The sequence below is a fragment of the Opitutaceae bacterium TAV5 genome, assembly GCA_000242935.3.
In the GTDB taxonomy this organism is placed as follows: Bacteria; Verrucomicrobiota; Verrucomicrobiia; order Opitutales; family Opitutaceae; genus Geminisphaera.
This window is the reverse complement of record CP007053.1, coordinates 3,479,742-3,537,412: the sequence shown is the minus strand read 5'-3', so window position 1 is coordinate 3,537,412 and position 57,671 is coordinate 3,479,742. Positions and strand designations below refer to the sequence as shown.

Here is a 57,671-nt window from a genome sequence, read left to right as displayed (position 1 = left end):
CACGCAACCGGTACATCCGGGGAAAGAAGATTGCGCCATGAATCATGGATATTTAAAAAGTGCTATTACCTTATTTTAAATATCATGAATTTTATAATTTATAAAAGCCACCTGGATGAAGCGCTGTCTCTCCTGAATGAACGGCTGGGCCTCGTTCCGGGGGCCTTTTACGAGTTGGTCGTTTGCGGGGGATCAGCCCGCCAACTCTGACGCGCTCTTCTCCCCATTCCACCATGTCCACCTCATCCTCCTTGCCCGCCTCCGTCGTCGCAATCCATGACGCCATGCTCGATCTGCTCTGGAAACAATGGACTGTGCTCGGTGTGGCCGGTGCCGCCTCGCCCGAAGACACTCGCTGGTGCGTGGACATCGAGGCTCTGGTGCTGGCGTCAGCCAACCTGGCCCGCAGCGACCCAAGGCTGTTTGACGAGATGCTGGACTGGCTGCGGGCCCATGCGCAGTGGGTGAACCTGCAACGATTGCGCAACATCCGGAAGACGCCCGGCCTGGGCGACGCCCGCGTTCTCGCAGCCGTATCCGGGTGGCTCGGACAACGCTCCGCGCTCGCCAAATGGAAAAAGCTGGCTGCCGAACTGACCGCCGAAGTCAAAGCCGGAGCCGGACCTGCAACCCGAGGCGAGCGCTCCCTCGAAAGCACCGGCGCTCAACCCGTGGAAGCGGCTGTGCCGCTTTTTGTTTCCCGCCATGATGGCGCTCCGCAACCGGTGTATGGCATGGCCGACCCCGTGTTTCTGAAATACGGATGGAGCCGGGGCGTCATTCGTCCACGAAGCCTGAGCCGGGCTCCCAACCCCAACGTGGCAGCGGCATTGTCATGGAAGCTGCGCGCCTTCTTTGGTGTGCAGGCCCGTTGCGAGATCGTACACTGGCTGCTGACTCACCCGAACGGCGGCCGGGCGGCGGAAGTGGCGCGGGCGACCTGTTATTTCCCGCGGACGGTGGAGGATGCCTTGCGCGAACTGGCTGCATCGGGACTCGTGCAGGTGACGAGCCAGGGCCGCGAACGGCATTACCAGGTGCGCGAAGCGGACTGGAGTTTTCTTCGCTCCTGGTCTCGCCCGGACGGTTTTCCTCCGTGGCAGGACTGGCCGCGGTTTTTTGCGCTCTTCGAAAAGCTGAACGCCGTTCTGATCCGCTTCGATCTGAGCCCGGCACTGCGCACCTCGGAATTGCGACGGGTTTTTGATGAAAGCAGCGGCATCCTGATTGACGGAGGCCTGACCGGCTGTTTCCCGAACGTATCCAGACAGCGAGGCAATAGCGGCAATGCCGACAACTTTACGGCTGCCGTCACCACCGATCTCTCCGCATTCCTCGCACAAAAATAACGCGTTCCCGTATTCCGTTCACGCTTCGCCCATGAGCACCTCCAAGCCTCCCACGCTTCAAACCATCGCTAACCGGGCGAAAGTCTCCAGGATGACTGTCAGCCGCGCCCTTCGCAACCATCCGAGCCTGCCGCGCAAGACCTGCGAGCGTATCCAGAAAATAGCGACCAGGATCGGCTACCGGACCAATCCGCTCGTCTCTGCGCTCATGGCGCAGCTCCGCAACGGACGCCCGCCGAAGTCGCACCCCACCCTCGCCTACCTCACCACCAACACCGATCTCACCGAACTCGAACCCGGCCGCACCCATGCCGCCGACATCTATCACGGCGCCATCGAGCGCGCCGCCATGCTCGGCTACAAAATCGAGCACTTCTCCCTCGTCGCACCCGACGCCACCGGCGCGCGCATCTCCGGCGAGCGCATGCGCTCCATCCTCCGCGCCCGCGGCATCCCGGGGGCGATCCTCGCTCCGCTCGCCGACCCGTTTCCGCACACCGACATCGACTTCGACTGGGAGCATTTCGCGTGCGCGGCGATCGGATACACGCTGCGCAACCACAACCTCCACCGCGCCGACAACGACCACTTCTCCGCCGCCGCCCTCGCCGCCGACCGCCTCCGCGAACTCGGGTATCGCCGCATCGGCCTCGCCATCCGTCACGAGGACAACCAGCGCACCCAGCGCAAACGTGTCGGCGGCTACCTCGCCGCCCAGGCCGGCTGGCCCGCCGCGCACCGCATCCCTCCCTTTCTCTGGCACTACCGCCTGCCCGACACCGGCATGCCCGAAGGCTTCGACACCTGGTTCACCCGCCACCGGCCCGATGCGATTCTCGTTCTCCAGCACATCGTCGGCTGGTGGCTCGCCGATCTCGGCCACCGCGTTCCCGAGGAGGTCGCCCTCGCCAGCCTCAACCTCCAGCGCGACCAGGCCACCTTCAGCGGCATCAATCTCAACAACGCCCTCCTCGGAGCCGCCGCCGTCGAACTCGTCGTCGAGCAAATCCACCACAACGAACACGGCATCCCCGCCCGCGCCAAAACCGTCATGATCACCGGCGACTGGGTCGACGGGGCGACCACCCGCCACCACCCTGTGCCCGCCCACACCTCGGGCCATTGAAATCCTCCATCTGAAGCGTGCCCCTGGACATTGAACAAAAGGCAACGAAGAGAACACAGCATCACCAAGGTTTCAGCTTCCGATTTCCGATGCACAACGTTCCCTCCACCGGTTAATCAATTTAGAGCATTTTTTTAAAATTGTAGCAGTACAGGATCCTGAAAACAGAACCACGGATTGCACGGATTTTCACGGATAAGAAGGAAGCGGCAAGGCATGGTTTGAATCCGTGATAATCCGCGAAATCCGTGGTTAAAAAACGGCTACAGCTTTATCTGAACCGCTCTAAATGTGATTTTGTTGTGTTTTTATGGCAGGCTGTCGCTTCGCTCGGTACGCGACCATTCGCGTTCATTCGCGGTTGGTTTGCCGGATTGGGAAACGGGATTTTAGATCCCCCCGGAGCACGACAATTTTACCCTGACCGATTTCTTCTTTGTTCATATCTTCGTTCCCTTCGTTTTCTTCTGTTCAAAAAACATTGGCAGAACCTCCCTGAAATATCCCCGTCCTGACAATTCCCTGACATCTCCCTGACCAACGCCTGACACAACCGCTCCCCTCCCTGTGGTGTAATGGCCGGCGTGAAAACCAACACCCGCCACCACACCCGCACCGCCCGGCGCAACCTCGCCGTTCTCGCCGTCTCGCTCCTCGCCACCGGCCTCGCCGCCGTTTCCTTCGCCAAAACCGCCGCCACTCCGCCCGCCGCCGCCACTCCGGCTCCGGTCAAGCTCACCGTCGAGCTCGACCGTCCCGTCCTCCCCGCCGACCGCGCCGAAACCGTCGTGGTCAAGGTTGGCCTCACCGGTGACCGCTCTCCCGCCCGCGCCGACCGCCCGCCCGTCAACCTCGCCCTCGTCATCGACAAGTCCGGCTCCATGTCCGGCGAAAAAATCCGCCAGGCCCGCGCCGCCGCCCTCGAAGCCATCAACCACCTCTCGCCCGACGACATCGTCTCCCTCGTCGTCTTCGACAGTGAAGTCCGCACCCTCCGCCCCGCTGCGCGCCTCGGCGACGGACGCCAGTTGCGCGATGCCATCAACGAAATCGCCGCCGGTGGCATGACCGCCCTTTACGGTGGCGTGACCCAGGCCGCCGCCGAGCTCCGCAAATCCGCCGAACCCGTCAGCTCCGGCTCCGGCGCCCGCGAACACTCTGCCGGTCGCATCCTCTCGCACCGCATGCTCCTCCTCTCCGACGGCGCTGCCAATGTCGGCCCGAGTTCGCCCGACGATCTCGGCCGCGCCGGCGCCGCCCTCCGCCGCGAAGGCATTTCCGTCACCACCATCGGCCTCGGACTCGGCTTCAACGAGGACCTCATGACCCGCCTCGCCCGCCGCTCCGACGGCAACACCTACTTCGTCGAACACAGTGCCGATCTCCCCCGCATCTTCTCGGAAGAACTCGGCGATGTTCTCAGCGTGGTCGCCCGTTCGGTGGTCGTCGAAGTCACCTTCCCCGAAGGCGTCCGCCCCCGCCATATCGTCGGACGCGACGGCTCCATCGACGGTCAGCGCGCCCGCATCGACCTCGGCCAGGTTTACGGAGGTCAGGAAAAATTCGTCCTCGTCGAAGCCGAAGTCTCGCCCGCCGCCTCCTCCGGTCGCAACCGTCCCGTCGCCAATGCCGCCATCCGTTATGAAGACGCCACGACCGGTCGCCCGCAAAACGCCGCCGCCACGGCCAGCGTCACCTTCACGACCGATGAGAAAACCGTCATCGCCTCGGCCAACCATCGCGTGCAGGCCGACTACGCCGAAAACAAGCTCGCCGAGACCAGAGACCGCGCCATCGCGCTCGTCGACGCCGGACGCCGCGACGATGCCGCCCGCCTCCTCAACGCGCAAAGCGATGAATTCCGCGTCCTCGGCGGCACTTACAACAACACCGCCGTCTCCACTCTCGCTCCGGCCCCCGCCGCCGCCGCGGAACAGATCGCCACCGGCAACTTCGACAACGCCACCCGCAAGACCTGGCGCGCCTCTTCCCTGCAAACCGTCAACCAGCAACGCGTGAAAAACGACGCCACGCCCGACGCACCATAACCCACCCGAAGAGGGAAGCGGCACGTCTGTTGTGGCGCGGGCGTCCCGCCCGCAAGCCAGAGGCCAGAGACCAGAGGCCAGAGACCAGAGGGCAGAGGCCAGAATCCGGAGGGCCAGCAGTTGTCGTAGCCGAAGTCTGTTCTCTGGCCTCTGGTCTCTGGCCTCTGCCCTCCCCCCTTTCCCGCTCTCGCCATCCCCCGCGCCATCACCATCATCACCTCCCGCATGACCACCGCCCGCCGCCGCACCCTCTGCTACTGGCTTCTCCTGCTCGTCCCCGCGCTCTGCGTGGCGGCAGGCGCCCTCTGGCTGGTGACGCGCGAGCAGGCCCGCATCAACGAACGCGCCCGCGCCACCCTCGACGCCCGCCGCGCCGCCATCGCCAGCCGCACCGCCCTCATCGCGGAAAACCTCGCGCTCCTTTTCACCGATGCCCGGACCGGCCTCGCCTCGCTCCTCGCCGAGGCCCCCGCCGATCCCGACGCCGGATATCTGGACCGCTGGCAACAGGGCGCTCCCCTGCTCCGCCTGGTTTTCCGGGCTTCGCCCGACGGCCGTATTCTCCACCCCGCCCCGGCCTCATCCGCCCGGCAAACCGCCACCACCGCGCTGCAAGCCTGGCTCGCGTCGTCTTCGCCTTCGGCCCCCCGGGCCACCGCCTCCAGAGGTTTCGTTGCTCCTCCGGAACCGGCCGCCGCCACTCCCGTCCCGGGCGCAGACATGTTCTCCCTGGACCTCCCGAAAGAGAAAACCACCCTTCCGGTCCGGGAGGCCGACCAGCGCCTCAGCAAACAGGTTTACGCCAATGTCGCCCAGGTACAGCGCGCCCGCAGCGCCCTGCTCACCGAAGCGAACAGCAATCTCGCTTCCGACGCCATGGTCGCCGCCGCCGCGCCGACTCCACCCGCAGCGTCCGCCGGGATGGATGCCGGATCTGCCTCCCTCCGCTTCGACGAAACCCCTTCTCTCGCCGCCTCGGCCTCCCTCTCTCCGGCCGATGCCGACACCACCGCCGATGCCAGCGCCCGGGCCGAACCGGCACCGTCTGCGCCCGCCGCCGTTGCATACGCCCCCGAAAAACCGGCCGGCCGCCACAACCGCCAGGCCGCCGAACTCCGCAGCGCACCCCCTCCCGCGCCCGCGTCCGCCGCTGCTGCCGCTCCCGCCGCCCTTCCCGCGTATCCTGTCACGTGGACTTCCCACAACGCCTCCGACGGCCTTCACCTCTACGCCTGGCGCCAGCTCCCCGCGGGCGACTGGCTCGGCCTCGAAGTCGATCTCGTCCAGCTTGCCGCCCGCCTCGGCGACGCCCTTCCCGCCGAGCTTTCCGCCGACGAGGCTTACCAGCTCCGCGCGACCGACGCCGCCCCGGCCCGCCACTACGCCGGCGCCACTTCGGCCACACAACCCGTCGCCACCGCCTCGATCGCCCCCGATCTTCTTCCCGGCTGGAGCGTGGCCGGCCTCGTCGCCCTGCCCGCCAACGGCAGCCTTTCTCCCGGCTCCGGCTTTCTCACCCTCGGCGGCCTCCTCGTCGCCATTCTCCTCGCGGCCATCCTCTCCGGCGGCGCTCTCCTTGCCCGCGAGGCCCGCCTCCGCGATGCCGAAGCCACGCAAAAAACCTCCTTCGTCGCCAACGTTTCCCACGAACTCAAAACCCCGCTCACCACCATCCGCCTCTACGCCGAACTTCTCGAACAGGGCCGTGTCCGCGACGACGCCCGCCGCACCGATTACCTCCGCACCATCGGACGCGAGACGCAGCGCCTCGCCCGCCTCGTCAACAACGTCCTCGATTTCAGCCGCCTCGAACAGGGGCGCAAAAACTACCAGCTCGCCCCGCTCGATCTCACCGAAGCCGTCGCCGCGCTCCTCGACGCGCACGCACCCCGGCTCGCCGACGCCGGTCTCGCCCTGCATCGCGTCCTCCCGTCCGCGCCGCTCACCGTCACCACCGACCGCGACGCCCTCGAACAGATCCTGCTCAACCTCCTCGACAACGCCTGCAAGTACGCCGCCGGCGGCCACGAGCTCACGGTCGATCTCACCGCCGTCACGGATGGCGTCGAACTCCGCGTCCATGACCGCGGCCCCGGCATCCCGCCCGCGCACCGCGCCCGCGTTTTCGAAAAATTCCACCGCGTGGACGACACCCTCACCGCCGCGCAGGCCGGCGCCGGACTCGGCCTCAGCATCGCGCAACAGCTCGCCCGCGGCCTCGGCGGCGACCTCCGCCACGAAGACCGCCCCGGCGGCGGCTCCACCTTCATCCTCCGCCTGCCTGCAATCCCCCCTCCGCAAACCGGAAACTGACGCGTCCACCCCCCACCCATTTCCAACTACAAACTACCAACTACAAACTCCGCCGGCGCAGCCGGCTCTCCCATGATCGCCCGCATCCTCATCGCCGAAGACGACCCCAACATCCGCCAGGGTCTCGCCGCCACGCTCGAAAGCGAAGGCTACGACGTCACCGCCGCCAGCGACGGCGCGCAGGCGCTCGCCCTGTATCCTCAACAAAAATACGATCTCGTCATCCTCGATGTGATGATGCCCCGCGCCAGCGGTTACGATGTCTGCCGGGAGCTTCGCGCGCACGACGCCCGCATCCCGGTGCTCTTTCTCACCGCCAAGGGCGAAGAGATCGACAAGGTCTCCGCACTCAAGCTCGGCGCCGACGACTATGTGACCAAACCCTTCGGCGTCCACGAACTCCTCGCCCGTGTCGAAGCCCTCCTCCGCCGCGCCCGGCTCGCCGCCGATGCTCCCGGCAACGGCCGCACCCCCGCCGCCGGACTCCCGCCCGTCTTCACGCTCGGTGAAGCCCGCATCGACCGCAACCGGCTCACCGCCACGCTTCCCGACCGCGAACCGGTCGCTCTCACCGCCCGCGAACTCAAGCTCGCCGAGGTCTTCGCCGCGCATCCCGGCGCCGTCCTCGCGCGCGACACCCTGCTCAACGCCGTGTGGGGCGTCTCGTATTTCGGCACCACCCGCACCCTCGACCAGCACGTCGCGCAGCTCCGCAAAAAAATCGAACAAAAACCCGACACCCCGCGCACTCTCGTCACCGTCCACGGCATCGGCTACCGCCACGATCCATAATCCCCCCGCGAGCGCCCGGCCTGCTATACCAACGTCTCCAAACTTCCGGATTTTACACAAAGATCCCAAAGGATTGGTTCCCTGAACTTGGCGCTCTTCGCGATCTTTGTGTAAGATCAAAAATATCAGAGACGCTGGTATTGGTCCTCAGTGATCCCCGCCCACGATCCTGCCGCCGGCGCTCCTTTTCATGAGCAGCACCACCGGCACGCAGAGCACGAAAAAGACCGCGAGCACCCGGAACGTATCCGCATAACTGATCACCGCCGACTCGCGCACAATGATTTGCTCGATGATCAGATATGCCTGCCGCGATGCCGCCTCGATCGAAGCGCCTTTTGCCTGGAAAAACGCGGTCAACGCCGCCAGCCGCTCCTGCACCAGGCGGTCTCCCGCGCCCACATGCGCGAGCAGGCCCGTGCGATTGGAGAAATTCCGGTGCGCCACATAGGTGTTGATCAGCGCAATGCCGAACGAGCCGCCGAGCTGGCGCATCATGTTGTTGAGCGCCACGCCCTGCGCGAGATCGCGTCCTTGCAGCCCGGATACGGCCATAGTCGTCAGCGGCACGCTCAGGCTCGCGATGCCCACGCCGCGCAACACCAGCGGCCAGAAAAAATCCTGCGGACCCATCTGGCTCGTCAGCACCGCGAGGTTCCAGCAAAACAGCCCCAGCATCGCGAAGCCCGCCATCGCCAGCACGTGCGGCGGGAAGCCGTGCTGCATCAGCCGGCCGGAGATGGGCGACATCACCATCGCCGCCAGCGCGCCCGGCATCATCAGCAGGCCGGTCTCGTAAGCTGTCATGCCGATGATCTGTTGCGAAAAAACCGGCACCGCATACGTGGAGCCGAAGAGCCCGAAGCCGACCACGAAGGTCAGCAGCGCCGCCACCGTCAGCGACCGGTTTTTCAGCACGCGCAGGTTGACCGCCGGGTTTTTGGCATGGAGCTCCCACATCACAAATGCCGCCAGCGCCGCCACCGCCACGCAGGTGAAGGCCGTGATGTAGCCCGTCCCGAACCAGTCCTTCGTTTCCCCGCGCTCGAGCACGAACTGCAACGAGCCGATGCCCGCCGCGAGCAATCCGATGCCCGCCCAGTCGATGGTCACGCGCCGCTTCATCGCATCGGGCGGGTCCTTGATGAACGCCCATGTGAGCAATGCCGCAACGACGCCGACAGGCATGTTCACATAAAAAATCCACGGCCACGAGTAGTTGTCCACGATCCATCCGCCGAGCGTCGGCCCGATGGTCGGCCCGAAAATCACGCCCACCGTGAAGATCGCCGCCGCCATGCCGCGCTCCTTTTCCTCAAAGGTCTCGAACAGGATCGATTGCGAGGTCGAAAGCAGCGCCCCGCCGCCGATCCCCTGCAGGAAACGGAAGGCGACCAGTTCCCAGATATTGGTGGCGTTGCCGCACAGGATCGACGTGACCGTGAACAGGATGATGGAGCCGAGGTAATAGTTTCGCCGGCCGAAAATCGCGGCGAGAAATCCGGTGATCGGGATGATGATGACGTTGGCGATGGCGTAGGCCGTGACGACCCACGACACATCCTCGAGCGTGGCGCCGAGGTTGCCGCTCATCTGCGTCAGAGCCACGTTCACGATCGAGGTGTCGATCAGCTCGATCACGGTCGCCGTGACAACCGTGATGACAATGATCCAGCGGCGGAATCCGTGTTCAGCCATGGGAGTGCGCGGCCGCGGATGCAGCGGGTGTTTCCCGGGCTTCGCCGGCGAAGCCCGCCTGGGAGGTTGTCGTGGCCATCGTGATTCGGGTCAGCGCCGGGGGTCCTGTTTGACGAGCACGCTCACGTCGGCGCTGAGGCCCGGACGGAGCGGATGCGCGGTATTGTCCGCATCGTCGATGACGACCTTGACGGGCACGCGCTGGGTCACTTTCACGAAATTGCCCGTGGCGTTGTCCGGCGGCAGCAGCGCGAATTTCGCGCCGGTCGCGCCTGAAAGCGAATCGACGTGCCCGTGGAACTCCACGCCCGGATACGCATCGACTTCGAACGTCACCGTTTGCCCGGGCCGCATCTTGCCGGTCTGTGTTTCCTTGAAGTTGGCCGTCACCCACACGTCTTCGTCACCCGTGATCGTGAGCAGCGGCGTGCCTGCCTGGACGAACTGGCCCGGCTCCACCGAGCGCCGCGAGACACGCCCGGCGATGGGCGCCACGATGTCGGTGTACGACCGTTGCAGCCGGGCGGCGGCGAGGTCGGCCTCGCGCACCGGGATCGCCGCCTCCGCCAGGGTCACCCGCGCCCGCGCCGCGTCGAGTTGGCGGAGCAGCGCGGTGTGTTTGGCCGAGGCGTTCTCCGCATCGGCCTTCGACTTGCGGAAATCGCGGTCGGAAATCACACCCGTCTTGAACATCTCGGAATCGCGTACGAAGTCGTCCTTCAGGTTGGCGAGGGTCACGGCATCGGCGTCGATGTTGGCCTCCACCACCGCCACCAGCGTGCGTTCCGAGGCGAGCTGGGCCCGGGCCTGGGCGAGCGCGGCTTCGGCGGCGGCCATCCTGACGTCGTGATCGCGCGTATCGAGCCGCAGCAGCGCCTGACCGGCCGTCACCCGTTCGTTGTCCGCCACCAGCAACGCCACCACCTCGCCGCTCACGCGCGCCAGCACCGGGCTCAGGTGCCCGTCGAGTTGCGCGTCGTCGGTCGATTCATGCCGGAGAGCGAAGAGCAGATGCGGCCCCCCGATCGCCGCCGCAACGAGGGCGAGCGCCAGAATCACCAGCGGCATCGTCCAGCGGCGACGACCGCGCGACGATGCCACGCGGGCCACCGGATGAGCCGGCGGGCGGTGTTCCGGATGTCCCTTGTGCGCCGGTGCCCCGTTTTCGTGTGCAGGCTCCGCGGGCGGGTGGCCGGATTTCGCCCGGACGGAAGATGCGGTCGTGGTTGTCGTCGAGTGTGATCCCGATGCCGTATCGGCAGCAGTTGTGCTCATGGAATCGGCCAATTTACACCAGACAATCCCCCTCGTGCCAGGGGGAATTTAGTTAGCCTCACGTTGCAAATCGTTGAGCAAACGGGCAACTCGCGCCAGCGCCGCAACTCCTGCAACGTCACCTGTTCCGAAAATTTCCTGTTCCCCCGGCGCGCGCTTCGCGTTCCACTCACTCAGCCATGCCCGCCGTTCCGCGCCTTCACAGTCTGTCCTGGAAAAAGCCCCTCGCACCCGCCGCGGCGGCCTGGCTCGTCGGCGACCGGGAGGATCGCGGACCCCTCGATCTCTCCGACACCCTCGTCATCGTGCCGACCGCGCAGTCCGGCCGCCGCCTTCGCGAAGCCCTCGCCGTCCTGGCCGCCGCCCGCGGCCAGGCCGTCTTCCCGCCCCACGTCGTCTCGCCCGAACGCTTCATCACCGAACTCCTCCCGCCCTCGCCTCCGGCGGAGAGTTCAGGGTTCAGGGTTCAGGGTTCAGGGTTCCCGATCACAGAACCTGTCACGAAACCCGAAACCCCAAACTCCAAACCCGAAACCCCAAACCCGAAACCGGGCGGCGAAGCCGCCCCCGCCACCCCCGTCGAGTCGCTTCTCGCCTGGATCGAAGTGCTCGACGCCATCGACCTCGACGATTTCCGCGCCGTTTTCCCCGTCGACCCGCCCGCGCGCAATTTCGCCTGGTCCTCGCGCCTCGCCCGCGAATTCCAGCGTCTCCAGGCCACGCTGGCCGAGAACGCCCTCCGCATGGGCGACGTCACCGCCCGCGCCGGCGACGACTTTCCCGAAACCGTCCGCTGGCAACAGCTCGGCCGGCTCGAAGCCGTGTACGACGCCGCCCTCGCCCGCCGCGGCCTCCGCGACGGACAGCTCGCCAAGATCACCGCGGCCACCTCCGGCATGCCGCCTTCCACGATCACCCGTATCGCCGTCATCGCCACGCCCGATCCGCTCCCGCTCGCCCTTCGCTCGCTCGACCGGCTCGCGGCCTCCGCTGCGTCCGCAGTCACCTTGCACATCCTCGTGCACGGCCCGGAGTCCGCCGCCGGGCTCTCCGCGCTCTTTGACCATTACGGACGCCCCCGGCCCGACGCCTGGACCCGCCGCCCGCTCGACCTTCCCGATTTCAAACAGCACGTACGCCTCTGCGAGGACCCCGCCGCCCAGGCCGCGGCCATCGTGTCATATGCCGGCCAATACGAATCGGCCGACGGTGTCCTCGCCATCGGCATCGCCGATGGCGAGATCACTCCGCTCGTCGAATCCGGGCTCGCCCGCGCCGGCATCCCTTCCCACAACCCCGAAGGCCGCCCCCACCGCGCCGGCGCGCTTCACGCCCTGCTCACCGCGCTCGCCGACCTCGCCCGCGAACGCGACCCCGCGTTCCCGTCCGTCGCCGCGCTCGCCCGCTGCCCCGATATCCTTCACTGGCTTCGCTCGCGCCATCGCGCCGACTGGTCCGCCGCCCGCTTTCTCGCCGCGCTCGACAATCTCCACGCCGCCCACCTGCCCCCCACGCTCTCCGTCGCCCGCGAACACGCTGCCGCTGCCGGCAATATTTCCCTCGCCGCCGACCTCGACGCCATCGCCGCCCTCGCCCGCCAGCTCCTCGCGCCTCCCTTTCCTTCCGGACTCGACGCCACCCTCGCCGACCTGTTTTCGGCACGCGAATTCGACCTCGCCCGCCCCGACGATGCCCGCACCGTCGAAGCCGCCGGCGCCTGGCGCGATGCCCTCGCCGCCACCACCGCCGCCCTCCGCCGCTTCCCCCGCATCGCTCCTGCCGACGCCTTCGACCTCGCCCTCCGCGCCTTCGGCGATGCTACCCTTCCCGAAGAAAAATCCCCCCGCGCCATCGACCTCCAGGGCTGGCTCGAACTCCCGTGGGACGACACCCCGCATCTCGTCATCGCCGGTCTCAACGACGGCCGCGTCCCGGAAGCCGTCAACGGCGACGCGTTCCTCCCCGAATCCCTCCGCGAACGCCTCGGCCTCAAGACCAACGCCGCCCGCTTCGCCCGCGACGCGTACCTCCTGCAAACCCTCGTCTACTCCAGAGGACAGAGGCCAGAGGACAGAGGCCAGAGGACAGAAGTCAGAGAACAGACTTCGGCTACGACAACTGCTGGCTCTCCGGATTCTGGCCTCCGGCCTCTGGCCTCTGGCCTCTCCTCCACTGGCCGCCTCGACCTGCTCGTCGGCAAGACCTCCGCCGCCGGCGACCCGCTCCGCCCCTCGCGTCTTCTTCTCCAGTGCGCCGACGCCGACCTCCCCGGTCGCGTCCTCTATCTCTTCGGCACGCCTCCCTCCGGCCGCGCCAGCCTCGCCTGGCGCCGAGCCTGGAAACTCGCTCCGCGCACCGACGCTCCCATCGAAAAACTCTCCGTCACCGCGTTCCGCGACTACTTGCGCTGCCCCTTCCGCTTCTACCTCAAACACGCCCTCCGCATGCGTGCCGTCGACCCGGACAAAGCCGAACTCGACGCCCTCGATTTCGGCAATCTCTGCCACGCCGCGCTCGAAGCCATGGGCCGCCCCGAATCCGGCCTGCGCGACTGCGCCGACCCGGCCCTCCTCCGCGATTTCCTGCTCGACCGGCTCGAAGCCTGCGCCCGCGCCACGTGGGGCGAACAGCTCCCGCTCCCCCTCGTTGTCCAACTCGAATCCGCCCGCCAGCGCCTTTCGCGCGCCGCCGGGGAGCAGGCCCGCCTTCGCGCCGAAGGCTGGCTCATCGAACGCACCGAATACCCCGTCGATCTCGTCATCGGCGGCCTCCCCGTCCGCGGAAAAATCGACCGCATCGATCGCAACGAAACCACCGGCGCCATCCGCGTGCTCGACTACAAAACCTCCGACTCGGCCGTGAATCCGGTCGACGCCCATCTCCGCAAACCCCGCCGTAACGATTCACCGGATACGCTCCCGCCCTGGACGCTCTTCTCCGGCACCGGCACCGCTGGCTCTCTCCTCTGGACCGACCTGCAACTCCCTCTCTACCTCCGCGCCGTCGCTCCCGAGTATGGCGACGCCGTCGCCTGCGGTTATTTCAACCTCCCCAAAGCCATCGGTGAAACCCGCGTCAGCGAATGGCTCGACTACACGCCCGCCACCCAACGCGCCGCCGACACCTGCGCCGAAGGCATTGTCGCCGCCATCGCCGCCCGCCGTTTCTGGCCCCCCGCCGAACTCACCGCCGCCGAAGCCGCGTACGACGACTACGCCGCCCTCTTCCACAACGGCGCCGCCGACAGCATCGAATGGCCCTGCGAACAATGAACCCGTCCCCCCTGCAACCTCCCGGCCACCGGATGATCCTCGCCTCGGCGGGCTCGGGCAAGACGTACGCGCTCACCAACCGCTTCGTGCAACTCCTCGCGCTCGGCGCCGCCCCCGAACGCATCGTCGCCCTCACCTTCACCCGCAAGGCCGCCGGCGAATTTTCCGATGAAATCCTCAAAAAACTCGCCCGCGCCGCCGCCGACCCCGACTACGCCTCCACCCTCGCGCGCGAACTTTTCCCCGACGACGCGCAGTGTCGCCTGTTCGATGTTCAATGTTCAGCGTTCGGTGTTCAGCGTTCGACATCTGCATCTGCGCCCCCCTCCCCTCCCCCCCCCTCCTCTTCCGCCGCCGCCGCTCCCTCTCCGCATTTTCTCTCCCTGCTGCGTGTCATGGTGGAAAACATACACCGCCTCTCGCTCGGCACGCTCGACAGTTTTTTCGGCAAAATTGTGAGAACCTTCCCGCTCGAACTCGGCCTCGGCGGCGACTTCGAAATCCTCCAGGAACACAGCTCGCACCTCGAACGCCGCCGCGTCCTCCGGAAAATGTTCAGCCCCGCCGGCGCGACGCCCGATGACGCCGCGCGCGAGTTCATCGAAGCCTTCAAGCGCGCCACCTTCGGCACCGAGGAAAAACGGCTCGCTCCGCGCCTCGACCGCTTTCTCGACGAGCACCAGGAACTCTACCTCGACGCACCCGCACCCGCCGCCTGGGGCAACCCCGCCCGCATCTGGCCTGGCGCGTCCTCGCCCTGGCTCGCTCCCGTCGCCGACAACGATCGCGACGCCGCCCTGCAAACCCTCCGCGCCTGGGCCGGCAGCGCTCCCGAATCGCTGATGAACGAAAAACAGCGTCAACGCTGGCACGATTTCGCCGCCACGCTCGAAGACTGGTCCCCCGGCGCCGAGCTTCCCAAACCCGTCGCCTACGTGCTCGAAAAAGTCCTCGACCAATGGGACGCCCTCGCACCCGCCCGCGACCAGCCCGTGGACGTGCAACTCGTCATCGAGCGCAAGAAACAGACCCTCCCGCCCGCCGCCTGCGCCGCCCTCGCCACGCTCACGCGCTCGATTTTCCACGGCGAGTTCACGCGCCGCATCCAGATGACCCAGGGCATCCACACCGTCCTGCGCGGCTATGAAGCCGTTTATGGCGACCTCGTCCGCCGCAGCGGCCGCATGACCTTCGCCGACGTGCAACGCCTGCTCATGCCCGAAGCCGGCGCGCCTGTCCTGTGTTCCACATCTTCCGGTTTCAGCCTTTCGCCCGACGCCCGCCTTCTCATCGACTGGCGGCTCGACACGCGTTTCGACCACTGGCTCCTCGACGAATTTCAGGACACCAGCCACGGCCAGTGGAGCATTCTCCGCAATCTCATCGACGAAGCCATCCAGGACTCCGGGCAGGCGCGCAGCTTTTTCTACGTCGGCGACGTCAAGCAGGCCATCTTTTCCTGGCGCGGCGGCGACCCGCGCCTCTTCCGCGAGATTTTTGATCATTACAACGCCGCCACCCCCGGCCTCATCGCCGAAGGACGCCTCGACAAATCCTGGCGTTCCGCCCCCGCCATCATCGACATGGTCAACGCCGTCTTCGGCCACGCCATCGCCCTCGCCACCCACCTGCCCGCTCCCGCCGCGCAACGCTGGTCTGACGAGTGGCGCGACCATGTCTGCGCTCGCCCCGCGCTCGACGGCCATGCCGCCTGGCTCCTTGCCGACACCGACGGCGACGCCGAGGAAGCCCGTTTCGCGCTCACGCTCCGCCTCCTCCAGGAAATCCGTCCGCTCGACCGCGGCCTCTCGGTCGCCGTCCTCGTCCAGACCAACGACACCGCCACGGCCCTCGCCGATTACCTTCGTGCGCAAGGAAACCTTCCCGCCATCGCCGCCTCCGATCTCCACGTCTGCGCCGACAACCCGCTCTCCGCCGCCCTCCTCGCCCTCTTCCAGGCAGCGGCCCACCCCGGCGACACCCTCGCGTGGGAGCACCTCCGCATGACCCCCTTGCGCGCCGTCCTCGATGCCCTTCGCTGGACCGCTCCCGAACACCTCTCCGCCGGCCTCCTCCGCGAAGTCCATACCGACGGGTTCGAACGCACCGTCGAAACCTGGCTCCGCCGTCTGGAAACAAGTGGCGCGGGCGTCCCGCCCGCATCCGACGGGGCACGGGCATCCCTGCCCGTGAGCGTTGCCTCTCCGCGTGACGCGGGCGTCCCGCCCGCAACGTGGCATGGGCATCCTGCCCATGATTCCGGCGTGGCACGGGCTTCCAGCCCGTGTGCCTCCACCACAGGCGCTGCTCCTTCATCCCTCTCCCCGCTCGACCCCTTCAACCGCGAGCGTGCCGACCAGCTCGCCGAAGCCGCCCGCCTCTTCGACGAAACCGGCAGCCGCGACTTTTCCGAATTCGTCCGGTTTTGCCAGCGCCACACCGTTCGCGAAATCGAGTCCGACGCTGTCATCCGCATCATGACGATCCACAAGTCCAAGGGGCTCGGCTTCGATCTCGTCGTGCTCCCCGATCTCGCCGGCAACTCCCTTTCCACCCGCCGCCGCGACTCGCTCGCCGTGAAAAAAGACGACGAACGCAACACCGAATGGATTCTCAGCCTCCCCCCGAAACTCTTCGCCGATCACGATCCCGCGCTTGCCGCCTGGATGGCCGAAGAGGAATCCGATGCCGCCTACGAAAAACTCTGTCTCTTCTACGTCGCGATGACCCGGGCCAAACTCGGCATGTACCTCATCACCGAGCCGGTCAAAACGTCCAGCCGCTCGAGAAATTTCCCCCGCATCCTCGCCGAATCCCTCGGCACCGCCGGTGACGAAGTCACCATCGGCGACCTGACCCTCCCTGCTGCCTGGAGCACCGGCAACCCGGCCTGGTTCCGCGACTGTCCCGACAACACCTGTGCCGGAGCGGCGGCATTCCTGCCGCTGCCTGACACGGGTAACTCCCCCTCCGATCCGGCGGGCCGCTCCGCGTCCCGTCGCAGCGGCAGGAATGCCGCCGCTCCCTTCCAGCCTGTCCGCCGCCTGATCCCCCGCACGCCATCCGACGCCAAAACCGGCACGCTGCCCGGCGCGCTCGTGTTTGGCAACACCGGCGACCACGCCGCCGCCTTCGGCACCGCGGTTCACAACGCCCTCGCCGCCGTCGAATGGCTCGATACCTGGGAGGCCGATGCCTGGACAGCCGCGCTTTTCGCCGCAGGCATCCCCGAACCTGCCATCGCCGAAGCCCGTGCCTGTATCGAAAACGCTGCGACATGTTCCGCCGTTTTCGCGCGTCCCGACGCGCGAGCCGAAGTCTGGCGCGAGCGCACCTTCGAAGTCGCGTTTGGCGACACCTGGTACACCGGCACCTTCGACCGTGTGGTCATTCGCCGCGACGCCTCCGGCCGCGCTTTCTCCGCTACGATCCACGATTTCAAGACCGACCGCCTCCGCGACGACGCCGACCACGCCCGCGCCACCGCCCGCTACGCATCGCAACTCGACATCTACCGCCGCGCCGCCGCCCTTCTCACCGGTCTGCCTGTCGAAAAAATCGAGACCCGCCTCCTCTTCACCAAACGACTGCCATAAGGAGCCACTCTACTTCCCCTGCTATCTGGCCGCGCTCACGTTGAGCCACCCGGACCACCTGGAACCGGATGATTCGTGAGGACCGGACGATCAGCAGCGCGATCGGCCACGCTGTCGCGCTCGATGAGCTGGTAATCCAGAACCGTTTCCCGCGGAAAATCCTGCCGCCGGAGCCGGGCGTCGATCACATCCACCGCCGCGACTGCCAGCGCATGGTAATCCTGCGTGATCGCCGTCTGCGGAGGGATGCAGTAACGGGAAATCATCGCACGCTCGGAAACGACGAGCGAAATGTCGTCCGGCACCCGTTTGCCGTAAAGCGACAGCGCATAGGCCGTGATGATGCCGCCCGATCCGCCGGGGCTGAAAATCGCATCGGGTTTGTTTCGCAGCAGCTTGCCGACTTCCTCCACGAAATTTTCCTCCGTGGGCAGTCGCACCAGGGATTTGCCCGCCGGCAACTTCCTCTCCGCCAGCGCCTCCTCAAGGTACCGTTCGCGCTGGAGCGGATTGCCCAGCTTCGACATGCTGACGAGGCAGCCGATGCGGCGATGCCCGCGCCGGAACAAATACTCCACCGCCAGTTCCATCCCCTGCTTTTCGTTCGAACGCACGGAAAACACATTGGGAAGCGGAGGCGTCACCTCGCGGTCGATCATCACCAGCGGCGCGTCGAATCTTGCGTTCCAGTTATTCCAGGGCACCTCGTCGGAACCGATCCGTATCGCGCCGCAAAACGGGATGTTTTCCAGGCGGTCGAGATTGTCCGCGGGCAGGATCTCGATCCGGTAGCCGCGGGCGGCGAGTTCCCCGGCAAGGTGCGAGACCACCATTTCCACGTAGTTTTGCACAGGATACGCCGATCGGGACGGCGTGATGAGCATGACGTTGCGCCGGCGGCCCGAAAGACGCGGATGATAGTCACGGGACCGCGCAACCTGAAGGACACGTTCGCGGATGCCGGCCTTCACATTGGGATGATTGCTGAAGACCCGGGAAACGGTCGCCGTCGAAACCCGCGCGTCACGAGCGATTTCCTGTATGGTGATCATTGCAGGTCGAAATGGCCTCTATTGAGGTGTTTTCAATAAAAAATCTGATTTTCTGAAACTGATCGAAATTTACATTCCAATTTACAGGTTATTTTCAAATTCCCTCTTGCCGCCACTTTCCCTCCTCCAGCAGTTTTCAAACGAACCGCGGCAAGGTCCGCCCACCCGAAAAACGACATGACGAGATGAAAGGTTACCGCATCACATTTCCCGCCCCCCGGACCGCAAAACTGGAAACATTCGACCTGCCGGAAAACTGTCCGTCAGGCCACGTGTTGCTGGAAACTGAATACACGCTCATTTCGCCCGGCACGGAAATGGACATGTTTCACGGAAGAGCCAACACCACGGGCAATTTCCCCAAACGCCCCGGTTACAGCGCAGCCGGTAAAATCCTCGCCACCGGCGACGGCGTGACGGAACTCAAACCCGGCGACCGCGTCATCGCCTACCACAGCAATCACGCCACCCTCTCGATAAAAGAACAGCGCCACGTCGTGCGCATCGAAGACCCCGCGCTCGATTCGAAGACAGCCGTGTTCGCAATCATTGCCGCGATGGGTCTGCAAGGCGTGCGCAAACTGCGCCTCGAACTCGGCGAATCTGCCATGATTATGGGACTCGGACTCCTCGGCCTGTTCGCCACGCAATGCGCCCGCCTCAGCGGCGCGATGCCCATCATCGCCCTCGACTATTCCGAAGCCCGCCGCGCCCTCGCCCTGCAACTCGGCGCCGACCACGTCTTCTCACCCGACGAAAAAAACCTGCCCGCGACAATAAAGACCCTCACCGGAGGAGGCGTAAACGCCGTCGCCGAAATCACCGGATCACCCCTTGCCGTCAAACAAGCCCTCGCCTGCACGGCCCCGATGGGACGCGTCTCCCTCACGGGCTGCTCGCGCACCCCCACGCTCGACATCGATTTTTACAACGATGTCCACAAACCCGGCATCACCCTCATCGGCGCGCACAACTTCGTGCGTCCCTCCGAAAACTCCCGCCCCGGCTACTGGACGCTGCGCGACGACCTGAAAATGCTGCTGCGGTTTTTCGCCGCGGGCCGGCTCCACGCCGCCCCGCTGATCGCCGAAGTCGTCGTCCCGCAAAAAGCCCCGGAGATCTATCAACGCCTGGCCGCGGGCGGCACGAACCCGCCCGGCATCCTTTTCGACTGGAGAAACGCAATCGCATGAAATCGAAACCCATAAAAATCGGCCAGATCGGCATTGGCCACAACCACGCGTCGGAAAAGATGCGGACGCTCCGCAACCTGCCTCATCTGTTCGAGGTGGTCGGCGTCGTGGAGGACGATCCCGTGTGGCGCGAACGGCGCGGCAACATGGAGGTTTATCAGGGCCTGCCCTGGATGACCGAGGAGGAGCTTTTTGACGTTCCCGGCCTCGAAGCCGTCGCCGTGGAAACCGACGGCTTGGAACTCGTGCCCACCGCCGCCCGCTGTGCCGCGCGCGGCCTGCACATGCACCTCGACAAGCCCGGCGGCGAATCCCTGCCGGCATTCAAGGCCCTCCTCGACGAATGCGAGCGCCAGAACCTCTGTATCCAGCTCGGCTACATGTATCGCAACAACCCCGCGATCAACTTCTGCAAGCATGCAGTGCGCGCCGGCTGGCTGGGCGACATTTTCGAGGTCCATGCCGTCATGAGTCGCCTCGACGGCGACGACTACCGCAAGTGGGTCGCCAACTTCAAGGGCGGCGCCATGTATATATTTGGCGGATACCTGATCGACATCGTCGTTGCCCTGCTTGGCCGCCCGCAAAACGTGACGGTCTTCCAGCGCCCGACCCGCGACGACGGCGTCAACGACAACGGCTTTGCCGTGCTCGAATATCCGCACACCACCGCCTCGATCCGCACCTCCATCGTCGAGGTCGAGGGTTTCAAGCGCCGCCAGCTCGTCGTGTGCGGCACCAGGGGCACCGTGGAAATCCAACCGCTGGAGCACCACAGCAGCCGCTACGCGATCGACCCTCTGCATGTGCGCCTGACGCTCGCGCAGCCGTGCGGCGAGTTCTCCGCCGGCACGCATGTCGTGGATGTCGGTGTCATCAACGGCCGCTACACCGGGCAACTCACCGAGCTCGCCCGCATCGTTCGTGGCGAGATGAAGAATCCGTTTCCGCCTGCCCACGAATTCCTCGTTCACGAGGCCCTGCTCGCTGCCGCGGGCTATTGACAGGAAAACACTAAAAACCAACCGCGGATGAACACGAATGACGGGAACCCGATCTTTTTTAACCACGGATTTCACGGATTTTCGGAGATTACACGGATGGGAAGTCACCTGTTTTTCCTGAAAATCCCTGCCTTTATCCGGTTTTATCCGTGGCTAAAAAAAGAACGTGGTTTTGGCTCTGCCAACCTGAATCCATGTCAGACAGTCGCTTCACTCGGTACGCGGTAAAAAAACTCAATACACCACTCACCACCCTATGAAACTGAAAGACCAAGTTGCCATCGTCACCGGAGGAGGCGGCGTCCTCGGTGGCGCCATCGCCCGCAAGCTGGCCGCCGAAGGCGCCAGGATCGTGCTCTTCGACATCCGCGCCGAGTTCGCCGAACAAAACGCCAGGACCATCACCGCCGCCGGCGCCGCCGCCGAGCCGGTCGGCCTCGACATCACCAATCCCGACGACGTGCGCGCCAGGGTGGACGACGTCTTCGCCCGCCACGGACGCATCGACATCCTGGTCAACTGCGCCGGTGGCAGCGCCCGCAAGCGGATGAAGGTCTTCCACGAGCAATCGCTCGACGTCGTCCGCGACGTCATCGCCGTCAACCTCTTCGGCACGCTCAACTGCACCCACGCCGTCGCGCGCCACATGGTGGCCGCCCGCTCCGGGCGCATCGTCAACATCGGCTCCACCGTCGGCGTTCAGGGGCTCGCGAGGTCGGTCGATTACGCCGCCGCGAAAGGCGCGATCATCGCCGCCACGCGCGCCCTCGCCAAGGAGCTCGGCCCGCACGACATCAACGTCAACTGCGTGTCACCCGGCATCGTCCTGCGCGAGAAAACCGACGATCCCGCCACCTTCGCCCGGCGCCACTCGTATCTGAACCGCCTCTGCACGCCGGACGACATCGCCAGCGTGGTCGTCTTCCTGACCCTGCCCGAATCCGGCTACATCCTCGGCCAGAACCACGTCGTGGACGGCGGACGCAGCCTGGCCATGATGGGGTCGGACACACGCGCCTGAGGCGCAGACGTTCCGACGAGGCCCAAGGACAACGCACCCGGACCCAATGCCCTCCGCAGCCAAAACCTGGAAAATCGCCCTCCTGCACGACACCCGGATACAGGGTCGCGGTGGACACCTGACCCATCTGGCCTTCCGGGGTCTGCCTGGTGTCGAGACAGTCGCGCTCGTGGATTCCAACCCGGACGGCATCGCCGAACGCCTGCGCGAAACGGAAGCCGTTCGCCACTACACGACGTGTGAGGAGATGCTGGATGCGGAAACGCCCGATATCCTCGTCATTTGTTCCCGGATACCCGGAGAACACCTCGCACCGATCGGGGCGGCGGCGCGAAAAGGCGTCCATGTCTTCTGCGAAAAACCTCTCACCATCGATCTCCGCGAGGCGGACCGGATCGTGCAACTGGCCGAGGAAAACCGTGTCCGCATCGCCGTCGCCCACCTCGGGCGGCACGCCCTCGTCTTCCAGACCGCGAAGCGCATGATCGAGGCCGGCGCCATCGGGCGCCCGCTCACCTTTTACGGGCGCGGCAAGGAGGACGCCCGCGGAGGCATGGAAGACATGCTCGTCCTGGGAACGCACCTCCTGGACCTCGCCTGTTTTTTCTTCGGTCCTCCGGAATCCGTCTTTGCCGATATCTCCGTGAACGGACGCCCGCTGCGCAGGGAGGACCGCATCGCCACCACCGAGCCCCTCGGCCCCGTGGCCGGCGACGATGTCATGGCCTTCTACAAATTTCCCGACGGCGTCCGCGGGCTTTTCGAGAGCAGGAAAAACCTCGCCTCGCGCGGTGTCCGCATGGGCCTTACCATCGAGGGGAGCACCGGAACCCTCGCCGTCCGCTACGACGAAGACCGCAAGCTCCGCCTCAGCCGTTCGCCGTTTCCTCCCGAGGACGAATCCCGCTTCGATGACGTTCCCCTCCGCGAGGAGCGCGTGATCCCGGGCGCGCGTCCGCTCGACCTCGACGCCCTCGCGGGCCACCACCGCTACTTCGCCGAAAACAACCGCCTCGCCGCCTGGGACCTGATTCGCTCCATCGAGGAAAACCGCGAACCTCTGGCCGGCGCGCGCGACGCACGGACCGTGCTCGAAATGATCCACGGCGCCTGGGCCTCGCAGCTCACGGGCAGGGCCGTGCGCTTGCCTCTCGAAGACCGCCGCCACCCTCTGGAATAAACCGCCATGCATGTCATACGTGTTGATGAAAACAAAAGGATGAACTGGACGACCGCCCCGGACCCTGTTCCGGGCGGGAAGGAAGTCCTGATCGAAATTCACGCCACCGCCGTCAACCGCGCCGACCTGCTCCAGCGCGAGGGCAAATACCCGCCGCCTCCCGGCTGGCCGGAGTGGATGGGACTCGAGGTGGCCGGCACCGTTGCCGCGCTCGGTCCGGACTGCTCCGGACGCTGGAAACCGGGCGATCGGGTCTGCGCGCTGCTCGGCGGCGGCGGCTACGCCGAAAAAGTCGCGGCCGACGAAGACCTGCTCATGCCCGCCCCCGCCGGCCTGACCATGGAGGAAGCGGCGTCGCTGCCCGAGGTCTTCGCCACGAGCTGGCTCAACCTCGTGCACGAAGCCGGGCTCAAGCCCGGCGAGACGGTTTTCATCCAGGCAGGCGCAAGCGGACTCGGCCTCGCCGCGATCCAGACGGCAAAGTTTCTCGGCGCGAAAGTCATCACCACCGTCGGCTCGGATGAGAAGGCGGGGCAGATCCGCCGCTTCGGCCCCGACATCATCGTGAACCGCAACAAGGAATCGCTTGCCGCGGTTTTCGACAAAAACCCGGTGCATGTGGCGCTGGATTGTGTCGGCGGCGACCCGCTCGCCGAATGCCTGCCCAGGATGGCCCCCGGGGGCCGCTGGGTGCTGGTCGCAACGCTGGGAGGCGAGTTCGCCAATATCAGCCTGCGCCCTGTCCTGAAAAGCGGACTACGCCTGATCGGCAGCACCTTGCGCAGCCGTCCGCTGGAAACAAAGGGCCGCATCCTGCGCGAACTCGCGGAAAGAGTCTGGCCCGAAGTCGAAGCAGGAAAAATCAGGCCCTTCGTACACAAGATCCTCCCGATCACCGAGGCCGAGGCCGCTCACGCCATCCTCCAGCGCCGCGAAAACATCGGCAAGGTCGTCCTGACCATCCGTTAACCCGCAGGGGCGTCGCTTGCGACGCCCGCGTCCGCCGGACAGAGCACACATCCCACGGCGGGCTTCGCAAGCGAAGCCCCTGCCACGCTGATCCACTCGGCCGCTACTTCCCATGATTATTGATTCACACGTGCATCTCCCTTCGCCCGAGGTATCGAAAGGCCACGAGTGCGAAAAGATTTTCCGCTCGGTTGACGAGGCTGTCGCGCTGCTGAAAACGTGCGGCGTCACGGGCATCATCTTCAACATGTGGCGCGGCGTCTTCACCGACTCGGAGGAGGACGTGAACCTCGCCAACGAACAGGCGCTGGCCTTGTACGACGAAGACCCCGCGTTTTTTTATCCGGGCGCAGTCATCGATCCGCGTTTCCCTGCCGCGTCGGAAAAGTGGCTCGCCCGTTTTCGCGAGCGCGGCCTGATGTGGGTCGGTGAAGTCGTTCCCTACCGGATGCGCACCGAATTCGACCAGCCCGAATGGATGCGGCTCTTTGATCTCTGCCGGCGCAACGGACAAATCCTGCACCTGCACGGCAGCCGCGGCGTCATGGGCGTGGCGCGGGCGATGCCCGACCTGAAAATCGTCTCCGCCCACGTGTTCCCCGAGCTGCTCGAAGCGCTCGCCGCCCTCCCGAATGTCTGGCTCGACCTGAGCGGAAAGGAAACCGGCGAACGCCTGGGTCGCATGGAAAAGGCACTACATCATTTCGGCTCCGATCGCTTGCTCTGGGGGACGGACTTCCAGGTTTTCGACCCGGCGGTTTTCATCACCCGCGCGCGCAACGCCTTCGATGAGGAAACGCGGGAGAAGATTTTCTCGGGCAACGTCCTGCGCCTGCTCGCTTCCGCCGGAGGTGTTGCTCCGTTTCGGCGTCCGCGGATTTGAGCGCAAGCCGCCCTTCCCCCCATGCCACGTCCCCGGACCATTTACTGGCGGCTGACCCTGCTCCTGGCCGCCACCGGGCTTTATTTCTTTGCCAACGTGCAACGGGTGGCGATTCCGGGAGCCATTTTCAACACCCTGCAAGGAGAGATGGATGTCTCCGCAGCCTGGATAACCGGCCTCGGCGCCGTGTTCATGTATGTGTATGCGCTGAACCAGCTGGTCGTCGGATTCCTGGCCGAACGTTTCGGCGGGAGCCGGATCATTCTTTCCGGCGCGCTGGTATTTTGCGCAGGCTCCCTGCTGTTTCCGCTCTCCCACGGGCTGCTCCAGCTTTACCTGAGCCGGATTCTGGTCGGGCTTGGCGCGAGCGCGATTTATCTGAGCCTGGTCAAGGAAACGAGGCGAGTGTTCCGCGGAAAGTATTTCCCGTCCGCCCTCTCCGTGGTGATTTTTTTCGGATACGCCGGCGGCATCATGGCGAACGCCCCCTTTCTGATCGGGGCCGGGTTGATCGGCTGGCGCAACCTGCTGCTCCTCGCCGGGGCCTGCTCTGCCGTGTGCTGGCTTCTGTTTTTTGGCGCGGGCGTCGTCCTGAAATTTCCGACAACCCGGACCCGCGGGCATGCGCATTTCAGCCTGCGTCCGTTCGCGGCGCTTCTGGCCAGGCGCAACAACCGGAATCTCTGCCTCTGCACCGGGATCAACTTCGGTCTCTACTATGTGCTCCAGACGGTGATCGGGAAAAAATTTCTCGAAGATTTCTGCCAGCTCGCTCCGGCAAACGCCGCATGGATTCTCTCCCTGATGGCAATCCTGTCCGCCCTGTCCGGCATGTTCCTTGCCGTGCTCAGTCGCGCCTTTGGAAACCGTAAAAAGATCTTCATCCGTCTGGGCGGATGCGTGTCGATGTTCGTTTTCACGACCCTCACGGCCCTGATTCTGCTCGACGCGAGGACTTCGTTTCCCGCCGTCCTGTTCTGCCTGCTGTCGATGACGGCGAGCATCTCCTCCATCGCCATCCCGCTGCTCTACGAGACCAACGCTCCCGGCGACGCCAGCTTTGCCGTCTGCCTGCTGAATTTCAGTTTTTACTTTTTTGTCGCCGTCTTCGGCAACGGCGTGGGGATTTTGATGAACTGCTTCCAGCCGGAGCTGCACGGATCGCAACGGATCTACACGCAAGCCTCCTGGCTCGCTACTTTCTGCATGTTTCTGGTGTTTTCGTGCATCGCTTCGCTGCTTTCATTTCGTGTCTCGGAGAACTGAGGACGGACTTTGCCCGGCTTATTCCGGCGCCGCATATCCCTTCGGCCCGCCAAAGCGCATGAACTGCCGGTGAACCAGCACCTGCGCCGTCAACGTCACCAGCGCCACCGCGCAGCCAACCGTGAACGTGTGCCGGTAGACATTGCCCGTCCAGTCGATCACCGCTCCAACCGCCGGGCCGAGCGTCATCATGAACAGCGAATACACCACACCGGCCGCCGACGCGAACTGCGCGAACTTCGATTGCGGAAACAGCCGCAGCCCCAGCGACGCCGCGCTCGTCATGTAGGCGCCGGACAACACGCCGTGCAGCACGTAGATCACCGCGAACCGCTCCGGTGTTGTCGCCACCAGCGTTCCCGCCAACGCTACCAGCATATAACCCGCCATCGCCGCCATGCTCACACGCAGCGGATGGAACCGGTCCACCAGCCAGCCGATACCGTACGCCAATGTGAATGAAATCGCATATGTCACCGCCAGGCACTTTCCATAAAAATCCATGCTCATCCCCAGGCTCTCCGCATACGGAACGGAAAACGTGTTGACCGGCAGGAAGGCCATCCCGGCAAACGTCAGCATTACGAAAACCGACAGGTAGTACCGGCTGCCGAAACACTCCCTCGCGTAGGTTTTCATGCCGCCGGCGATCCGTGTGCCCGCGCCGACCGGCCGTCCCCTTTCGTCAACCGGCACGGGCGGCGGCGGCGGATAATTTCCCTCCCTCACCTTCAGGCAAACCACCATGAACGAGGCCCCGTAAAACACGCCCACGATGACCAGGATCAGCGTGAAATGATCGGGCACCTTGCCCATGATCCAGTAGTTGAAAATCACGCCGTCGATCAGGCTTACCGCCCTGAACAGTCCGAAGAATCTTCCGAGCAAGGGCCTGGGGACGACATCGTTGATCAGCCCGGTAAACACCACCTGGCCCGCGATCGTCGCAAACTCGAAAGCCGCCCAGAACACGCCGAAACAGAGAACCGAGACCACCATTTCGCTTTGCTCCGGAAAATGCCCGTGCACCCATTTCGCAATGAATGGCGTCACCCCGAGCCCGACCATGCCGAAAGCCGCGAGCGGCGTCGTGACCAGCAGAAAGGGAATGCGCCGCCCCCAGCGTCCGCGATGCCGGTCGGATTTCATGCTGATGACCGGACCGAGAAACAGTCCGATCAACGCCGGAAACGAGGTGACGAGCAGACCGAAGAGGACGTTAGGCACTTCGAGGCTCTTGAGGTACCACTTCGCCATCGGAAACACCGACCGGTCGCGCATCGCCCAGGAAAAATCCCCGAACAGCAGCCAGCAAAACAGGACGACCACACCGGCCGAGGTGTAGGTGAGCGTGCCCGCCTGCCAGGTTTTCCCGGCAGGTTTGGCCGCTTCCGGAAGGGCGACCGGAGAAGAAGGAGGAGGGGATGATCCGGTGGAGGGAGGTGGCATCGAAAACCGGCTTTCCGCCGCTCAGGGAGTGATGAACAGCCGCCACCGCTCTTTCGTGTATCCGGAATCGGACAACTGCGGCCCGAGCAGCGCCCGGAAGGACGCGTCCGTATAATGGACGGAGGCGAAAACCAGCAGGTCACGGATGTCGGCGCGGGCGCCGCCCTGGTCGCCGCCCTTGCCATGAGGCGGCGTCCAGGGGATCTGCGAATTGGCATAGGGGGAGACAAATTCGATGGCCTTGCGGAGGCGGGGGACGACTTCGCCCGGTTCGGCGCGATGCCACCAGACATGGCCGAGTTCCGGATCGAGGAGCGAGGCCTGGTGAGCCAGCGTGGCGAGACCGCGGGCGCCGAATTCCGAATAGCCGAGCGGGGCCACGCGGGCGAGTTCGCGCGGCTGGCGTCCGTCGGGGAGCACCTGGGAAACGAGCCGGTCGTGACGGGCGGCGGTGAGCGTCCGGCGGGCGAGATCGCGACGGCCGAGGAAGAGAGCGAGTTGCACGACCTGCACGTCGTACCAGGTGGAGATGTTGTTGTTGGCGCCGCGTTTTCCGGCCGCGGTGGCGACGGGGCTTTCCAGATACCAGGCGAGGTATCCGGAAAGCCATGCCCGCATCTCCTTGCGGTCCGCCGCCGACCACGGAGACGATTCAGGCGACCGGGTTTCGAGCAGGACGATCCCGTCGATAAGCTGCAGGAGGACGGCGCCGTCGATGGTGCCCACGCCTCCCGTCCTCTGGCGGCCGGGGATGGCCTGGGCGTAGTCGAGATTCGGATTCATCCGGGTGGCCTCGTCGAGAAACCACACGCGGATACTGCGGGCGGCGTGTTCCGCGCAGGCGGCGTTCCCCTCCAGGTAATGCGCGAGGGCGAGCGTCCGGACGTTTTCGCAGAGCCGTTTGAATGCCACGCGGTCGTTTCCTTCGTAGTTCGCAGGGTTGACCTTGCCGTCGATGTTGATCCAGGGAAGGCCGTCCGGTTTTTTCGGGTCGGGCCACCAGTAGGGGCCGAAGCTGTAATAGTCGCGCTTGTCGCCGGAAGGAGGAGTCAGCGTTTTGTCCAGGACGGACGCAGGAGGCTGCTTCAGCGCGGCCTCTGCCTCGGCACGAAGTGCGGCGAGCGCGGGGGCGTAGTGCGGATCGTGCGGATTGGCAGCCAGCCGGGCGCGGGCAGTCGCGAGAGGGCTTGCCGGCAACGTGCAAAGTACGGGCAGTGCGGGTTCCGGACCCGATGGGCTGACGGATGCTGCGCCACATGGCACCGTTCGCGTCGTCATGAACGTCAGGGCAAGAAACACAAGGGAGCTGATTTTCATAAAACAGAAAAGTCCGGGTATCCCGTTATCGGGATACTTTTTGGTCCGACCGGAATCTGACGGCGACGAACCGGGCTGTTACCACCACTTCCAGCGTGGATCGGTGCCTGAAAGCGGCTTTTTCACGGAACTTACATGAGCATCGACAAAGAGGACGTTGGCGGAGTCTCCGGAGTGGCGAAACTGAAGTCCCGCGCCATCCGGCCCCGCACCCTCCTTGGCGCCGGTTGCCGGATCGCCGATTTCGAGCAGGAGAAAAACCCGCGAGGGATTTTCAACGGCGGAACGACGATATTTCCACATCGAGGAATTGGTCGGAGTAATGAGGAGATTATAGCCGTAAGAAATGCGATTGCCCGGATCTTTCGGATCGAAGGACGGGCAGACCAGAATACCGGCCGATTTGGTTTTCCCTTCCGCGACAGGGCCGAGCTGCTCGAGATGCAGCCCTGCATAGGGAGCGAGCTTCCACATCCAGGGCATCTCCTCTTCCTTGGTATACCCCATGTAGCCTGTACTCGGGAACAGGTCCTTGTGGTCTTCGGCGTAAAGTTGCAGGGCCATGCCGACCTGGCGCAGGTTGGAAGCGCATTGGGAGGCGCGGGCCTTGGCGCGGACGGCGCCGACGGTCGGAATCAGGATGGCGGCCAGAATGCCGATAATGGCGATAACGGTGAGCAGCTCGATCAGCGTAAAAGCCGCCGGAGCGGAACGGGCGGTGCGAACAGGCAGGGTGCGGGGCGCTGTAAATGTGTTCATCGGGATTCGGGTGTGGGTAACGACGTGAGTCCTCGCTTGTCGAACGCGCAACAGCGGCTCATTGAAACAGTGTCATGCGCGTGAATCTCCGAACCCTGGCGGCGAAGGCCGGCGTAAGCCTGTCCACGGCGTCGCGCGTATTGCGCGGCATGCCCAACGTGGTGGAGGAAAAGCGTCAGCGCGTGCTGAAAGCCGCGGAGGAACTTGGTTATGTGCGCGATTCCCTGATGGCCAACGCCATGTCCTATGCGCGACGTTCACAAAAGAACGCCTACCGCGAACAGCTCGGCTTTCTGAGCTCCGAGATCTGGACTCACCTCGACAATCTGCCCTGGTTGCAGCCCTGTTTCGACGGTTTTTTCGCGCAGGCCAAAAAACGCGGATACTGGGTCAAGTGTTTCCAGATCAATCGCAATGCGGAGGACCAGAAGGTGCTTTCCCGAAAATTCTGGTGGCAGGGAATTCGCGGCGTGGCGGTGACGTCACCGCCGGCCTGGGCACCCTTCACCATGGCGATAGACTGGTCGCGCATCGCTGCTGTGACGGTGGGGCGTTCGCTCGCGGCGCCGCTGCTGCCGCGCGTGGAACGCGAGTCTCCGGAAGAGCTTTTCGAGGTCTTTGAAAAAATCCGCGATCGCGGCTACCGGCGCATCGGTCTGGCCCTGTCGCAGGCGGACGAGGAACGCCGCCGCTGGAACGTCCGCGGATCGTATCTGCTTTTTTGTGACAAAAACCGCGACGTCCCCGCGCTCGCTCCGCTGGCTGAAAAACACCCCTGGTCGCCGGATGGCTTGCGGCAGTGGCTCCGTAAGGAAAAACCCGATGCAATCGTCGTGAACGAAGGCGCGGCATTCGACTGGTTGCAGGCGGCCGGCGTGCGGGTGCCGGAAGACGTGGCGCTGTGCCGCCTCGATTGCATGCCCGGACGCCCCGAAACGGGGCTGGCCGCCGATCACCGGAGCATGGGGATGGAGGCGGCCAATATGTTATGCGACGCGCTCGAGCACGGCGAGATCGGCATGCCGGCCACGCCGAAGATCGTGACGCTGCGCAATCTCTGGCACGAGGGCGCCACCCTGCCCGATCGCACGGCTGGCGCCGCGGCTCCACCCGTCCCGCCGGCCAGGCACAAACGCAAAAAAGCCGCCTCCTGAACGAAGGCGGCTGGCATGATCCGGCGACCGGTTTTGTGGAAATGCCACTCAGGCCCGCCGGCGTCGGCGCAGCGCGGCAGCGATCCCGAGCACCGCGAGGCCCGCCATGCCCGCCCAGGTCCCCGGTTCGGGTATCGCCTGCGGTGTGACGGCATCGAACGAATCGCCGAAACGCACGGCATCGACCACCATGCTCAGGCCGTCGGCCTCCCCCTTGTCGTTGAGCGCAAACTGGAGCGCGCTGCCGGTGATGCTGAAATTTCCGGAGGTCGCCTTCGCGTACGTCTTGGCGGATACGGTTCCGTCGGTCTGCTTCGCCAAGGCGATGCCGGCAAATCCGTTGGTCTTGAAAACCTCGAACTGGGCTTCGGTCAGATAATAGCTGGTCAGGATGCCGCCCGCATTCGAAGTTGATCCGATGCCGGTGTATTCGGAGATCACGATATAGGTTTCCCCGACATCGAGGGCTCCCCAGCTGCTCAGCGTCGAGTTCAGCCAGGCCGATGACGGCACGGCACCTGCGGCCACACTGCCGTCAGGCAGGACGGAAAGATTGCCTCCGTTGTTAAGACGCATCCCCGCAAACGACGCCGTCGGATTCGGAGAACCCGACGGGGGAAGTACCGATGCCGTCTCGATTTTGAAAACGAAAGCGGAATAAATGGTGCTGCCTGTGCCGCTCACATCCACCGCTGCCGCCAGCACCTGTGAGGCCTGCCCGGAAGATTTGATACGCAAGGAACCTCCGCTATTGGCGAGACTTCCGAACCCGAGATTGCTGGTCAATAGCTCACCCGTCGTGGAGCCGGAGCCCGTGCCGCTTTTCGACCATGTTCCCGACAAGCCGGTCCCCTGCACCGACTGTCCGGCGAGAGCGCCCGCCGTGTAACCGGTGAAGGTTTCTTCGATATAAACGGCTGCGTGGAGGCTGCCGGCGAGGAGCGCCGCGCCGAAAGTCACGGGGCGGGCGACTGACAGAAGGAGTTTCTGGATATGGGAGTTCATCGCCATTACTGCGAAAGCCTCTCCGGATAAAGAGCGATTCGGGCGTGATGAAACAGTGTCACCAACAGCGTGCTGCCCTGTCCTTCTCCGGCTGTCACTTTTCCCTGTTATTCCGGAGCTACATATCCCTTCGGTCCTCCGAGCCGCATGAACCGGCGGTGGACGATAAAGGCCATCATCAGCGCAAGCACGGTCAGGGCCAGGCCAACCACGAAGGTGTAACTGTAGTCGCGTTGCTGGGCGCCGGAGTCGATGGCGAGTCCCACCACGGGTTCCAGCACCATGCCGCCCACGGCCATCATCATGGCCAGGGCTGAAGCGAACTGGGCGAACGCCGAGCGGGGGAAAAGCCGCTGGCCGAGCGAGGCCACGCTGGTGAAGAAACAGCCGGAAATCACTCCGTGGGCGACAAAAGCGATGAGAAACGTGCGCTGGGAATCGATGTTGAGCCATGCCCACCCGCAAACCACTGCGTAACCGATCATGGATGCGATCGACATGTGCAGCGGGTGAAACTTGTCCGCCATCCAGCCGATGAAGTAGGCCAGACACAGGGAAATCAGGTAGGTCAGCGCGAGCGCCTTTCCATAAACGTCCATGTCGATTTGCAGGCTGCGCGCGTAGGGGATGGAGAAGGTGTTGATCGGACCGAAGGAGAGGTAGGCGGCCGTCATCATGAGAAAGACCGAGAGATAGTAAGGCCGGGTGAAGCATTCCCGGAAAAAGGTGCCGATCGCCGTCCGGAAATTGGCCACCGGCCCGCTGATTGCGGCGGAGCGCGGCGGTGGCGGCGGGTAGTCACCCTCCTTCACCTTGAGGCAGACCCAGGTGAACGCCGCGCCGTAGAAAAGACCAATCGTGCCCATGACGAGGGTGAAATGTCCGGGGACCTTGCCGAGTATCCAGTAGTTGAATATGATGCCATCAATCAGGCTGACCGCGCGAAACAGCCCGTAGAAACGCCCGAGCAGTTCCTTGGGCACGACGTCGTTGACAAGCCCTCCGAACAGGGAGGCGCCGGCGGCCGACGCGATTTCAAACGCAGCCCAGAAGACCGCAAAGCAGATGACCGAGACCATCATCTCGCTCTGGTTCGGAAAATGCGAATGCACCCAGCGGGCGACAAATGGTATGGTAGACAGGCCGATCATGCCGGCAGCAGCCAGCGGGCTGGTGAGCAGCAGGAACGGGATGCGTCGTCCGCGACGCCCCCGGTGCCGGTCGGACATCACACTCACGACCGGCGTCAGCACAAAGGAGAGCGCCAGCGGGAAGGTGCTCAGCAGCAGTCCGAAAACGACGCTGGGCACCTCGAGGTGGCTCAGATACCACTTGGCCATCGGTCCGACCGAGCGCTCGCGCATCGACCAGGCAAAATCCCCGAAGAGCAGCCAGACGAACAGCATCACAAGTGCGGGCGTCGTGTAGACGAGGGTGCCGGCCGACCATGTCTTGCGCGGTTTTTCGGCGGGTGTCGCCGGCATGGAGGGAACAAGGGAGATGGAGGGTTTCATCATCGGGATTGAAAAAGGGACAGGACGCCACCCTGCGCGATGAAAGCGGCAGCGGGCAAAAGCCACCCCGGATTACCCGTAAACCGGCTCGTTGTTCAGCGGATCACCGCGAGCGAGATCGCCACCAGCATCAGGCCCGCGCCGAACAGGCGGCCACGCAGCACCACGGGGGAGAGGCTTTGTTCCTCGTTGGCGAACCAGTGACCGACAAGCCAGACCACGGCCACACTCCAGAGGCCGCGCACGGAGTAGACGATGTTCATCACTGTCGCGTCGCCGAAAGCGCCGACGGCATAGACGAACAAGGCGGACTGCAGGGCCAGCAGCGCGCAGCCGCCCGCCAGCCAGCCCCGGGCGGGACGCGGGATGGCGCGCAACGGGCCGCTGAAGAACGGCACGAACCCGAACGAGAGCAATGCGACCATGCCGAACATGACCGGGAAAAACCGGCCTACGCCCCATGCAGGCGTCCATTTTTGCACGAACACGTCGAAGAGCGCGAAGCTGGCCGCGGCGAGTGCGGATGCGGCGATGGTGAGTCCCACGCGGTGCCTGGGGCGCGACTTGCCGCGGCTCAGCAGGGCGATGGCGAGCGTGCTCAGCGTGGCGGCGACCCACAGGCGCGCCGGGATGGAACCGGGCAGCAGCAGCGAGCTGCCGAGCGCGACGAACACGATTTTCAGGCCCATCACGGGCGTGGAGACGGACACATCGCCGTAGTGCAGCGCGAGGAAGCTGAAGACCTGTCCGCCGACAAACAGCACGGCGACGACGAGCGGTTGCCAGAGCAGGGCGGCGGGCTGTCCGGGCCCGCCCATGAACCAGAACGGCGCGAAGGCGAGGGCGATGGCGAGGTTGGAGAGCAGCGCGGTGCGCCACACGCCCACGCCCCAGTCACCCGACCGCTTGAAGAGCAGCATGGCGAAGACGTAGGCGACGCTGCTCGCCAGCGGGAACAGGAGATGGACGGGGACATGCACGGGCGGAAGGATGGATTCAACCGCGGGCGGCGGCTTCCAGCGAGCGCATGGCGGCGAGTTCGGTCCCGAGGTTGATCACGCCGTCGCAATCGATCCATTCGCCGCTGAGGTAGCCGTCGTAGCGCATCTCGGCGAGGCAGGCGAAGACAGCGGGGATGTCGTAGCGTCCTTTGCCGATGGGGGCGAACTCGAGCTTCGATTGCTCGAAGGTGCCGTCGTGGATGTGCACGTGCTCGATCCACGGGCGCAGGCGCGTCCAGGCGTCGCGGATCGTCCAGCCGGAGGCGCGCAGGGGGTGCATGATGTCCCACACGACGCGGACGTGCGGATCGTCGACGCATTCGAGGACGGCGGCGACGTGGTCGGGATTGGTCCACGCGTCATGCGTTTCCAGGCAGAGCGTGACGCCGCGCGCACGGGCCTGGGGCGCGAGGGATTTGAGCGCGGCGGATACGTTGGCGATGGCGGTGTCGCGGTCGATGTCCTTGCCGGGTTCGCCGCCGAAAACGCGCAGGCGCGGAGCGCCGACGTCGGCTGCGAGATCGATGTAGGCGGAGGCCTCGGCGAGTTGTTTATCGACAGTGGCGGGGTTGGCGAAACGCAGACCGGGGGCGAGGCAGCTCAACGCGACGCCCGACTCCGTCACGACACGACGGATACGGGCTCGCTCGGCGGCGTCAGCGGTGAGTTCGACGCCGTGGGCGTGATTCCAGCCGGGGCGGGGCTCGAAGCCGTCGTAGCCGAGGCGGGCGGCGTGGGCGAGGGCCTCGGCAAGCGGAAGCCGGGAGCAACTGAAGGACATGAATGAATAGCGCATGGGATTACAATTACAGGAGGATGACGGTTACGGCTGGAAGGAGGGCGGCGGGAGGGAGGCGGTTTTGGTGCGCGCGGGTCAGATTCCCGCCTCCGCGAAATTCAGGGGACGCCCTGAATCGGCGGAGCGGTAGATGCCTTCGGTGATGCGGGCGATGAGCAGCGCGTCGCGCAGGCTGGTGAGCGGCGGGCGGCGGTGGCGGATGGCCGAGGCGAAGTCGAGGAGCGGACCGTCGTTGAAATTGGCCCAGCCGGATTCGTCGCCTTCCCAGAGCGGGCGGGTGACGGTGCCGCGCGCCGGGTCGGGTTCGCTGACGAGCACGTTGGCGCCCTTGGCCGGGGCCATTTCGAGCGTGAGCGCGGCTTTTGCGCCGGTGATGCGCCAGGAGCGGGCCGGCGGTTCGAGGGCGCACTCGGCGCGTTCGTAGTGAAGCGCGGCGCCGCCCTTGAAGCCGATGGTGGCGACGACGTGGGTCTCGGCGTCGGAGCCGGGGGCGGGGTAGTGCGCGTAGGGGGCCGGCGCGCTCCAGACGCGGGCGAAGGCGTATTCGGGTTCGAGGTCGAAGCCGAGGATGCCGAGCAGGTAGTCGAGGTCGTAGCTGCCCCAGTTGACGAGGATGCCGCCGCCGTTGAGGGAGCGGTTGAGCCGCCAGGCGGGCGGCGGTTTCGCCGGAGGCGCGCCGGCGGGTGCGATCACGCGGCAGGTGATGGTGCGGAACGCGCCGAGCGCACCGGTGGTGACGTATTGGCGGGCGGCGCGGGCGGAAGCGTAGTGGCGCAGTCGTGACGAGCAGCAGGCGGCGACGCGGTCGCCTTGCGCGGCCAGCAGCGCGCGCACCTCGGCGGCGTTCATGGCCACGGGTTTTTCGAGGAGCACGTGCTTGCCGGCGCGGAAAGCGGCTTCGGCGAGCGCGGCGCGGATGCCGGCGGGGAGAGCGAGGAGCACGGCGTCCACTTCAGGGTCGTCAAACACTTCCTGCGCGGAGGAAGTCCAGCGGACGACGCCGCGAGCCCTGGCGGTGGATTCGGCCAGGTCGGCCCGGGCGTCGCACACGGCCGTGATGACGCCATCGGTCAATTTTCGTGCGGAGTCGAGGTGCTGCTGCCCGACCGCGCCGAGTCCGATGAGGCCGATGCGGACCGGCGATGATAGCGGCAGTGATGATTCAGGGATAGACGTTTCGCTCATTCTCGTGCCATCATATCCGAAATAACTCCTCCTGAAAATGGATGGAAAACTGAAACCAATGCACAATTTGATCTCGATCGGCGGGCGGGATTTCCGTTTCACGTTGTTCAACCACCTGCCGGATTTCACGGTGTGGATCGACAAGGCGTTTCCCGACTACGTCTCGCTGAACTACGCGCACACGGGCACGGTGCGCTATCGGTGCGGGGACGAGGAGGAGCAGATATTCACGCGGCCCGTGCTGTGGTGGACGGAGCCGGGTCCGCATTTTTGCTACGGGAATCGCGAGCGGTCGGGGTGGAATCATTATTACGTATGCTTCGCGGGAAAGCGGGTGGACGAGTGGCGGCGGGGCGGGCTGCTGCCGCCGGCGAGGCCGCGCGGGTGGAGGTTTCCGGTCGAGCCGGAGGCGGTGTGCGAAAAGATGGCGCGGATGATCGGGCATCTGGGAGCGGGGCGTCCGGACCGGGCGCTGCCGGTGTTACAGGACGTGCTGCTGGACCTGCATGAGCCCGAGTGGACGCCGGAGCCTGATCCGAGGGCTGAGGCGTTTCGACGGCTGGCGGAGCGGGTCAGGGCAAAGCCGGCGGCGGCGTTCGACGAGGCGGCGGAGGCAAGGCGGCTGGGCTTGTCGCCGGTGCATTTCCGGCGGTTGTTCGCGGAGTACACGGGGTTGCCGCCGCACCGGTTTCTGGTGCGGGCGAGGACGGCGTACGCGGAGCGGCTGCTGCGCACGACGGACCTGCCGCTGAAGGTCGTCGCGGAGCGGTGCGGATTCTACGACGAGTATCATTTTTCACGTCTTTATCGACGGGTTTATCAAGTGCCTCCGGCGATGTATCGGCGGCGGGCGCGGTTGCTGGCGTGAAGCAAAAACGCCCGCAACGGAGACGGTTGCGGGCGCGACAGGGGAAGTGATGGCCGGCGCAGCTTATTCCCGGACGGGCCTGGGCGCGTAGGCGGCGGGATCGACCATTTTGCAGGTGGATTGTTCGCCGAGGGCCATGCGGGCGGCGTCCACGTAGAGGATGGCGCCTTCCTCGGTGCCGCGCCATTTGCCGCCGCCCTTGTAGGTGCCGAACTTGAAGTAGGGGCCCTTGTCCTTGTCGTCATACCAGGTGGTGCCCTTGTAATCGATGGCGAGCTTGCCGTCCTTGTAGAGCTTGAGCCAGCCGCCCTTGCCCGGGCCCTGCCAGTTGACCTCCATGACGAAGTCGTTCCAGCGGCCGCGCATCTCGTCCACGGCGCAGATATCGAGGTAGGTGGCCTTGCTCGTCCAGCCGTCGTCGCCTTGGGCGAGAAGCTTCAGGTGAAGCTTGCCCTTCGAGATGTTCATGCAGGTGGGGGGGCCGCCGTCCTTGGGGGATTCGCGGCCGGTGCCCCAGCTGTGCCACTGGGTGATGATGCTGAAGAAGGTCTGCGCGTCGAATTCCTTGGGGATGTAGATGCTCCAGCCGTAGCGGGCGACGCCGTAGGCGCCGGAGCGGTAGCCGGGGACCTCGGCGCGATGCTTGTCGGCCTTGATGGCGATCCTGGCGGAATATTTGCCTTCGCGCACGGGGCCCTCGGCGGCGGTGATGACGGTGACGTCGCCGCCCTCGGCCTTGCCCATGTGGGCTTGGGAAAGGTCGCCGGTTTCGAAGTCGATGACGCTGGCGAGGCCGGGGGGGAGGGGTCTGGCCGCCACTGCGGCGGCGGCGGTGGCCGCGTTTACCGCGGCGACGGACGGGACGGAGGCAACGAGGCTTGCCTGTTTGATCACGACATCGGTGACGCCAACCTTGGGGCTGTAGAGCCAGACCTTGACCCACTTGGCTCCGGCGGGGGCGATGGCAGGGACAGTGGAGGGCTGGCCGGCGGCGGCGCGGGCGGATTTGTCCGCGAGCTGGATTTTTTTCAGATCACCAGGGCGGTTGGGGATGCTCGGGGCGAAGATGAGCACGAGGCTCACGCCGCCGTTGCCGGCGACCTCGGCGGAGGCGGTGTAGTTGAGTCCTTCCTGGACGGGGACCCACTGCTCGATGCCGAGCCCGTTGTTTTTGTCGTTATCCTTGAATACAAGGCCGCCGCCGGGAGCGGGCGCAAGGACGAGGGTGTCGCCGTTGCCGGGAGGATAAGGGTTCCAGCCGTCGGGCGTGCCGTCGCCGTCGGCGTCGGCGAAGACCGGGTTTTTCAGGAGATTGCCCTGAGGCACCGGACCGGAAGGCGCGGAGACCGCCGGAGCGGCGGCAGGCGCGGGCGCGGCGGCGGCAACCTCGGAAGGCGAAAGGGTGGCGGAGGTAAGCGCGGCGTCCCGGATAACCGCATCAGCGATGCCGGCCTTGGGGCAATAAAACCAGATCTTGGCCCAGGTGGCGCCAGCGGGGGCGACGGCGACAACCTCGGTGCGGGCGCCAGCGGCGGTTCGGGCGGACTTGCTGGAGAGTTTCACCTTGTTGAGGTCGCCGGCGCGGACGAGTTTCTTCGCGACGAAGAAAATATTGAGGGTCACGCCGGTGCCGGAGATGTCGGCGGAAGCGGTGTAGCGGAGGCCTTCCTGGACGGGCACCCATTGCTCGATGCCGAGGCCGCTGTTTTTGTCATTGTCTTTGAATACAATGCCGCCGCCGGTGGCGGGGGCGATGATGCGCGTGTCGCCGTCACCGGGCGGATAGGGGGTCCAGCCATCGGGGAATCCGTCGCCGTCGCCGTCGGCAAAGGCGGGATTCTGGAGCAGGTTGCCCGTGGTCGTCCGGGCGGTCAGGCCTGACAAGCCGAGGCAAAGAGCGGCGAGGACCAATCGATGGCATCGGCAAAGGAGGGCGTATGTTTTCATAAGATTACAATGAAGGGTGCAGGAAGCATATCGGTGGATACGACAGGAGGGCATGAGTGGTGCAGCACAATCCCGAGGTGCGCAAAAACCATCAAGGTTTACGCGTAAATCCAAGCGGGTTTTGAGGTCCGCCTGACGGAGGATAGGTGTGCGATATGGAGTATGCGGTGTTTTTTCATCCCGCTCCGCATCCCAAACCCGGAATATGAGCCGCCCCCTGCCGATCACTCCCGACCGCATGCATCCATGCAGGCAAGCCCCGTCCCCATCCTCCCGTGCCAGCCGGAGCGGTTTTGCCCTGCTCGTGACGATCGTGCTCGTGGCATTTCTCGTGCTGCTCCTCGTGTCGCTGGCCACCTTCACGCGGGTCGAAACCCAGGTGGCGGCCAATAGCCAGCAGATGGCCCAGGCACGCCAAAACGCCCTCTTTTCGCTCAACCTCGCAATCGGCCAACTCCAGAAATACGCGGGATCCGACCAGGCCGTCACCGCCCGCGCCGACATCGATCCCGCCAACACCGGCAACCCGTTCTGGACAGGCGTATGGGACGCCGGGCCGCCGGACCCGCTCAATGCCTCGCACGCCGCGCCGCCCGTCTCGTCCGCGCCTATGGTCTGGCTTGTCAGTGGCAACGAAATCAACGGCGTCGCCCTCAAACCTGACGCCGCTCCCGTTGCCGATCCCGCGCCCGGCAACGACAATGTCTGGCTGCTCCGCACCCTGCTCGGCCAGGATCTCGCGCCCGACATCACCGGAGGCCATCCGCAGGACGGGCGCATCAAGCTTGCCAAATCCCTCATCACCCTCCCCGCAAACCAGGTGCCCGGCTTTGGCGGCGGCAATACCACTCCCATCGGGATAGGAGCCTTCGCCTGGTGGGTGGGAGACGAAGGCATCAAGGCCAAAATCAATCTCGACGATCCCTGGCGCGGCGAAGCCGCCGACTCCGGGGAAGCGGCCTGGCGCCGGCACGCCGCCCCCCGCCCCGGCATCGATCTCCTCGCGAATGCCCCCGTCCTCGCCAGCGTCTTCACCAACACCACCGATGCCTTCGAGACCCTGCGCTCCCGCCTCATCACCTACACCCAGATCCCCATGCTCCATGCCGCTCTTGCCACGTCCGGTGCCATGGCGCAGACCGCCCATGCCAGCCACGACCTCACCACCGATGGACACGGTGTACTGTCCGACACACTACATGGCGGCCTCCGCCGCGACCTCACGCGCGGGCTGGCGGCGGCACCGTCCGCCGGATCCATGGGATCGGCGGAAATCGGAGACGACATGGCGGTGTTCACCCTGCCTACGCCCGGTCTTTACGGCCGCACGGCCAGCGGGACGTGGAGCGGCAGCACCTTGAACGGAGAACCCCACGCCCCCACCTGGGGCCAAGTCCGCGCCTGGACCGCCATTCGCGCCGACTCCAGCAACAACATGAACCCCGTCGCAGCGCCGCTCGCAACCACCACACGCAACGGCATCACCGCTCCGGCGGCCGCCGGGCATGCCATCATGCCCGTCCCCGTCATGCTCGAAATCGGCTGGGGGCTGGATGTGTCCTCCGGCGGCAAATACCACGTCATGTTGCGCCCCCGCGTGGTGTTGATGAACCCGTATAACGTGACGCTGCGCAACGCCAATTACTGCCTCGTTTACCAGTCAACCACGGTTGGAAAATCGGACCTCTCTTTCTCGCTCAGTTACAACCAGACGTCCGAAGAAGGCGGCGGCACCCTGTCGGACTCGCAGGACTTCTTTCTGCGCGACATCTTCAATCTCGACGGAACCGACGGGAAGGTAGCCTTCAACATCACCGACAGCTTCGACCCCGGCGAAATCAAGATCTATTCGTTGCCCGCCTCGGCCACGGCGGACATCGCCCTCGGGGCCGCCGCCACCATCATCGACCTGGAGCCCGGTTTGTCCACCGTGCGCGCCTACGTGGAGACAGACGCGCAGGCCCCGGGCTGGTATGTCCACACGGACGAAAAGCGCGCTCTCTGCAAGGTGCAACTGGGGCATATGCCGCAGGACCATCCGCGCATTGATTTTGCGCTCGGCAAAGCCGCTCCCGGAACCACCCCCGTGTCCTCACTCGTCTCGCGCAACCTTCCCCTCTCCTCGGTTCTCTACGCGAAACCCTATCCCCAAGCAGGGCTGAACACCGACGAGGCCCGCCAGTTGCGCACCCTGCGCATCGCCCTGCGCCACGCCGACATGGACCGGCTCAACTATGACAGCACCACCGCCAACAACCCCGGACTCGGCAAAGACCTGCCCGACGACGACTCCTCCGGCGACCGTTTCCTCGTCGACGCCAACATCCGCGCCACCGTCTCGCAGCGGCTGAATGGCCGGGACAACGTCGCGCACTATCTCGCCACCTCCTTCAAATATCAGGACTACACCGAAATCGACCACGAGGTTTCGGGCGGGGACACGCTCGGCTACTGGGGCGGCTCGGTGGAAAGCTCCGATGGCTCCACCCACGCCATCCTGTTCGACGTCTTGCGGGAGAACGAGGAAATCGTCTCCCTTGGCCGTCTCGGGCAGGTCAACTGGGGCGTGGACGCGAAACATCCCGCGTATCCGCTCGGCAACAGCTTCGCCTCCGTCTTCTACCCGCACGACCAGCCCGACTACGGCTACGCGCTCAACGAGGCGTTGTGGGACCGGTTCTTCATCTCGACCCTGCCGGCTTCGCTGGCGACTCACCCCACCCGTCTGCCCAACTCCCGCCTGCGCTTCCACGATCCCGCCGGCGTTCCGGCCGATCTCACCGCGCTCGAAGGAGCCGACGGCTACCAACTTGCCGCCACCCGCCTGCTCATCGATGGCGCGTTCAACGTCAACTCAACCTCGGTCGAGGCCTGGGCCGCCTTCCTCGGCAGCGTGCAGGCCGCCGACTACGCCTACCGCACCCGCTCCGGCACGCGCACCGACAGCAACGTCCGCCCCTTCCCACGCCTCTCGCGCCTGCACGACCGGGATCCGTCCGTCTCGAAAAACAACATGTATGAGTGGACCGGATACCGATCCCTTGAAACCGCCCGGCTGCAGGCGCTCGCGAGCGAGATCGTCAAGGGTATCAAGGCTCGTGGGCGCCCGGCCCGCAGCCTGGCCGAGTTCATCAATCGCGACCTGTCCCGCTCCGCCACCGACCCGCGCAACCAGATGGGTGTCGTGCAGGCGGCCATCGACGCCGTGGTGAACACCGCCGACCCCTCCACCTCGGGCGGCGGCCGCGACGGTTTGAAGGACCTGCCCGGCCTGGACCCGGCGAAGATCGTCCCCGCCAGTTTCGACAACGCCGACAATCCCGACGCGGCCCGCGGCAAGTTGCGCGCCACCGGTGCGCCCGGCTTTTTGTTGCAAAGCGACCTGCTCGCGCCTCTCGCGCCGGCAATGTCGGCCCGCTCCGACACGTTCCGCGTGCGCGCCTGCGGGGAAGTGCGCAATCCCGTCACCGGCGAGATCTCCGGCCGCGCCTGGTGCGAGGCCATCGTGCAGCGCCTGCCCGAATTCGTGGGCCGCGAATCCGCCGAACTTCGCCTCGACGATCCCGCGCTCGGCGCGGCGAGCCGCACCTTTGGCCGCAAGTTTGTCATTACCCGGTTCCGCTGGCTCAGCCCCGACGAAATATGAAACCGCTCCTGTCCGTGCTCACCTTGCTGTTGTTCTGGCTCCCGGGTATCCTCCCGTCGCTCCGCGCCGCCGTCCCCCCCACGCTGCGGCCGGTGACGTTCACCGCGCTGGCCTGGGACACCTTCGGCTCCGATTCCGGTCTGGTCCTGAACTACTCGCACAGGGATGAATTGCGCTCCGTGACGATTCCCTGGCGCGACCGCTCGCCCGCCATGGAGTGCGCCGGGCCGGGGACGCTGGTGTTCAGCCGCACCGTCGTGCGCGAGGGCAGAAAAACCGAGACGCCCGTGGTCTCGGTCACGATTCCTCCGGGTATGACGCGGGTGCTCCTCATCTTCGGTCGCAGCTCCGCGCCTGCGCCGGGAGAATCGGGTATCCGCATTCAAGTGATCGACGACAGCTACGGAGTGTTCCCCGGGCAGTCGGTACGCCTTCTGAATTATTCGAGCATGGAACTCGGCGGAACGCTGGGCGAGCGATCCTTCGAGGTCGCTCCGGGGCGCGACCGGGTCGTGCCGGCGGCGTTGCCGGAAGTCAACCGGCTGCTGCCTTTCAAGCTGGCGTGTCGCACGGCGGACGGCTGGCGGCGCCTGCGCTCGACCGGCCTGCCGATGTCGCCGGGGCTGCGCGTATTGGTGTTTATTCTCGACGATCCCAGGCGGCCGGGGCGGCCCGATTTCGTGTTGATTCGTGACCGCGTGGCTACGTCGCTCGCCCAAACTTCCGCCGAGGGATTACGCGTAAACCTATCTTTCCGTTGAGCCGCCTGTGCGGTTCTCGCAACCTGAATACAACCGCAATCCTCCCCCCCCCGTTCCGCATGAAAAAGCTCCCGTTGTTTGTTTCTCTCCTGCTTCCTTGTTTGCCCGGTTCCGCCGTTGTCGGCCTTGGCCAGACGGTCTGGGACGCAGGCGCGTCTTCCGACCTGAGCTGGTCGGCGTCGGATTTTGCCAACTGGAGCACCGACGCCACGCCGGCCGGCACAGCGGTGACGTTCGGTGCGACCGGCACGACCGCGAACGCGACCACGGTGAGCAACATCGTGGACGAAGATTTCACGATCAATTCCCTGACCTGGAACCACACCTCGAACTGGCACGTTACCGAAATCGGCGCCGGTCACACGCTCACCGTGGGCGGTGCGTTTCTGGTGGGAGGACAGAGTGGCAATTCAAGTCTCCAGACCCGGGCGGCGTTCACCGGCGCGGGCTCCCTGGCGATCAACGACAGCGCCGCGACTTTCACGGTGACCAACAACGCGACGGGCAGCGGCGGCAATCCCGCCGCCGTGCTGGACCTGTCGTACCTCGCAACCTTCACCGCCACAGTGAATGCGTTCAATTACGGCAGCACCACCATCGGCAGCAGCGGCGGCTCCGGCACTGTTTACCTGGCCGGCAACAGCACGATTACCGCCTCCACCCTGACCGGCGGCGGCTCGGGAACCTATGGCGCATGGAATACCGTCCAGAGCAACAGACTGTATTTGGGAAGCAGCACGGAACTGAACGTGGACACCATCGCTTTTGCCTCAGGCCGGTCCCCGGGACTTGTCACATTCCGGGCCGCGAACTCCGGGGCGGCCAATGCTTCCGCGGCGGAAATCCCGACGCTCACGGTTCGTGGCAGTGCGGGCGGAGATTCCCGGGCCGATCTGTCGATCGGCGCCTTGACCGGGGCTTACAACCCGACTGCCGGCAGCTACACGTCCACGGCGGATTTCAGCGCGGGCTCGGTTGACGCGCGTGTGGGCACCCTGCTGATCGGCTCGGCGGTGAATGGTGTATCGGGCACGGCCGGGAACAACATCACCTTCACATCGAAGCTGATCATCGGGGACGGAAATATCGACGCGACCCTGGTCGTCGTCGGACGGAAGCAAGGTGCTTCTGGTCAAGGCCACGCCAATGGCACTGTGGCGGGGCACCTGGAAATCACCGGAGGCACCTTCAAGGCCGGTGAAATCTGGGTGGCGGATTCCGGCGGAGGCTCGCCCACCGCGACCGTGGGTGTTCTCGATATCTCAGGGACAGCGAACGTCCAGGTGGATACAAACCTGATTTTGGGCCGCCGCGCGAATGCCGGCGAGGTCAACGCGACGCTTAACCTTGCCGGGGGCGTGCTCGCGATCGGCGGCAATCTGACCGAAGGCACCAATGTCACCTCCACCGTCAACCTGAGCGGCGGCGTGCTCGACCTGACCGGGGGCACTGTCACGGTGGACACCTTCAACCAGACGGGCGGCACGCTGCGCAACGTGGCGACCCTGACCGTGGGCACCTTCGCCCATGCCGGCGGCGTCTTCGACAACGTCGCGGCCGCCACGATCAACACCGAGTTCAGCGCCACCCTGGACGGAGCTTTCAATTCGCTGGACTTTACCGGCATACTCACCCTTGGCGACAGCGCCAACCTGAGCCTGACGCTCGCCGCCGACTTCACCCCGGTCGCCGGCTTCACGCTGATAGACGGCTTCTCGTCCATCTCGGGTACCTTCGCCACGATCAACGGCGAGGCGTTCGGCGCGAGCAACGCGCTTACCCTGACCAACAACACCGGCTCGTATGATTTTTTCCTGCACTACAACGGCAACGACCTCACGCTGTCGCTGGTCCCCGAGCCCTCGACCTGGGCTGTGTTCACCGGGCTGGCCGCGCTCTGTGCGCTGGGTATCCGCCGCCGTGGCAGCCGTGATTGAAGGCGCCCCGTCTTTTTACCTTAAAAACCGTCACCTCAATGAACCCGCAACTACCTCACATCCTCCCCTATGCCGGAACGCAGCGGCGGCGGTGGCGCGCCGCCTTCACCCTGATCGAGTTGCTGACCGTCATCGCCATCATCGGCATCCTTGCGGCCATCATTCTCCCCACCGTCGCCAAGGTCCGCGAGACCGCGGCCAGGGCCACCTGTGCGAGCAACCTCCGCCAGCTCGCCCTCGCCACCGTCGCCTTCGCGCAAGACAACAGGGGAACCATCCCCGCCCGCCCGCGAGGCACGGTGTCGCACAAGGCGCCGCACGCCTTTGTCACCGCCGACTGGAACGAGGAGTTTCGCCCCTACCTCGGCGGCACCGCGACCAAGTATCCGATCATGTATTGCCCCGGCCCGCTGAAGAACTGGCGCAACCATGAGTCCTCGAATTACACCCCCGTCCTCGGCAACTACACGACCTATGCCTACTGGGCCAACCTCCCCCTCAAGTCCGCGGTCGTAACCGGCTACAACCTCGACTCCACCACGCTCCAGAAAATCGAGCAGGTGCCCGCGCGCTTCCCGCTCTGGACCTGCGTGACCACCCTGACCGGCGGTCGTTTCCACGGTCACTCCGACCCCGACACCGGCGCGTCCACGGTGCAGGGCCAGAACGCCGCTCGCGCCGACGGCTCCGTGCGCTGGGTGAAGGGCGAAAACCTCATCTCCTTCTACTCTTACAACAACAACGACTATCACGCCCCCGCGCCGTGAGTTGACCCGGAGCACGTCGGCCCGCCCTCCCTCCTCCCACCCGGATTGCTCAAGGCTGATTGATGGAGCAGCGACTGCGCACGGCGGCGGTACTCTGGCGCGACAATTCGCTGAGCGGAGTGTACTGGAGGTATGCCTCGCCGGCGGGTCCAGGGATCTGCCGGGCTTCCATCGGTGTTTCCGGAAGCGTTTCGGGACGACACCGCCCAAATACGGTCGCATGGCCTGGACGTGACGGGCGAATGCGTCAGGCTTGGGCAGCGGGCGGCGCGGCTTCGGCAGGGATGCGCGGCGGCAGCGTCTTGCCATCCACCCACGACCCTTCCGTCAACACGATCCGCGGGCGCGCCGGGACCCCGGTCTCATTGTGCTGAAGTTGTGAAACCACGAGATCGACCGCCGCCTCGCCAATATAAAAATCGTTCTGGCTGATACCACTGATGCTGATCGTGGAGGAATTCTCCGCGGGATGACTCAGCGTCACAAAGCCAATGTCTTTTGGCACGCGTTTTCCCAAGGCAGGCAGCCAATTCAGAAACTCGGTATTCGGGCTGATGATCACCTCCGGACGATATCGTTCCAACCATGCGGGCAACATGTCTTCCAATGGCTTCGATGTGTGGATCACAGGCAGGTGGTCCTTTGCCGGGGCGAACTTTTGCCAGGCCAGAAACGTGGCAAGCCAGCTATGGTTGACACGATTGTCTGTGTCGGCCGGCGTCGCGAAGCCAATGCGCCTGATACCACGCAGCCGGCACTCGTCGAGGGCGCGCCACATCGCATCGTGCAGATTGGCGGCGGAGCGGTGGAGGCGCGGCGTCATGAAGCTGTATCCGATGGTGGCGCACGAAAAATCTTCCCATTTGATGTCCAGCCGCGTGCCGGGAGTGCCCACCGGCGGCACCACCAGGCCACGGATGCCGCGCATGCGCAGGATGCGGCTCAAGGCGGCTCCGCTCATGCCCGGTTCCAGCGACCAAAACTCCTCGATCTTGTAACCTAGCGCAGCGGCGCGCGCGGTCGCTCCCTCGTAATAAAGCCTGTGGACCCGATGCCGCCTCCAGCCGTCGCGCGTGGGAAAGGCCGTGATCCATGCAATGGTCGAATGATAGCTCGCCGGGCGTGTGACGCGCAGGTTGGCCATCAGCGTCTGCACAAACGGATTGGGCCGGTAGCCCATCTTTTCCGCGAGATTGCAAATACGCATGCGAGTGGCTTCGGAGATTTTGTGATGGCCGCGCAGGGCCAATGAAACCGTCATCTTGGAAACCCCCGCTGCGTCGGCGAGGTGGCGCATGGTGATCGCCGGGTTGATGGGTTTGGCTGGCATCGGGGGCTTGTTCACCTTTTTGGGCACGGAGAACAGACAGGAAATGATCACCATTCGCCATTATCGAATCAAAATTGCTCCGAAATTCTCCGGACGACAGACCGGCCGCCGATGTGCTACCGTGTCGGCATGCGAATGAGCCATGCGCAGATGTACGAGCGATTCCTCGCCTCCGATCCGGATTATAACGGACGGTTTTTTACGGGCGTGCTCACCACCGGCATCTACTGCCTGCCCTCCTGCAAGGCCCGCAAACCGAAACCCGAAAACATCCGCTTTTTTCCCACGTGCGAGGCGGCGCGCGAGGTCGGATTGCGTCCGTGCAAAAAATGCCACCCCGACGATTTCGAACGCGGCGCCGATCCCGTGCTCGAAACCGTCGAGGCGCTCGTCGCGGAAGTGCGCGCCGCGCCACAGGCGTTTCCCGATGCGCGCGCCATCGTCCGGCGCTCCGGATTCGGCACGACACGCGTCTTCGAACTGCTTCGCCAGCACTACCACACCACGCCCGCCGATTTGTTATTGCATGCCCGGATCGACGCCGCCCGGAACGCGCTGCTCGCCGCCGGCGATGCCCCGCTGCTCGACGTGGCCAGATCCGTCGGCTTCGAATCGCAATCCTCGTTTCACGATCATTTCCGTCAGTTCAACGGCCTCACCCCCGCCGCGTTTCGCGAACTCGGCTCGCCCGATGCCCGCAGTTTTACCCTCACGCTGCCCGCCGGCTACCCGGTCGCCCGGCTCTGGCGCACGCTCGGGCGCGACCCGTACGGTGTCACCGAAAAACTCGAGGCTGACACCTTCACCGCCGCCATCCGCCTGGACGGCGCCCCCGCGTTGCTCACGCTGCAGTTTTCCGACACCGGTGGCAGCAGCGGCGCGGCCACCGTGCGCGTGACGCTCTCGCGTGGCCCCGCCCGCGAGGCGCACACCCTCGTCACCCGGCTGCTCGGCCTCGCGCAGGACGCCGCCGGATTCTCCCGCCTTGCCCGGCGGCTCGGGTTCACCCGGCTCGTCAAGGGCCGCGAGGGCCTGCGGCTCGTGCAGACATTTTCGGTTTTCGACGGGCTCCTGTGGGCGATCATCGGCCAACAGATCAACCTCCCCTTCGCCTTCCAGCTTCGCCAGCGCCTCGCTCTCCACACAGGAGAGCCGGCCGGCGAAGGTCTCGTCGCCTTGCCGACGCCCGCAGCCCTCGCCGCACTCGAACCGGAGGTGTTGCTCGCGTTCAAGTTCTCGCGCCAGAAAGCGGATTACCTCATCAACGCCGCCCGACTCGTCGCCGCCGGCAAGCTCGATCTCGATGGCTTGCGTCATCTCTCCGCCACGCGCGCCGAGCGCACCCTGCTCGCAATACGCGGGCTCGGCCCGTGGTCAGTCAACTACCTCATGATGCGCTCGCTCGGTTTTGCCGACTGCGTGCCCTGGGGTGACACCGGCGTCACCAGCGGGCTCGTCGCGTTGTTCGGTCTCGAAACCCGCCCCGATATCGACGCCGCCCGGCGGCTGATGTCGGTGTTTTCACCGCACCGCAGCCTCGCCACCGCCCACCTCTGGCAATCCTTGCAACCCGATCCGGAATGAATGGCCACAAAAAGCACAAAAAATCTCCTTGTCCGGCGTGAATCTCCCGCGCGCTTGTAAGCGCGATGGAGGACTTCATGCGCGGCGTGTTTTTTTTGTGCTTTTTGTGGCCATTCTTCATCTGATTCTCCCCGCCTCTCTTCATTTGTCATGAAATCTTACTACGATACCTTTTCTATCCCCCTTGGCGACTTCTCCATCGCGGCCGATGAATACGGCACCATCGTTGCCACTGCCTTTGGCGACGTTCACGCCCTGCAAACGCGTTCCCGCAACGAGCCGCCGATGCGCGACGCCGTCCGCTTGCGCACGGCGCGCGAACAGGTCGAGGAGTACTTCGCCGGAAGCCGCCGGACCTTCGACCTCACCCTCGCGCCGCAAGGTTCCCCGTTCCAACTTCGCGTATGGGAGGCGTTGCGGGCGATTCCATTCGGTGAAACCCGCAGCTACGGCGACCTGGCCCGCGCGCTCCACTCCTCGGCCCGGGCCATCGGCCGGGCCAACGGGACCAATCCGATCGCCCTGATCGTCCCCTGCCATCGCGTGATCGGCACGGACGGCTCGCTGACGGGCTTCGCGTTCGGCGAAGACGCCAAGCGCCGGCTCCTCGCCCACGAAGGCGTGGAGCCATGGGCGTCGGATTTTCTGGCGGGCAACGGTGTGTGAGAATCGAAGGAGCGACGGCCTGAAAACCGTCGCGCCTTCACGCGCGCCGCGTCGCCTGCTCTTTCAGCCACGCCACCAGTTCTGCTGTCCCTGTCGCCATGCTGATGCGCGGCGCATAACCCAGATCGCGCCGCGCCGCCTCGATCGAAAACCAGTGGTCCTTCGCCAGCTCCGCCGCCACGAAGCGCGTCATCGGCGGCTCCCCTCGCTTCCGCAGCACCCGCCACGCCGTCTCGCATACGGCGCCGATCGCCGACGCCGCGCGCAACGACACCCGCCGCCGCACCGGCGGCTCGCCCAGCGCCGTGAGCAGGCCGTTGATCCAGTCCCACAAAAAGACCGGTTCGCCGTTCGTCACGAAATACGCCTTGCCCGCCGCGCTCCCCTGCCCCGCCCCCGCCGCGCCGCCGGCCTCCGCCAGCGCGCGCTCCGCCAGCACATGCGCATCGACCGCATTTTCGATATGCACCATGTCCACGCGGTTGCGCCCGTCGCCGATGATCCGCAGCCGCCCCGCCCGCGCCCGCTCCAGCACGCGCGGCACCAGGTGCGGGTCACCCACGCCCCAGATCAGATGCGGCCGCAGCGCCACCGTGCGCAGCGCATGCCCGGCTTCCTGCCCCGCCGCGCTCGCCGCGCACACCTCGCGTTCGGCAAGGGCCTTGGTCAGCGGGTACGGGCTCGGGCACGCCTCCGTCAACGTCAGCGATTCGTCCGCGCCGGCCAGATCGCGGCCGTTGTACACCACGCTCGGCGTGCTCGTATAAACCAGCCGCCGCACCCCGTGCCGCCGGCAACCCTCCAGCAACGCCCGCGTGCCGAGCACGTTGGTCCTGTAAAAATCCTCGTAACGCCCCCACACGCCCACGCGCGCCGCCACATGGAAAACCGTCTCCGCCCCGCGGCACGCCCCGGCCACCGCCGCCGCATCGTCGAGCGACGCGCGCACAAATTTTGCCCCGCACGCCTCCAGATCCGGCGCCGGCGTTCGCGCGAGCACCGTCACCGGACGGCCCGCCGCCAGCAGGCGCTCCACCAGACGCCGTCCGAGAAACCCCGTCCCGCCCGTCACCAGCGCCGCCCCCCCGGCTGCCGGCGGCAGCGGTGAAGGCGGGGGCAGTGCGGCGGAAACAGATCCGGAAAGTGATGACAACGGCATGGTGCCCAAACCTCTGGAGAAAAAAATCCTCCGAGACCATCACAACCTCGACCGTCCCCCGCCCCGTTCGTCCCGGCCGTTCCCCGCACGCCCCCTCCTCTCCGCGGCCAGCACAAAACCGCTCTTTCCGGGCCTCCTCCACCCCGTGCATCCGGAAAACCGTATTGACCGCCCGCCTCCGCGCCCGCGTGATTTGCCGTGCTTGCGACTGGCGGCCCGGCGCCGCCGGCGGAAGCACCCGCCGCATGACTTCCGAGAGCAGTCCAACCGAGTACACCGTGCCAGGCATCGCTGCCTCGCAAGGCATCGCGTATGGACCTGCTTTTATCTATATCAAGAACGACGTCGAAGTCCCCTGCTACGATGTCGAGCCGGACAAACATGCCGCCGAAGTCGCCCGCTTCGAGCATGCCCTCGTCACCACCCGCCAGCACATCCAGAAAACCCGGGAGCAGGTCGAAAAAAACCTCGGACCCGACGAAGCCCGCATTTTCGACGCCCACCTCCTCGTCCTCGAAGACCAGGCCCTCATCACCGAAACCGTCCGCGACTTCGAGAAGACCGGCCAGAACATCGAGTCCTGCTTCAACCGCGTCGCCCAGCGCTACATCAAGGCCTTTGCCGAGATCGACGACGAATACCTCCGCGAACGCGCCGCCGATATCCGTGACGTCGCCCAGCGTCTGCTCAACAACCTCCTCGGGCGCACCGCCCAGACGCTCAGCCAGCTCGTCGAGAAGCGCATCGTCGTCGCCACCGACATTTCCCCCTCCGACGCCGCCGGCATCGACCGCTCCCAGGCGCTCGCCATCGTCACCGACAGCGGCAGCAAGACCAGCCACGCTGTCATCGTGGCCCGCTCCATGCGCGTGCCCGCCGTCGTCGGCTCGCGCGACCTCACCAGCCGCATCCGCAGCGGCGACATCATCCTTGTCGACGGCTATGATGGCCTCGTCATCGTCAACCCGTCGGAAAAGACTCTCTTCCGTTACGGCCAGCTCCAGCTCCAGAAAAAAAGCTACGAGCAGCGCCTGTTCGAGGCCGCCCGCCTCCCCTCCGTCACGCTCGACGGCGTCGCCGTGCCCCTGCGCGCCAACATCGAGAACAGCGACGAAACCGGCCTCGTTCGCGAATTCCATGCCGAAGGCGTCGGCCTCTATCGCACCGAGTTCCTCTACCTCAACGCCGGCACCGCGCCCCCCGAAGAAGAACAATACGCCGCCTACCGCGAAGTCGTCGAAACCCTCGCGCCCGCGCCCGTGGTCATCCGCACCATGGACCTCGGCGGCGACAAGCTGGTGGTCTCCGGCTCGCTGCTTTCCCCCCGCGAGGAAAACCCGTTTCTCGGCTACCGCGCCATCCGCATCAGCCTCGACAAGCAGGAGATTTTCAAGACCCAGCTCCGCGCCATCCTCCGGGCCAGCGCGCACGGCCGCGTCGACCTGATGTACCCGATGATCAGCGGCTGCGAAGAGGTGCGCCAGGCCAATGAAATCCTGAAGCAGTGCATGGACGAACTCCGTGCCGAGGGACACGGCTTCGACGAACGGCTGAAAGTCGGCAGCATGATCGAGATTCCGAGCGCTGCCCTCACCGCCGACCTGCTCGCCAAGGAGTGCGATTTTTTCAGCATCGGGACCAACGATCTCATCCAGTACGTGCTGGCGATCGACCGGCTCAACGACCGGATCGCGCACCTCTACGAGCCTACGCATCCCGCCGTGGTGCGCATCCTGCACCGCATCGTGGACGAGGCGCATCGCGCCGGCATCAAGGTGAGCGTCTGCGGCGAGATGGCCGGCGATCCTGTGCTCGCCGCCCTGCTCCTCGGCCTCGGTGCGGATGAACTCAGCATGACGCCCCCCCTCCTCCCCGCCGTGAAGGCCGTGGTGCGCGCCATGCGCATGGACGACGCCCATCGCCTGGCGGCGAAAGCCCTGAAAATGGAGTCCTCCGACGAAATTCTTTCCCTCTGCGAAAAATTCTGCCGCGACCGGGTGAAGTTCGAATGAGGCCCGCCTCTTGCCCGTCTCCTGTCGCTTTCGCCAGGCATCTCGCCGCGTTTCCTTCGTTCCGCCGTCAATGAATTCACCCTCCGGACAATACACCCCTCATCCCGAAGGTCGCACCGCATTCTGGGAGAGGTGCGCTGACTGGGGTACCACCGCAAAAGCCGGTTTCATTGCCCTTGCCGTGGCCGTTCTTGTCCTCCTTCCCTGGATGCACTTCGAGATGAAGAACCAGGAAAAGAGCTTCGCCGCCGCGCTCACCGCGCTCGAAGGTCGCGACGTCCGCGAGTTGCCGCCGCAACGCGGCTCGCAGCTCCTCAAACGCGACCACCTCTACACCTGGACCGCGCAAGTCTGGCTGCGCGACGGCGCCGGCGAAGCGTACACGCCCTGGCAACTCACCGCCACCGTGGACAAGGCGCAAGACTTCGCCCTGCTGGATTCACGCCTGGAACCGATCCTGCCAGCCGAAGACCAGAGCGGTTCAGGAAACGGCGTGGCCGTTTTTAGAGCGGTTCAATTAAAGCTGTAGCCGTTTTTAACCACGGATTTCACGGATTATCACGGATTCAAACCATGCCTTGCCGCTTCCTTCTTATCCGTGTGCATCCGTGATATCCGTGGTTCTGTTTTCAGGATCCTGTACGGCTACAATTTTTAAAAAAATGCTCTAACCACGGATTTCACGGATTTTCCAGGATCACATGGATACAATCCGTATTTTATCTTTCTGATCATCCGTGTAATCCGTGGTTTCATTCTCCGCAACCCCTGGCGGCCATAACTCAAATGAAAGTGTGAGCCCGGCGCGCCCCGCTGATCAGGGCTTCAGCAGCCAGGAGTTGACCAGCGGCTGGTTGGCGCGGGCCCAGTCCTCGGCGGCGGCCGGCGCGTTGCCGCTCTTCTCGATGGCCTCCATCAGGCTCAGCAACTGGTCTTCCGTAAGGGCGAAGTTGATGAGCAACTGGTACGCCTCGGGATGATCCTTCGTGAAGCCTTTGCGGGCGACCTTGCGAATCTGGTCGATCGGAAAAACTCCGCGCGGATCCTCGAGAATCTTCAGGTCGAAACGGCCAAACTTCCAGTGCGGCTTCCAGCCGGTCACCACGATGGGTTTTTTGCTCCTGATGGCGTCGGCAAGCGCCGCCGTCATCGCGGGTCCGCTGGAATTGACCTGCTGCAACTTCAGATCGTATTCGTCGATCGCCTTCAGCGTGTTCGCGGAAATGCCGGCGCCGGGATCGATGCCGATGATCTTGCCGTCGAGCTGGTCGCTGATGCCGTTGAGGTCCTCGATCGATCTGATCGTCATGTAAGAAGGCACCACCAGGCCCGTCACGCCGTAGCCGAAGGTCGCGCCCAGGTTCTCCAGCGAGGCGCCGTATTTTTCCCAGTAGGCCTCGTGTGTGTAAGGCAGCCAGGCATCGAGCATCAGGTCCTGGTCGCCGTTGGCGAGCGCGGCGAAAATGACGCCGGGGTCGGCCTGCGTCAGCGTGACCTCATAGCCGAGCTTGTCCTCGAGGACGGCTTTGGCGAGATGCGTCATGGCAATGCCCTCGGCCCAGTTCGGGTAGGCGATTCTCAGCGTCTTGTCGGCGGCGCCGGCGGTAACGAGACCGCACAGCAGCAGCGTGATCATTTTTATGTAGTTCATGGGAATGTCGGTTGTTTTTTGCGATTGTTGCGGTTTTTCCGTGGTCCGGATTTGTCGTGAGCGCCCGGATACGGACGCCTGCCGGCGCGGGCGGCGCCGGGATTCAGTTTTTCTTGCCCATGGCCTGGGTGACGCGGTCGAGGTAGATCGCCAGGATCACGACGGCCAGGCCGCCCTCGAAACCGAGGCCGAGCTTCATCTGCGTGATGCCGCCGAGAACGACGCTGCCCAGTCCGCCGGCGCCGATCATGCCGGCGATGACGACCATCGACAGCGAGAGCATGATCGTCTGGTTGACCCCGGCCAGAATGGTCGGCATGGCGATCGGCAGTTGCGCCTTGAAAAGCATCTGACTGCCGGTGGAGCCGAAGGCCTGCGCGGCCTCGACGATTTCCTGCGGCACCTGCCTGATGCCGAGCGCGGTGAGGCGCACGGCGGGCGGCATGGAGAAAATCAGCGTGGCCATCGCGCCGGGAACTTCGCCGAGGCCGAAAAAAATGACGGCGGGAATCAGGTAAACGAACGCCGGCATCGTCTGCATGAGATCGAGAAACGGACGCAGCGCCTGGTCAACGTGCCGGGAGCGGGCGGCGGCGATGCCGAGCGGGATGCCGAGGAGGAGCGCAAACAGCGTGGCGGCCAGCACCAGCGCCAGCGACTCGATGGTGGGCTCCCAGAGCTGCATGCCGAAAATCAGGATCAGCCCGACGAGCGAAAACACCGCGACCCCGCGACCGGCAACGAGCCAGGCAATGGTCACCATCACAAAGGTCAGCAGCGCGGGCGCATACCAGTCGAGGCGGGCGGGGTTGAGCTTGCGCAGTTGGCCCAGGGCCCTGGCGGAGGCGTCGCGCAACGCGGCGTTGTCCGCCTGCGTGTAGCAGGCATGGCTCGCGCGGAGAACTTCGGCCAGCCGCTCGTAGCTGCGCTGGTTGATGAAACGGTTCATCGGCTTCGGCTCCGTCAGGCGTTCCAGGTCGCGGATCAACCGCTTCGCCGGCGTGATGGCGGTGAGGGCTTGCAGGCGCAAGGCCTGCGCCTCCAGGTCCGCGAGCGTGTCCGCCGGCAGGAGACCGGATTCGGCAACGGCGGGTCCGGCGAGGGCGTCGACCGCGCTCCGCAGGCTCTCGTAGATGCGTTCGGTGTCGCCGCGGCGGGCGTTTTCGATGCGGCGGATGGCGTCGGTCGTTGCCTTGGCCGCCTGCGTGACGGCGGGGTCTTGCGACGCGGCGGGCGCGGCGGCAAGCGCGTCGGCGGCCGACCGGAGCAGGGCCACCGGCGCGTCCACGGGTTCGGCTTCCAGCAACTGCGCGAGCGCCCGGTAGTCTTCCTGCATTTGCGCGGCGATGTCCGGTGTCATGGGCCGGTTGATACTGGCCAGGCGCCAGGATTCGAGCCCGCCGAAGGCGAGCGCCGTGAGAACGAATGCCGGCACGAGCAGCTTGCGCCCCGCGCGCCGGCCCGCGCAGCGGCGCGCGAGGGCGGCCATGACGACGGCAACGACCAGCCCGAAGAGGACGGATGCGTAGAGGTGCCGGGGGTCGATCATCAGCGTGTTTTTGAGCGCGGTGATGACGAAGCCCAGCGTGCTGCTGACGGTGTCGAAGAACCCCTGGAAGGCGGCCTTCAGGAAAGTCACGAACTGCTCGAAGAATTTTCCGATCTGGAGAGGCGTCATATGTGGATTATCCGGCGATGGCGGCGAGGATGGCGGGACGGGTGACGATGCCCAGGAACTTCCCGTTTTCGTCGACGACGGGCAGGGGTACGTTGCTGCGCGAGGCTTCCGTGAGCAGCGCGGCGATGGGGGTGTCGACGCGCGCGACGTGGAAATCGCGTCTGAGGATGGGCTCGACGGTGTGCTTGTCGGTCTTGTCCTCCTCGATGGGCACCTTGCGGGTGCGGGCGGCGGTGTCGTCGACGGAGATCAGACCGAGGAAACGACGGTCCTCGTCCACGACGTAGAGCGTGGAGTAGTCGTGCTTGCGCATGACGCGCAGGGCCTGGTGCGGGCCGTAGGAGAGCGGAATGACGCCCTCGGTGTTCTTCATGATGGAGCCGGCGGTAATGACCTTCGTGCGGTCGACGTTCTCGACAAAACTGCGCACGTAGTCGTTGGCCGGATGGCTGAGGATGTTTTCGGGCGTGTCGATCTGGACGATCTCGCCGTCCTTCATGATGGCGATGCGGTGCCCGAGCTTGAGCGCCTCGTCGAGGTCGTGGGTGATGAAGATGATCGTGCGGTGCTGGCGCGCCTGGAGTTCGATCAGTTCGTTCTGGAGCTGGACGCGGATCAGCGGATCGAGCGCCGAGAAGGCCTCGTCCATCAGCAGGATTTCCGGGTCGTTGGCGAGAGCGCGGGCAAGGCCCACGCGCTGCTGCATGCCGCCGCTGAGCGCGCCCGGCATGCTGTTTTCGTAACCGCCGAGGCCCACGGTCAGGATCGCCTCCTTCGCCTTCGCGTAACGTTCCGCGAGAGGGATGCCCTGGATTTCCAGGCCGAAGGCGACGTTGTCCAGCACGGTGCGGTGGGGCAGCAGGCCGAAGCGCTGGAACACCATGCCGATCTTCTTGCGGCGAATCTCGCGCAGGCGTCTGGCGCTGACCTTCGTGATGTCTTCGCCGTTGATCAGTACCTGGCCGGAGGTGGGCGCGATCAGACGGTTGAGGCAACGGATCACGGTGGACTTGCCGCTGCCGGAAAGCCCCATGATGACGAAGATCTCCTTTTTCCTCACCTCGAAGGAGGCGTTGTTGATGCCGATCGTGCAGCCGGTTTTTTTGAGAATCTGCGCCTTGGAGAGACCCTGCTGGATGAGCGGGAGCGCGTGCTCCCGCGGACTCGGGCCAAAAATCTTGAAGAGATTCCTGACCTCTACGGAATGGGTATCGCTCACGGGAAGACTAGAAGTAGTAACCGAAGTTGATGTTGAACCGGGTCTGCCAGTCGTTGTCGGTGTTGGCACCGAAGTCTCCGGTGTCGCCGACGAAGAAGTTGCCGTTGGAGAAGGCCAGATCGGTGTAGATGTACCATCCGCCGCTGGCCCACGCCGCGCCGATGACGACCATGTCGCTGTTGTTGAAGCGGCTCTCGTCCTTGATGATGCTGCTGTATTCGACATA

The 57,671-nt window shown here is 65.1% G+C and carries 43 protein-coding genes (1 of these 43 only partly in view); 24 read left to right on the top strand and 19 right to left on the bottom strand.

Annotated features, from left to right (window positions below):
• The first annotated feature begins 233 nt into the window (after positions 1 to 233).
• The 5 genes from OPIT5_15145 to OPIT5_15125 all read left to right on the top strand — a co-directional run bounded on the left by OPIT5_15145 (position 234) and on the right by OPIT5_15125 (position 7,628).
• Positions 234 to 1,349 (top strand): hypothetical protein, encoded by a 1,116-nt coding sequence (locus OPIT5_15145; GenBank protein ID AHF91349.1) that lies wholly within the window; start codon positions 234 to 236, stop codon positions 1,347 to 1,349.
• Between the two features lie 31 nt (positions 1,350 to 1,380).
• Positions 1,381 to 2,475, top strand: coding sequence for a LacI family transcriptional regulator (locus tag OPIT5_15140; protein AHF91348.1), 1,095 nt, complete (start codon positions 1,381 to 1,383; stop codon positions 2,473 to 2,475).
• 575 nt (positions 2,476 to 3,050) lie between these two features.
• Entirely contained in the window at positions 3,051 to 4,523 is a 1,473-nt protein-coding gene (locus tag OPIT5_15135) for a von Willebrand factor A (protein ID AHF91347.1), read from the top strand.
• 225 nt (positions 4,524 to 4,748) lie between these two features.
• Positions 4,749 to 6,836, top strand: a complete 2,088-nt coding sequence (locus OPIT5_15130; protein ID AHF91346.1) for a histidine kinase — start codon at positions 4,749 to 4,751, stop codon at positions 6,834 to 6,836.
• A gap of 72 nt (positions 6,837 to 6,908) precedes the next feature.
• The gene (locus OPIT5_15125) at positions 6,909 to 7,628 is read left to right on the top strand and encodes a transcriptional regulator (GenBank protein ID AHF91345.1); all 720 of its coding nucleotides are present in this window, start codon (positions 6,909 to 6,911) and stop codon (positions 7,626 to 7,628) included.
• Positions 7,629 to 7,775: 147 nt separating this feature from the next.
• Here OPIT5_15125 and OPIT5_15120 read toward each other — a convergent pair whose 3' ends face one another.
• A complete protein-coding gene (locus OPIT5_15120) occupies positions 7,776 to 9,326 on the bottom strand; it encodes a major facilitator transporter (protein ID AHF91344.1) in 1,551 nt (516 codons plus the stop codon).
• Positions 9,327 to 9,416: 90 nt separating this feature from the next.
• Positions 9,417 to 10,394 (bottom strand): secretion protein HlyD, encoded by a 978-nt coding sequence (locus OPIT5_15115; GenBank protein ID AHF91343.1) that lies wholly within the window; start codon positions 10,392 to 10,394, stop codon positions 9,417 to 9,419.
• 386 nt (positions 10,395 to 10,780) lie between these two features.
• On the opposite strand from OPIT5_15115, the gene OPIT5_15110 reads away from it, so the two are divergent.
• Entirely contained in the window at positions 10,781 to 13,873 is a 3,093-nt protein-coding gene (locus tag OPIT5_15110) for an ATP-dependent nuclease subunit B (protein AHF91342.1), read from the top strand.
• Between the two features lie 395 nt (positions 13,874 to 14,268).
• On the top strand, positions 14,269 to 17,469 hold the full coding sequence (locus OPIT5_15105; protein AHF91341.1) for a DNA helicase UvrD: 3,201 nt from the start codon (positions 14,269 to 14,271) through the stop codon (positions 17,467 to 17,469).
• 35 nt (positions 17,470 to 17,504) lie between these two features.
• Here the strand turns inward: OPIT5_15105 and OPIT5_15100 are convergent, their stop codons facing one another.
• Positions 17,505 to 18,521: a transcriptional regulator gene (locus OPIT5_15100; GenBank protein AHF91340.1), complete on the bottom strand. Its 1,017-nt coding sequence runs from the start codon at positions 18,519 to 18,521 to the stop codon at positions 17,505 to 17,507.
• A gap of 185 nt (positions 18,522 to 18,706) precedes the next feature.
• Here OPIT5_15100 and OPIT5_15095 point away from each other — a divergent pair, with 185 nt between their 5' ends.
• The 7 genes from OPIT5_15095 to OPIT5_15065 all read left to right on the top strand — a co-directional run bounded on the left by OPIT5_15095 (position 18,707) and on the right by OPIT5_15065 (position 26,037).
• Positions 18,707 to 19,714, top strand: a complete 1,008-nt coding sequence (locus OPIT5_15095; protein AHF91339.1) for a theronine dehydrogenase-like Zn-dependent dehydrogenase — start codon at positions 18,707 to 18,709, stop codon at positions 19,712 to 19,714.
• On the top strand, positions 19,711 to 20,718 hold the full coding sequence (locus OPIT5_15090; GenBank protein AHF91338.1) for a dehydrogenase: 1,008 nt from the start codon (positions 19,711 to 19,713) through the stop codon (positions 20,716 to 20,718). Before OPIT5_15095 ends, OPIT5_15090 begins: the two co-directional genes overlap by 4 nt.
• Before the next feature lie 256 nt (positions 20,719 to 20,974).
• A complete protein-coding gene (locus tag OPIT5_15085; GenBank protein AHF91337.1) occupies positions 20,975 to 21,739 on the top strand; it encodes a dehydrogenase in 765 nt (254 codons plus the stop codon).
• Between the two features lie 46 nt (positions 21,740 to 21,785).
• Positions 21,786 to 22,919, top strand: coding sequence for an oxidoreductase (locus OPIT5_15080; GenBank protein AHF91336.1), 1,134 nt, complete (start codon positions 21,786 to 21,788; stop codon positions 22,917 to 22,919).
• A 6-nt stretch (positions 22,920 to 22,925) separates the two neighbouring features.
• Positions 22,926 to 23,888, top strand: coding sequence for a quinone oxidoreductase (locus OPIT5_15075; GenBank protein AHF91335.1), 963 nt, complete (start codon positions 22,926 to 22,928; stop codon positions 23,886 to 23,888).
• Positions 23,889 to 24,000: 112 nt separating this feature from the next.
• Positions 24,001 to 24,771: a metal-dependent hydrolase gene (locus OPIT5_15070; protein ID AHF91334.1), complete on the top strand. Its 771-nt coding sequence runs from the start codon at positions 24,001 to 24,003 to the stop codon at positions 24,769 to 24,771.
• Positions 24,772 to 24,822: 51 nt separating this feature from the next.
• Complete coding sequence (locus OPIT5_15065; protein AHF91333.1) at positions 24,823 to 26,037, top strand: arabinose ABC transporter permease; 1,215 nt, start codon at positions 24,823 to 24,825, stop codon at positions 26,035 to 26,037.
• A gap of 18 nt (positions 26,038 to 26,055) precedes the next feature.
• Here the strand turns inward: OPIT5_15065 and OPIT5_15060 are convergent, their stop codons facing one another.
• The 3 genes from OPIT5_15060 to OPIT5_15050 all read right to left on the bottom strand — a co-directional run bounded on the left by OPIT5_15060 (position 26,056) and on the right by OPIT5_15050 (position 29,562).
• Positions 26,056 to 27,486, bottom strand: coding sequence for an MFS transporter (locus OPIT5_15060; GenBank protein AHF91332.1), 1,431 nt, complete (start codon positions 27,484 to 27,486; stop codon positions 26,056 to 26,058).
• 21 nt (positions 27,487 to 27,507) lie between these two features.
• Positions 27,508 to 28,803 (bottom strand): hypothetical protein, encoded by a 1,296-nt coding sequence (locus OPIT5_15055; protein ID AHF91331.1) that lies wholly within the window; start codon positions 28,801 to 28,803, stop codon positions 27,508 to 27,510.
• 78 nt (positions 28,804 to 28,881) lie between these two features.
• Positions 28,882 to 29,562 (bottom strand): N-terminal cleavage protein, encoded by a 681-nt coding sequence (locus OPIT5_15050; protein ID AHF91330.1) that lies wholly within the window; start codon positions 29,560 to 29,562, stop codon positions 28,882 to 28,884.
• Positions 29,563 to 29,636: 74 nt separating this feature from the next.
• Between OPIT5_15050 and OPIT5_15045 the strand changes: the two genes are divergently transcribed.
• On the top strand, positions 29,637 to 30,716 hold the full coding sequence (locus OPIT5_15045; protein AHF91329.1) for a LacI family transcriptional regulator: 1,080 nt from the start codon (positions 29,637 to 29,639) through the stop codon (positions 30,714 to 30,716).
• 48 nt (positions 30,717 to 30,764) lie between these two features.
• On the opposite strand, the gene OPIT5_15040 is transcribed toward OPIT5_15045, so the two are convergent.
• The 5 genes from OPIT5_15040 to OPIT5_15020 form a co-directional block, all read right to left on the bottom strand.
• Positions 30,765 to 31,727 carry an anchor protein gene (locus OPIT5_15040; protein AHF91328.1) on the bottom strand — a complete coding sequence of 321 codons (963 nt, stop codon included), beginning with the start codon at positions 31,725 to 31,727 and terminating at the stop codon, positions 30,765 to 30,767.
• Positions 31,728 to 31,828: 101 nt separating this feature from the next.
• Positions 31,829 to 33,235, bottom strand: a complete 1,407-nt coding sequence (locus OPIT5_15035; protein ID AHF91327.1) for an MFS transporter — start codon at positions 33,233 to 33,235, stop codon at positions 31,829 to 31,831.
• A 95-nt stretch (positions 33,236 to 33,330) separates the two neighbouring features.
• Complete coding sequence (locus OPIT5_15030) at positions 33,331 to 34,215, bottom strand: membrane protein (protein AHF91326.1); 885 nt, start codon at positions 34,213 to 34,215, stop codon at positions 33,331 to 33,333.
• 16 nt (positions 34,216 to 34,231) lie between these two features.
• Positions 34,232 to 35,032: a hypothetical protein gene (locus tag OPIT5_15025; GenBank protein ID AHF94420.1), complete on the bottom strand. Its 801-nt coding sequence runs from the start codon at positions 35,030 to 35,032 to the stop codon at positions 34,232 to 34,234.
• 78 nt (positions 35,033 to 35,110) lie between these two features.
• Positions 35,111 to 36,220 (bottom strand): hypothetical protein, encoded by a 1,110-nt coding sequence (locus OPIT5_15020; protein ID AHF94419.1) that lies wholly within the window; start codon positions 36,218 to 36,220, stop codon positions 35,111 to 35,113.
• Positions 36,221 to 36,257: 37 nt separating this feature from the next.
• Here OPIT5_15020 and OPIT5_15015 point away from each other — a divergent pair, with 37 nt between their 5' ends.
• The gene (locus OPIT5_15015) at positions 36,258 to 37,088 is read left to right on the top strand and encodes a hypothetical protein (GenBank protein AHF94418.1); all 831 of its coding nucleotides are present in this window, start codon (positions 36,258 to 36,260) and stop codon (positions 37,086 to 37,088) included.
• A 63-nt stretch (positions 37,089 to 37,151) separates the two neighbouring features.
• Here OPIT5_15015 and OPIT5_15010 read toward each other — a convergent pair whose 3' ends face one another.
• Positions 37,152 to 38,999: a hypothetical protein gene (locus OPIT5_15010; protein ID AHF94417.1), complete on the bottom strand. Its 1,848-nt coding sequence runs from the start codon at positions 38,997 to 38,999 to the stop codon at positions 37,152 to 37,154.
• A 241-nt stretch (positions 39,000 to 39,240) separates the two neighbouring features.
• On the opposite strand from OPIT5_15010, the gene OPIT5_15005 reads away from it, so the two are divergent.
• The 4 genes from OPIT5_15005 to OPIT5_14990 are packed head-to-tail and all read left to right on the top strand — an operon-like array spanning position 39,241 to position 46,146.
• Positions 39,241 to 42,681, top strand: a complete 3,441-nt coding sequence (locus OPIT5_15005; GenBank protein ID AHF94416.1) for a hypothetical protein — start codon at positions 39,241 to 39,243, stop codon at positions 42,679 to 42,681.
• Positions 42,678 to 43,442: a hypothetical protein gene (locus OPIT5_15000; protein ID AHF94415.1), complete on the top strand. Its 765-nt coding sequence runs from the start codon at positions 42,678 to 42,680 to the stop codon at positions 43,440 to 43,442. Before OPIT5_15005 ends, OPIT5_15000 begins: the two co-directional genes overlap by 4 nt.
• Before the next feature lie 59 nt (positions 43,443 to 43,501).
• A complete protein-coding gene (locus tag OPIT5_14995) occupies positions 43,502 to 45,379 on the top strand; it encodes a hypothetical protein (GenBank protein AHF94414.1) in 1,878 nt (625 codons plus the stop codon).
• Between the two features lie 38 nt (positions 45,380 to 45,417).
• Positions 45,418 to 46,146, top strand: a complete 729-nt coding sequence (locus OPIT5_14990; GenBank protein AHF91325.1) for an N-terminal cleavage protein — start codon at positions 45,418 to 45,420, stop codon at positions 46,144 to 46,146.
• A 49-nt stretch (positions 46,147 to 46,195) separates the two neighbouring features.
• Here OPIT5_14990 and OPIT5_14985 read toward each other — a convergent pair whose 3' ends face one another.
• Together OPIT5_14985 and OPIT5_14980 are read right to left on the bottom strand one after the other, a co-directional pair.
• On the bottom strand, positions 46,196 to 46,318 hold the full coding sequence (locus OPIT5_14985) for a hypothetical protein (GenBank protein ID AHF94413.1): 123 nt from the start codon (positions 46,316 to 46,318) through the stop codon (positions 46,196 to 46,198).
• A gap of 75 nt (positions 46,319 to 46,393) precedes the next feature.
• Positions 46,394 to 47,530 carry a transcriptional regulator gene (locus tag OPIT5_14980; protein ID AHF91324.1) on the bottom strand — a complete coding sequence of 379 codons (1,137 nt, stop codon included), beginning with the start codon at positions 47,528 to 47,530 and terminating at the stop codon, positions 46,394 to 46,396.
• Between the two features lie 96 nt (positions 47,531 to 47,626).
• On the opposite strand from OPIT5_14980, the gene OPIT5_14975 reads away from it, so the two are divergent.
• Positions 47,627 to 49,060, top strand: coding sequence for an AraC family transcriptional regulator (locus OPIT5_14975; GenBank protein AHF91323.1), 1,434 nt, complete (start codon positions 47,627 to 47,629; stop codon positions 49,058 to 49,060).
• A gap of 150 nt (positions 49,061 to 49,210) precedes the next feature.
• Positions 49,211 to 49,726: a methylated-DNA-protein-cysteine methyltransferase gene (locus tag OPIT5_14970; GenBank protein ID AHF91322.1), complete on the top strand. Its 516-nt coding sequence runs from the start codon at positions 49,211 to 49,213 to the stop codon at positions 49,724 to 49,726.
• A gap of 37 nt (positions 49,727 to 49,763) precedes the next feature.
• On the opposite strand, the gene OPIT5_14965 is transcribed toward OPIT5_14970, so the two are convergent.
• Positions 49,764 to 50,885, bottom strand: a complete 1,122-nt coding sequence (locus tag OPIT5_14965; GenBank protein AHF91321.1) for a 3-beta hydroxysteroid dehydrogenase — start codon at positions 50,883 to 50,885, stop codon at positions 49,764 to 49,766.
• Between the two features lie 245 nt (positions 50,886 to 51,130).
• Between OPIT5_14965 and OPIT5_14960 the strand changes: the two genes are divergently transcribed.
• Complete coding sequence (locus OPIT5_14960) at positions 51,131 to 52,897, top strand: phosphoenolpyruvate-protein phosphotransferase (protein ID AHF91320.1); 1,767 nt, start codon at positions 51,131 to 51,133, stop codon at positions 52,895 to 52,897.
• Between the two features lie 70 nt (positions 52,898 to 52,967).
• The gene (locus OPIT5_14955) at positions 52,968 to 53,426 is read left to right on the top strand and encodes a hypothetical protein (GenBank protein ID AHF91319.1); all 459 of its coding nucleotides are present in this window, start codon (positions 52,968 to 52,970) and stop codon (positions 53,424 to 53,426) included.
• A 288-nt stretch (positions 53,427 to 53,714) separates the two neighbouring features.
• Here the strand turns inward: OPIT5_14955 and OPIT5_14950 are convergent, their stop codons facing one another.
• From OPIT5_14950 to OPIT5_14935, 4 genes are all read right to left on the bottom strand, one after another.
• Positions 53,715 to 54,548 (bottom strand): glycine/betaine ABC transporter, encoded by an 834-nt coding sequence (locus tag OPIT5_14950; GenBank protein AHF91318.1) that lies wholly within the window; start codon positions 54,546 to 54,548, stop codon positions 53,715 to 53,717.
• 103 nt (positions 54,549 to 54,651) lie between these two features.
• Positions 54,652 to 55,323 carry a glycine/betaine ABC transporter permease gene (locus OPIT5_14945; protein ID AHF91317.1) on the bottom strand — a complete coding sequence of 224 codons (672 nt, stop codon included), beginning with the start codon at positions 55,321 to 55,323 and terminating at the stop codon, positions 54,652 to 54,654.
• Between the two features lie 910 nt (positions 55,324 to 56,233).
• A complete protein-coding gene (locus tag OPIT5_14940) occupies positions 56,234 to 57,445 on the bottom strand; it encodes a glycine/betaine ABC transporter ATP-binding protein (protein ID AHF91316.1) in 1,212 nt (403 codons plus the stop codon).
• A 7-nt stretch (positions 57,446 to 57,452) separates the two neighbouring features.
• Positions 57,453 to 57,671: the final stretch of a hypothetical protein gene (locus OPIT5_14935; protein ID AHF91315.1), read on the bottom strand. It continues 1,182 nt past the right edge of the window; only the last 219 of its 1,401 coding nucleotides appear in the window; the start codon falls outside the window, past its right edge — the gene reads right to left on this strand; the stop codon is at positions 57,453 to 57,455.

What these genes read in the sequence shown, in the direction of transcription:
- OPIT5_15045 (AHF91329.1), top strand. Translation starts at nt 29,637, where the DNA reads ATGCGCGTGAATCTCCGAACCCTGGCGGCGAAGGCCGGCGTAAGCCTG.
- OPIT5_15025 (AHF94420.1), bottom strand. Translation starts at nt 35,032, where the DNA reads ATGCGCTATTCATTCATGTCCTTCAGTTGCTCCCGGCTTCCGCTTGCC.
- OPIT5_15070 (AHF91334.1), top strand. Translation starts at nt 24,001, where the DNA reads ATGATTATTGATTCACACGTGCATCTCCCTTCGCCCGAGGTATCGAAA.
- OPIT5_15100 (AHF91340.1), bottom strand. Translation starts at nt 18,521, where the DNA reads ATGATCACCATACAGGAAATCGCTCGTGACGCGCGGGTTTCGACGGCG.
- OPIT5_14985 (AHF94413.1), bottom strand. Translation starts at nt 46,318, where the DNA reads ATGGAAGCCCGGCAGATCCCTGGACCCGCCGGCGAGGCATACCTCCAG.
- OPIT5_14950 (AHF91318.1), bottom strand. Translation starts at nt 54,548, where the DNA reads ATGAACTACATAAAAATGATCACGCTGCTGCTGTGCGGTCTCGTTACC.
- OPIT5_15090 (AHF91338.1), top strand. Translation starts at nt 19,711, where the DNA reads ATGAAATCGAAACCCATAAAAATCGGCCAGATCGGCATTGGCCACAAC.
- OPIT5_15125 (AHF91345.1), top strand. Translation starts at nt 6,909, where the DNA reads ATGATCGCCCGCATCCTCATCGCCGAAGACGACCCCAACATCCGCCAG.
- OPIT5_14970 (AHF91322.1), top strand. Translation starts at nt 49,211, where the DNA reads ATGAAATCTTACTACGATACCTTTTCTATCCCCCTTGGCGACTTCTCC.
- OPIT5_15135 (AHF91347.1), top strand. Translation starts at nt 3,051, where the DNA reads ATGGCCGGCGTGAAAACCAACACCCGCCACCACACCCGCACCGCCCGG.
- OPIT5_15050 (AHF91330.1), bottom strand. Translation starts at nt 29,562, where the DNA reads ATGAACACATTTACAGCGCCCCGCACCCTGCCTGTTCGCACCGCCCGT.
- OPIT5_15085 (AHF91337.1), top strand. Translation starts at nt 20,975, where the DNA reads ATGAAACTGAAAGACCAAGTTGCCATCGTCACCGGAGGAGGCGGCGTC.
- OPIT5_15105 (AHF91341.1), top strand. Translation starts at nt 14,269, where the DNA reads ATGGTGGAAAACATACACCGCCTCTCGCTCGGCACGCTCGACAGTTTT.
- OPIT5_14975 (AHF91323.1), top strand. Translation starts at nt 47,627, where the DNA reads ATGTACGAGCGATTCCTCGCCTCCGATCCGGATTATAACGGACGGTTT.
- OPIT5_15015 (AHF94418.1), top strand. Translation starts at nt 36,258, where the DNA reads ATGGATGGAAAACTGAAACCAATGCACAATTTGATCTCGATCGGCGGG.
- OPIT5_14995 (AHF94414.1), top strand. Translation starts at nt 43,502, where the DNA reads ATGAAAAAGCTCCCGTTGTTTGTTTCTCTCCTGCTTCCTTGTTTGCCC.
- OPIT5_15035 (AHF91327.1), bottom strand. Translation starts at nt 33,235, where the DNA reads ATGAAACCCTCCATCTCCCTTGTTCCCTCCATGCCGGCGACACCCGCC.
- OPIT5_15075 (AHF91335.1), top strand. Translation starts at nt 22,926, where the DNA reads ATGCATGTCATACGTGTTGATGAAAACAAAAGGATGAACTGGACGACC.
- OPIT5_15130 (AHF91346.1), top strand. Translation starts at nt 4,749, where the DNA reads ATGACCACCGCCCGCCGCCGCACCCTCTGCTACTGGCTTCTCCTGCTC.
- OPIT5_15020 (AHF94419.1), bottom strand. Translation starts at nt 36,220, where the DNA reads ATGAGCGAAACGTCTATCCCTGAATCATCACTGCCGCTATCATCGCCG.
- OPIT5_15110 (AHF91342.1), top strand. Translation starts at nt 10,781, where the DNA reads ATGCCCGCCGTTCCGCGCCTTCACAGTCTGTCCTGGAAAAAGCCCCTC.
- OPIT5_15080 (AHF91336.1), top strand. Translation starts at nt 21,786, where the DNA reads ATGCCCTCCGCAGCCAAAACCTGGAAAATCGCCCTCCTGCACGACACC.
- OPIT5_15000 (AHF94415.1), top strand. Translation starts at nt 42,678, where the DNA reads ATGAAACCGCTCCTGTCCGTGCTCACCTTGCTGTTGTTCTGGCTCCCG.
- OPIT5_14990 (AHF91325.1), top strand. Translation starts at nt 45,418, where the DNA reads ATGAACCCGCAACTACCTCACATCCTCCCCTATGCCGGAACGCAGCGG.
- OPIT5_15115 (AHF91343.1), bottom strand. Translation starts at nt 10,394, where the DNA reads ATGCCGCTGGTGATTCTGGCGCTCGCCCTCGTTGCGGCGGCGATCGGG.
- OPIT5_15140 (AHF91348.1), top strand. Translation starts at nt 1,381, where the DNA reads ATGAGCACCTCCAAGCCTCCCACGCTTCAAACCATCGCTAACCGGGCG.
- OPIT5_15040 (AHF91328.1), bottom strand. Translation starts at nt 31,727, where the DNA reads ATGGCGATGAACTCCCATATCCAGAAACTCCTTCTGTCAGTCGCCCGC.
- OPIT5_15120 (AHF91344.1), bottom strand. Translation starts at nt 9,326, where the DNA reads ATGGCTGAACACGGATTCCGCCGCTGGATCATTGTCATCACGGTTGTC.
- OPIT5_15060 (AHF91332.1), bottom strand. Translation starts at nt 27,486, where the DNA reads ATGCCACCTCCCTCCACCGGATCATCCCCTCCTCCTTCTTCTCCGGTC.
- OPIT5_14980 (AHF91324.1), bottom strand. Translation starts at nt 47,530, where the DNA reads ATGGTGATCATTTCCTGTCTGTTCTCCGTGCCCAAAAAGGTGAACAAG.
- OPIT5_14960 (AHF91320.1), top strand. Translation starts at nt 51,131, where the DNA reads ATGACTTCCGAGAGCAGTCCAACCGAGTACACCGTGCCAGGCATCGCT.
- OPIT5_15005 (AHF94416.1), top strand. Translation starts at nt 39,241, where the DNA reads ATGAGCCGCCCCCTGCCGATCACTCCCGACCGCATGCATCCATGCAGG.
- OPIT5_15145 (AHF91349.1), top strand. Translation starts at nt 234, where the DNA reads ATGTCCACCTCATCCTCCTTGCCCGCCTCCGTCGTCGCAATCCATGAC.
- OPIT5_15055 (AHF91331.1), bottom strand. Translation starts at nt 28,803, where the DNA reads ATGAAAATCAGCTCCCTTGTGTTTCTTGCCCTGACGTTCATGACGACG.
- OPIT5_15095 (AHF91339.1), top strand. Translation starts at nt 18,707, where the DNA reads ATGAAAGGTTACCGCATCACATTTCCCGCCCCCCGGACCGCAAAACTG.
- OPIT5_14965 (AHF91321.1), bottom strand. Translation starts at nt 50,885, where the DNA reads ATGCCGTTGTCATCACTTTCCGGATCTGTTTCCGCCGCACTGCCCCCG.
- OPIT5_14955 (AHF91319.1), top strand. Translation starts at nt 52,968, where the DNA reads ATGAATTCACCCTCCGGACAATACACCCCTCATCCCGAAGGTCGCACC.